The organism is Alphaproteobacteria bacterium (assembly GCA_040905865.1).
Taxonomy (GTDB): domain Bacteria; phylum Pseudomonadota; class Alphaproteobacteria; order UBA8366.
The window spans coordinates 1-57,671 of sequence record JBBDQU010000002.1 but is presented as its reverse complement, the minus strand read 5'-3'; the positions used below and the strand labels follow the sequence as shown (position 1 = coordinate 57,671).

Here is a 57,671-nt window from a genome sequence, read left to right as displayed (position 1 = left end):
TGACCGGCACGTCAATCGACTTGAAATAATCGTACCAGGCGTCGAGCGTTTCCCGGCTCTCCACGATGAAACCGAAATGGTCGAAGACGTCGCCGCTTTCAGGGTCCGACTTGGCGCGGGCCAGCGACAGGTTGTCGTTGCCGCAGGTGAGATACACCAGGTTTTCGTTGGCGCGGTTTAGAAGCGTCATCCCCATCACATCGATATAGAACTTCTCGCATTCCTCCAGGTTCTTCACCCGGAAGGCGACGTGGCGAATGCCGCGAAAGGCTGCTGGACGTTCAGTCACAATTGGCTCCAATTCTGCTTTTTAAGGACCGGCCTGCCGCCCCTCAGGCCGCGGCCTCGATTTCGTTCGAGCCCGTTGGCCGGTAGTCGCTGGCATAGGGATCCCGGTCGGTCGGGGCGAGTTCGCTGGCCGGATCGCCGGCGATGCGGTTCGCCTGCAGGATACGGGTTTCATTGAAGTCATAGGGCATGGCGCGATGCATGACGAAGCGGTTGTCCCAGACAACGAGGTCGCCCACGGCCCATTTGTGCGAGTAGACACGCGGCGGCCGGCAGGCGAAATCGACCAGTTCGTCCACCAGCTTCACCGCCGCGTCGTCCTCCATGCCGGGAATCCGGAAGATGTGGCGGCCGATGCAGAGCGACTTGCGCCCGGTGACCGGATGGGTGCGGACCAGCGGCCGCAGCGGCGCGCCCTTGGTATGGTAACCGTAGCCGGTGCCGGTCGGAACCTTGTGGCCGATCTTGGCCTGGCTGGCATAGAGCGAATGGAAGCCGGACAGGCCCGCGATCCGCTTCTTCATGGCATCGTCCAGCGCGTCATAGGCGGCGCGCGTATCGGCGAATTCCGTACCGCCGCCGCTGGACGGGATTACATTCGCCTGCAGCAGCCCCGCCTTGGCCGCGAGCGGCATATAGGTGCTGTCGAGATGCCAGCCCTCGTTGCCGCGCAGCTGCTTGAAGCGGGTTTCCTCGGGCGAGAAGACCTTGCCGGCTTCCTTTTCGTTGCTGATATAGACCGTCTGGCCCTCGGAGCCGGGGCGCGTCACCTCGATCTCGCCGAAGCGGCAGGCGAACCGATACTGATCCTCGGGGCTCAACCCCTGCCCCGGAAAGACCAGAACGCCGTATTTTGGAAACGCATCCTCGACGATTTTCCAGGTGGCGTCGTCCAGGGACGCAAGATCGATATTCGTGATCACGGCGCCCAGAGTGGCGTCGCAGGGTGTGATAACCGGTGCCATGACAACCTCCCGATAGCTGCAGTACGTATGAAGCGAAGCCGCATTATGAGCCCGGTATCACGGTCGCGGCAAGTCCCGCCCTAAACGGCAATCGCCCGCGCGTCTTTCAGGAAGTGCCGGTTGACGGCGCTGTCCGGCCGCGCGGCGAGGCGTTCGTTGGCCATGGAGCGGGCAACGCCCGGCAGGCCGGCGCGGGACGCTGCCACGGTGAGGGTCCAGTCGACGAGGTCGCGCTGGGCGATGCTGCCGCCAAGCCGCCAGAGGTCGACCCGGACAGACAAAAGACGCTCGGCGGCGTCGGCATAATGCCCGTCGGTGAAGTCGGCCATCGCCTCGGCGACCGGCACCGCCAGCTTGCCATAAGCCGGCGCGAGTTCGCCGCCATTGGCCGCCGTCTCCCGCATCACCGCCAGATGGCTGTCATAGGCGGCGCGTTCGCCGGCGCGCAGCGCGGTCATGGCGTAGTGGACATCGTTGAACGGGCTGGTGCGGCCGTTCGCCTTGCCCTGCCATTTGGCGAAGACCGGCGCCCACCGGTCGCCTGCCTCGCAACCCAGCGTTTCCAGCCGCCAGAGCAGCGCGGTCGGGTTGCACATGCTGGTGCCGACCGGTCGGACATACTGCGCGACCTCGTTATCATAGATAGCCAGCGCCCTGTCGTACTGGCCGAGTTCCACGTGGTAGAGCGACTTGTGCCACCAGATGTGCACCCGGTTGGCGTTTTCCGGCGTGTCCCAGAATTTTTCCCGGCTTTCCATCCAGTCGATCCCCTCTTCGGGGCGGCCGGTCATTTCCAGCACATGGGAAACGCCGTGATGCGGCCAGTAACCATACGGCTCGCGCTCCGCCGCCTCGCGCAGAATGGCCTCCGCCTGCGCGTAGTCGCCCGCCTCCTCCAGCCCGAAGCCGTAGAAGGACAACATGATGCCGTAGCCCGGCTGGTTGTCGGACCAGAACGGCAGCGCCCGCGCCCCGCGCGCTGCGGCAAGGTGAAAGCGGCCCTGGAAATTATCGATGCGCAGCGCCGATTGCAGGCCGACAAGGTCATGCGGATAATCCATCAGGTGCCGGTCGAGCACGACTGTCGCGGATTGCCAGCGCCCCTCCGCCGTATGGCGCAGCGCGGCCAGCAGGGCCTGTTCGCGCGCATTCAAGCCGGAGGCGTCCAGCGCCGCGATATGGCTGCGCGCCTGGGCGACGAAACCGGGATCGTTCGATACCGCCAGCAGCCAGCCGCGCAGGATGGCGGCCATCGCGCAATGCGGCGAGTCCGCCTCGACTTTCGCCAGGATCGTATTGGCGTCGCCGTAATTGAGCGTATAGGCGCGCACGGCCTCGTCGAACAGCGCCGCCGCCGCCGCGCTTGCCCCCGTAAGTTCGTGCCCCTGTGCATCGCTGGCCATGATGTTCTCCCGTCACATTCCGTTTTCCGCATGCTATGGTGCATGCCGCCGGCGCGCGGCGCAACAACCGACCCTGAGAGAGAATGTCGCAGCCATCACTGGTTGCTGAAGAGAAGATGCCGGGGAAAACAGAAATCCGCGAAAGTCTGCCGGGTGATATGGCCCGGATCGGGACACTCTATCCGGACGCCTTTCCCGAAGAGGACCTGCTGCCTCTGGTGCGAGACCTCCTGCAGGAAACGGCACTGGTTCTCTCGCTGGTCGGGATCGTCGACGCATCCCTGGCGGGGCATATCCTATTCACGACATGCGGCATGGACGGGAAATCCGACAAACTCGCACTTCTGGGACCGCTCGCCGTCGCCCCTGCCTGCCAAAGGCAGGGGATCGGCAGCGCACTCGTCCGCGCCGGTCTGCAACGGCTGGAAAATGCCGGCGTGACACAGGTCTGCGTGCTCGGCGACCCCGCCTATTACGGGCGTTTGGGCTTTATCCCGGAGGAGGATGTCACACCACCCTATCCCCTGCCGGATGAATGGCGCGGGGCCTGGCAATCGATCAAGCTACGTCATGTCGAGCTGCCGTGCCGGGGCAGGCTTGTCGTACCGCAGCCATGGCGCCAGCCGGCCCTTTGGGGAGCCTGAACCCGGAAGCAGGACTCCGAACAGGTCTGCGGTAATTTTCCGTCAGTCGTCGCGCGGGATCTGGCGGTCGGCCGCGCCGAGATAGCCGCGGTTCCAGGTCGGGGTGATGTGGATTTCGTTCAGGCAGACATGCGGCGGCATCCGGGCGATGAACAGGATTGTTTCGCCCACATCCTCTTCCTGCACCATGCGCGCGCGGTCCTCCGCGCTGGGCGGCGACGGGCGCAGGTCGAGGATTTCCGTCGCCACCTCGCCCGGGCACAGGGCGCAGGCGCGGATGCCCATGTGGCAATTCTCGAAATTGATGCTTTCGCTCATCGCGTTCAGCGCGGTCTTGGCCGAAGTATAGGCGATGCCCGACACGCCGCCGACCCGCTGGCTCGCCATCGACGAGACATTGACGATCAGCCCGTCGCGCTGCTGCCGCATCACCATGAGTGCCGCATGGGACACATTGAACGCGCCGTTCAGGTCGACATCGACGATGGTGTGCCAGTCCTCGCTGGTGATGTCGCGCCAGCGCCGCCGCGGCCGGTTCAGCCCGGCGGAATTGACGAGGATATCGATCCGGCCGTGCCGTTCGACGATCCGCGCGGCGACGGCATTGGCGGCCTCGCTGTCGACAATATCCAGCGGTTCGACCTCCGCCGCCCCGCCCGCATCGGCGATCCGCCGCGCCACGTCTTCCAGTTGCGCCACCCGGCGGCCGGACAGGACCACCGCCGCCCCGGCCCCGGCCAGCGCAATGGCTCCAGCCCGCCCGATGCCGGTTCCCGCGCCGGTTACCCAGGCGATTTTCCCCTCGATGGATTGCATGCTGCCCCTCCCTGCTTTGCATTGTCGACCGGAGTATACGAGTTACGCAAGATGCTGAACCACCCCGGCCACCTGCTCGGCACCGCGCGGATGGAAACGGATCCGCAAACCTCGGTGGTCAACGCATGGGGCCGCTGCCATGATGTGAAGAACCTGTTCATCGTCGATGGCGAAATCCGGATTACCTCAGGCGGCGTGAACCCCACCTGCACGATCCATGTGCTGGCGCTGTATATCGCCGTCAACATCAAGAAGCGGCAGGCCGACGCGACGCTGTTCGATTGAGGGGCGAGTCTTCGTTACGAAAACGGATCAATGACGTCCACGCCCAGCGCGTCGAAGTCCCGGATATTCCGGGGAACGAGCGTCAGGTCGTGCACCAGCGCCGTTGCCGCGATCATTGCGTCTTCCAGCAGCGTATCGGATTTCCGGTGCTTGAATTGCGCCCACCGGCGAAAGGCAGCGGCATCCATGGGGATGATGCCATAGGCGCCGGCAACCTGATCGAGCCATGCTTCCAGTTCGAATGCCTTGGCTTCGTCCTGCTCCCGCGTCCATTCTATACCTGCCTGGATTTCCCCAATGGTGACGGCGGACAGAAACAGTTCGTCCGCCGGCACATCTGCAATCCAGTTCAGCACCGCCTGGTGCGGCCGGGGGCGGCGCAATTCCGAGACGATATTGGTATCGAGCAGATACACAGGGTTACCGTAAATCCGGCGGTGCGCGATGACGGTGCGGCTTGCGGGGTGGCGTCAGCGCCTCCGTCCGGGCCTCCGGGGCGAGCAGCAACTCTTTCAGATCGGGGCGGGCGAGTTTCTCCATGCGACGCCACTGGTCGATGGGCACGAGCACTGCGGCTTCCTTGCCGCGGCGTGTCACGACCTGCGGCCCTTCGGCGAGCGTCGCGTCGAGAAAGGCGCTGAAATGGGCCTTTGCGTCCTGAACCGGCCATGTCCTGCCCATGGAATCCTCCGCCCTGGAATGTTCCTGACCAGATATATGACCAGTTCAGAGTGATAACAAGAGCGGCCCCTATGCGTTCTCCTGCTTCGCCATCCGGTAGATCGTCGCCGGGCGTTCGTCCATATGGCCGCCGGCCGCCATCACTTCCTCCTGGTCTTCCGGCGCGTAGAAGAAATCGCCGGGGCGGAAGTCGTGGCCGAGGTCGCCGAGCAGCCGGCGCTGGCGCGGGGTGCATCTGTCGAACAGCGATGTGTAGGGCGCGGCAAAATCGTAGGGCCGCATGAACATCTGGCAGTAATTGTACAGCAGCGTCTTGCGCGCCTTGCCGGAACCGTTCGGCGACGGGCCGTGCCAGATCGCGTGCGGGAAGACATAGGCGTCGCCGGCTTTGCCTAGCAGCGGCACCGCGCCCGCCGCATGCGGATTGGGGATGCGTTCGGCGCGATCCGGGAAGGGCCGCATATGGCTGCCGGGGAAGACGGTGAAATTGCCGCTGTCCGGTTCGGTCACGTCGGTCAGCAGGTACATCACCTTGACCGCCAGCGGGCGGCTGGTTTCGGTGACGCGGATCGCGCGCTGCGCCTCGCCGCCATCGGTATGGGTGTAGCCGGGGAAGGTGTCGGTGGACGCGCGAACGATAGCCTGGCTCATCGAGAACTGGATATAGGGGCCCATCAGGTCGAGGATCAGGTCGAAGATGGCGGGCCGGTCGATCAGGTCGATGAACGCCTGGTGGTAGGGCAGCAGATCGCGCCGGTCCATGAAGGCGTCGAGGTTCCTGTCCGCATGCGGCGCCCATTTGTAATGGCCGCGCGGCAGCTCCTTCGGCGCCGGCTCGTAGCCCGGCTGCTGGCGCACATCGTCCAGCAGGTTTGAGAAAAAATCGACTTCGGCGGGGCTCAGCGCCCCTTCGAGTTGCAGGTAACCGTCCACCGCCCATTGCTCGCGCTGCAGGTCGGTCAGGGTGCGCGTCGTATTGGCCAGCATGGTCTTCTCCCTCCCGGAAACGAAGGGGCAAACGGTAGCAGCGGCCCGCCCGGCTGAAAAGGCCCTTGCGCGCTGGCGCCGGTTCGGAAGGTTTCGTTTGCCCTTCCCGGGAGACACGATTAGGTTAGGCCCGTCATTGGGGAGTAGCCGCCCTCGGCTTCAGAGGGGGATGCGTCAACAGACTTGAGCCTTGGCTCATGGTGCATCCGGCGATTGGCCTGGCGAGACCATTGGATTCGACTGCTTTCCCGGGGGGCCGGGTGGGGCGGCGAGCCAACGGTCATGTCCATCCGGCCCCCCTCTGGTGTTCAGATGGAAGCCCTGATCGTATCGGCAACGGTCGTCGCAATTGCGGAAATCGGCGACAAGACGCAACTGCTCGCCCTGGTGCTGGCGGCGCGGTACCGCAGGCCCCTGCCCATCATTTTCGGCATCCTTGTCGCGACACTGGCCAATCACGGGCTGGCGGCCTGGGTTGGTTCGCTTGTCGCGGACTGGCTCGGCGGCGACTGGCTGCGATGGATTATCGGCGTGTCGTTCCTCGCCATGGCCGTCTGGATCATGGTTCCCGACAAACTGGATGACGATCGGCAACCGCCTGGCCGGTTCGGCCCGTTTCTGGCGACCCTTGTTTCATTCTTTATCGTGGAGATCGGCGACAAGACACAGGTGGCCACCGTCGCCCTCGCCGCCCGCTTCAATGACCTGCTGCTGGTAACTTGTGGCACGACCCTTGGCATGATGCTGGCGAATATTCCTGCCGTGCTGCTGGGAGATGTGGCCGCGACCAAGGTGCCGCTGAAGCTCGTCCACGGCATTGCGGCGTGCATTTTTGCCGTACTTGGCATAATGGCGCTTGCCGATTTTGGCGCGGTATTCGCCAGGAATTAAAGCAACCCATAATTATTCAGCGCGGCGGCGACACCCGGCGGATGCGGTTGTTCTCCGTATCGCCGATATAGAACGACCCGTCCGGCCCCACCGCCACGCCGTGCGGGCGGGCGAGCATGGCCTGCACCGCCGGCACGCCATCGCCCGAATAGCCATGGGCGCCGGTGCCGGCGATCGTGCCGACCCGGTCCGCCTGCCAGTCAATAAACCGGATGGCGTGGTTTTCCGTATCGACGACCAGCACATTGCCGGCGCCGTCCAGGGTCATTTCCTTGGGCCGGTCGAAAATCGCCGAAGCCGCCGGGCCCCCGTCGCCGCCATAGCCCTTTTCGCCGCTGCTCGCGACCGTGGCGATTGTGCCGTCCGGCGTCACCAGCCGCAGCGAACTGCCCTGCCGCTCCAGGATATAAACCGCGCCGTCGGTCGGCCGCACCGCCACCGCGCGGGCGCCGAAAACAGAAGCGGCCGTCGCCGCGCCGCCATCGCCGTCATGGGCGGCCGCACCGGTGCCGGCAAAGGTCGCGATAATGCCGCTCGCCATGTCCACGACCCGGACCCGGTTATCGGCGACGTCGGCTATATACATGCTGGCGAAGTCCCGGGAAAAGACCAGGCCGTTCGGTTCCGCCATGCCGGCACGGTTTGCCGGCCCGCCATCGCCGGAAAACCCGGCCGCGTCATTGCCGGCGAATGTGGTCACGACGCCGGTTACGCCGTCGATCCGCCTTACGGCGGCATTGTGCCGGTCGGCGGTGTAGATAGCGCCGTCCCGGCCGACCGCCAGACCGTAAGGCTGGTTGAATTGGGCCTGAAGGGCGGGCCCGCCATCGCCCGAATATCCCGCCTCCCCTGTCCCGGCGAGGGTCGTGATGACGCCGGTCTTCGCGTCCATCCGGCGGATGCAATGATTGAACGTATCGGTGAAAACAAGGTTTTCCGCCTTGTCGAAGACCACATCGAAGGGATTGTTCAGCGTGGCGTCGGCGGCCGAGCCGCCATCGCCCGCATAGCCGGCTGCGCCATTGCCCGCGACGGTTTCGATGATCCAGCCCGCATAACCGGTTCCCTGTTCCATGTCGGTTCCCCTAGTCGCGCGTTTTCGGTAGCTGGAAATTGGCGTTGCGTTCGATCAGCTTGACCATCTCGCTCAGATCGCCACTGCGCAAACCGAAGGCCAGCGCCTGATGCAGGGTCTGGGCCGCCGCGCTCCCGACCATCTGCGGCACGTCCAGCCGTTCCGCTTCCTGCTGCCAGAGATGCGTATCCTTCTCGTTGATATACATCGGCGCTTCCATGTCGAATTTCCGGTTCATGATGAAATTCGGGATCTTGGTCAGCGTCGCGCTGTTCTGGCCCGTGCCCGCGTTGAGCACCGCCAGGACCTTCTCCGGGTCGACCCCGCCCTTGGCCGCCAGCACCATCGCCTCCAGCCCGACGATCAGGTTGGTCATCGACATGATGTTGTTGCAGATCTTGGTCAGCTGCGCCTGCCCCACCTTGTCGCCGACATAGTGGATATCCCGGGCAAAGGATTTCAGCATCGGCTCGGCGATATCGAAGACCGCCTGCGGCCCGGAAGCAATGACAGTGATATCAGCGTTACGCGCCCGCGCCACCCCGCCGGTGATCGGCGAATCCAGCACGCCCACGCCCTTTTCCGCCAGCACCCGCTCGATCTCGGTGATCGCATCGCTGCCCATCGTGCCCAGGTTGACGAATGTCTTCATCTGCCGGCCGCCGATCACGCCATCGGGTCCGGTCACGATGGCGTGGAAACTGTCCAGGCTCGGCATGCAGGCGAAGACGACATCCGCTTCATCCGCGACCGCGACCGGCGACGCCACGACCCGCGCCTGACGGTCCGCCAGCGGCTTCGTCGCCGCCGGGTTGATATCAAAGACGACCAGCGACCGTTCCTGCTCCAGCAGATTGGACGCCAGCGGCAATCCCATGCTCCCGGTGCCGATAAATCCTGCTTTCATATTCTCCCTCCCACGCGCCCCAAGAAATAGATCCTGCCTGTCAGGATCGCCGCCGGCACCCGCAATAGCAATATGCAATCATTTTCCGAAATCCGGGGTAGCCTGATTCCGACCAGGCCGCGTCGCGGAACCTATAAGAACATATATTGAACACCGGTAGAAGTTCATGCATATTAAAACGACAACGATACGATAAGGAATCGATCAAAGAGAGTATCCTAGCGATGGAAAAGGCAATTGCTATGAAACTGTTCCCGCACCACGTGGCGCTGATTTGTGGCGCACTCCTGATGACAGGATGCAATACGGCGTCGATGACAGTTGCCGCCCCGGCATTCATACAGCCCGTGCAGATTGACACGCCTGCGCGGAATCAAGCCACGTTTGCTTTGAGCAAAATCGTCGCGAATTTGCAGCGCGGCGCGGTAGTCGGCCGCTTCCCGGCAGGGGGCGTCAACGGTGTCAGCGGCACTTTATGCAATGTAACGACGACGGGTGAAGGCATTATCAGATGGGGTTCCAGGACATCGGAATTTGGCAACTGGCACACTGAACTGCGCGAAGTATTCCATGAAGCCCTGTCCCAATCCGGGTTGAACATTGCCGGCGACCCGAAGGACCTGTTTGGCCAGAACACGGGTGGGCAGTCAGCCGAATATCTGATCGGTGGGCGTATCACGAATATCGCCAGCAATATCTGCCAGGTCTACAACTGGATGGGCGGCTATCCGGTGGACAAATTTGGCGGCGAAATGTCCATCGATATCGACTGGACTGTCTTTTCCACTATCACACAAAGGGAAGTCCTGACATTCAGTACACAGGGCTACTATCAGGAAAGCCGGACGAGCCGCGACGGCGTATTGCTCCTGTTTCACGGCGCATTCGCCCAGGCGACGAAAAATCTTCTGGGCTCCAGGGAATTTGTCGGCATCGCGCTTCGCCAAGACAGTCCGGACGACAGGATCGCTCAATTCCAGGGCGAAGACATATCGATTGCCGTCCGTCCTCTGGCGCATGCCAGAATTCAGGACCAGCCCGATTCCATCCTTTCGGCCGTCGCGACAATTCGGACCGGCCAGGGTCACGGATCGGGTTTTTTCGTTTCGGAAAACGGGTACCTGCTTACAAATGCCCATGTCGTCGGGAAAGTACAGAATATCGGCGTGGTACTCAGCAATGGCCTGGAAATACCGGGCAGAGTAATACGCCGGATGGAAAACCCCGATGTCGCGCTGATTTCGGTCGCTTTGCGAGTCCCCAATGCACTGCCGATACGATTGGAACCCGCAAAAAATCTTGAACGGATTTATGTTGTCGGTACGCCAATTGACGAAAGCCTGCGGTCAACCGTGACATCGGGAATCGTGAGCGGCACCCGGAAACTGGGATCGACCAGTTTCATTCAGGCTGACGCCCCCATTTCGCCGGGGAACAGCGGCGGGCCACTTCTCGATGAATTCGGCAATGTGATCGGACTCAGCGTTGCAAAAATTGCAATCCCGGGAAGCGAGGGCCTCGGGCTTTTTGTTCCCATCGCCGACGCCCTGAACGCCCTCAGGATACGAACCGATGCCGCACCATCCTCTTAGGAACGGCGTCGCGCCCGGTTATAGCACATCAGGTTCCATTCAAACCTGATGTGCTATAACCTTCAATAAGATAGAACAGATTCACATGGTTGTTGGATCGCCCACGGCGATTCCAACCAACCATGATCTGATCAATAGCCACTGTAATCACCCTCGCGCTTTTCGCGGAAGGCCGCAACGGCCTCAGGATGATCGACCCCGGCGCGGGCGATGGCGATATGCGAGCTGATCAGATCGAAGCTGGTCATCATGTCGGTGTTCAGGCCCTGCGCCACCGCACGCTTGATCAGCCGGATCGACAGGGGCGGCATGGCGGCGATGCGGCCCGCCAGCTTCCGCGTTTCCGCCATCAAATCCGCGTCCGGATAAACATGGTTCACCAGTCCCAGTTCCAGCGCCTGGGCTGCGTCCAGGAATTCCGCCGTCCATAACAGCTCCAGCGCGCGGGCCTGCCCGACGATCCGGGGCAGGAACCAGGCGCCGCCGCCGCCCGGCAGCAGTCCGATTTTGGCATAGGTCTCCGCGAATCGCGCGGATTCGGCCGCCACCCGGATATCGCAGGCCAGCGCCAGATCCATCCCGCCGCCGGTCGCCACCCCGTTTACGGCGGCGATGACCGGTTTCTCGAACCGCGCCAGGCGTTTCGGGAATGCCTGGATATCCCGCCAGATCCGGTCCTTGGTGACATGGGGTCGGTTATCCGCCGCCTCCCCCATCCGGCTGACATCGCCGCCGCTGCAGAAACCGCGCCCGGCGCCGGTCAGGATAACGACCCGGACGTCGTCACGGGTATCGCACTCATCCAGCGCGGCGACCAGCCCGTGCAGCATTTCGTTGGTGAATGCGTTGAGCTTCTCCGGCCGGTTCAGGGTCAGCGTCGCGATACCATCGGACACTTCATATCCAAGATTGTCTGACATGTTTCTTTGCTCCGGGAGGTTTTCGAATTCCGGTCACGTCCAGTTTCCGGATTCAACGCGGGTAAAAAACCGCGCCAGTGTTTCGTTAAACAGGACCGGCTCCTCAAGATTCGCCGCATGACCGGTATCCGGCAACACCGCCATGGCGGCGCGGGGCATGGATTTCGCGAGGAAACGGCCCGGGGCGAAACAGGGTTCGTCCCGGTCGCCGAACAGGACGAGGGCAGGAACATCGACACCGCCGAGTTGGTCCTCAAATTCATATCCGGACGGCCGCACCCGCAGGATGCCGAGCGCGGTATTGATCGACCCGATGGCCGAATGCTCCGCCACCATCCGTTTGAATTCGGCCCAGCCTTCCGGGTCCTTCCGTTTGAAGGTCAGGCGGGTTGCGCCATTCGCGTAGATATCCGCGAAGGCGGCCATGCCTTCATCCGCGATCCGGCGTGCGCCCACATCATGTCCCCGCCAATAACTTGCGCGATCCGCCGGGTCGAAGCCGTTTCCGGTCGCCGCGATCACGAGGGCGGACGCCATCTCCCCGCAGTTCAGGCCGAAATGCATCACCGCCGCGCCGCCCATCGAAAGACCGACCACATGCGCCCTGTCGACCCGCAGGCCGCGCAGCACATCGCGGATGTCCATCCAGGCGCGCTCCTGCGTGTAGGCCGCGAAGGCCTCCGGCACATCCGATGGCGGATAACCCCGCGCGTTGTAGGCGATACAGCGGTAACGGCTGCTGAAATACGCGACCTGCGGCCGCCAGCTGCGGCAGTCACCACCGTATTCATGAACAAAAATAAGGGGATGACCGTCCCCGGTCACTTCGCAGTGAAGGTTGACACCGTCTGAACTGCGTATCTTGAGCGTTTCGGACATGGTCATCCCCGGCTCCCTTACTCTCAGGGTTTCACGCTGGAAAATTCGTCCATCGCCTCGCAGCGGGCCGCGAGGGCCGCAAGGTCGGGGAACTTCTCCAAGACGCCCAGGTTCGGCCGCACCCGGTTGGCAAAGCCCAGCGCAACGGTGGCGCTGACATCCGCCTGGCTGATCCGCTCGGTGCCGGCAAGCCAGCCTTTTCCCGCCGCCCTGGCGATTCCGTCGAGATGGCCGAGGCCGCCCAGCACCTGCGCCTCGTTATGTTCGACCCAGGGTTCATGGACCTTTTCCGCCGGATGGAAGCGGTACTCGTAATAGGCCCAGACCGCCTTGTCCATCGAACCGGTGGCGACGGCGGTCAGCTGCATGACCTTGCGCCGCGCCGCACCGCTTGCCGGAATCAGCCGCTTCGTATCGCCGGCGATTTCATCCAGTGCATCGAGAATCGCATAGCTTTCGACCAGCGGTTCGCCATCATCCAGCACCACCGTGGGCACCCGCACCAGCGGATTATGCTTTCGCACCGCATCCGGATTGTCGAAAACCGCGATCGCTTCATGTTCCCAGTCCAGCCCCAGAAGGTTGAGACTGGCCGCGACCCGCCGCACGAAGGGCGAGCCAAATCCGCCAATGAGTTTCATGATCTTGATTCACCTGTTCTGTTGATGTCTGCTCTCTGGCGTAAAACTAGCCACTCGGACAGGACGCGACAATCTCGCTGACCAAAACAGAGGAAGCCAAAATGAAATACGGATTTTATCTGCCGACCCGCGGCGAATCGGCGACGAGCGACGCGCTGACCGGGCTGGTCCAGGGTGGTGAACGGCTTGGCTTCCATTCGGTAACGATTGCGGATCACATCGTCTTTCCGACCAAAATCGATTCGAAATACCCCTATACCGTCCAGGGCGACTTTCCCGGCGAGGGCGATGCCTTCGAACAATTGACCCTGATGTCCTTCATCGCGGCCAAGACCGAAACCCTGCGCATGGTCACCAGCGTCATGATCGTCCCGCACCGTAATCCGGTTGTCACGGCCAAGATGCTGGCGACGATAGACGTGCTGTCGAAGGGACGGGTCACGGTCGGTGTCGGCGTTGGCTGGCTGCGCGAGGAATTCGAGGCACTCTCCGCGCCGGATTTCACAAAACGCGGCGCCGCCACGAACGAATACCTGGAAATTTTCCAGAAGCTGTGGACACAGGACCCCGTCAGCCATGATGGCGAATTCTATTCCTTCAACGAACTTCGCTGCATGCCGCACCCGGTGCAGAAACCATACCCGCCTATCTGGATCGGCGGCCACAGCAAACCGGCGCTGCGCCGGGCGGCGAAATACGGCAATGGCTGGCATCCGGTGGGATCGATCGCCGCCGTGCCGCTGCCGCCGGAGGAATTGCAGGTCCATATCGACGAATTGAAACGGATGACCGAAGCCAATGGCCGCGATCCGGACGCCATGACGATCTGCTACAAGACGCCGCTTTACGATGGCGGGCGCGCGCCGGCGGGTACGGACCGCAAGCCTTTCTCCGGCGCACCGGAACAGATTGCCGAGGACGTGCGGGCCTTCCAGGCGGTCGGCGTGTCGGAGATCGTCTTCGACTTCCGATCCCCGACGATGAGGGAAAGCCTCGACCGGATGGAGGCGTTCGCCGCCGGGGTCATGCCCCTCACGCAATAATCTCTCTACAGGTGCGGCACCAGGATCTGCCGCACCACCTCACCCCGGGCCAGCTTGTCGAAACCTTCATTGACATCGTCGAATCCGATGCGCGCGTCGATCAGCCGGTCGACCGGCAGGCGGCCCTGCTGGAACAGGCTGATGAAACGCGGCACGTCCCGCACCGGCACGCAGCTTCCCATCGAACTGCCCAGGATGCCGCGCTCCTCGCCGACCAGTTGCGCCGGGCGGAATTCAAAGGTCTCGGTCGATCCGGGGATGCCGCAGGCGATCAGCTGCCCGCCGGTGCGCAGGATATTGTAGCAGGTCTCCATCGCCGCGATGGCGCCGGCGGTTTCCACCGCGAAATCGACGCCGCCGCCGGTCAGCTTCATGACCTCCGCGACGCAATCCGGGCTCTTCGCATTGAAGGTATGGGTGGCGCCGAGCTGACGGGCCAGGCCCAGTTTCAAATCCGCGATATCGATGGCGATGATCTTTTCCGCCCCGCCCAGCTTCGCGCCCAGCACGGCGTTCAGCCCGACGCCGCCGAGCCCGACCACCGCGACAACATCGCCCGGCCGCACCCGCGCCGTGTTGGTCACCGCGCCGACGCCGGTCATGACCGCGCAGCCGAAGATCGCGGCTTCGTCCAGCGGCAGGTTCCTGTCGACCACGACGACCGTGCCGCGATCCACCACCGCGTATTCCGCCATACAGGAAATGCCCGAATGATGCGACACCGTTGTGCCATTCAGCGAAAGCCGCCTGCCGCCGCCGATCAGGCCGCCCGACGCCTTGGCCCTGGCCGATACCTCGCACAGCGCCGAGCGTCCTTCCAGGCAGCGGCGGCAGCGACCGCAGCTTGTCCGGAACTGGAAGACCACATGGTCGCCGACCTGCACGTCGTTGATGCCAGCGCCGACCTCGACGACTTCGCCGGCGCCCTCATGCCCCAGCACCATGGGCAGGACACGCGGCGTATGCCCGTTGATGATCGACAGGTCGGAATGACACAACCCCGCGCCGCCGATCTTGCAAAGCACCTCCCCCGCCTTCGGCGGATCGAGATCGACTTCCTCCACGCGCAACGGGCGGCTTTCGGCATAAGGCGCGGCAAGGCCCCCTTCATACAACACGACGGCTTTCATTTTCATGGGTCGGATCCGGTCTGAAATTACGCAACGGCCCGCATGATGCCGCCCCGCCCCAACGCTGGCAAGGCGGCCGCCCCGGTTAGTCCCCGGCGGCGCTCATTCCGGCGATATAACCCCAGGTCAGGCAGGGCCCCAGTGTCGTTCCCGCGCCGACACCGGTCGATCCGAAGGAATTGGCCATCACATTGCCGGCGGCATAGAGCCCCGGTATCGCGGTGCCGTCCTCGCGCAGCACCTGCGCCTTCTCATTGGTGCGCGGGCCGCCCTTGGTGCCGAGGAAACTCGCCTTGAACGGCATCGCGTAGAATGGCGGATTTTCAATCGTTCCCAGGGTCGGGTTCGGCTTGTGGCCGGGATCGCCGCCCCGGTTGCGGTCCCAGATCGTGCCGCCGCGACCGAAATCGGCGTCGCTGCCGATCCGGGCGAATTCGCTGAACCGCCGCGCGGATTCTTCCAGCCCCGCCGGATGCACGCCGATCAATCCGGCCAGCTCGGTCAGCGTCTCGGCCCGGAAATGATTGCCCGGCACCGACTTGTTCGGCAGCGCATGGGGATATTTCGCGGCAAACTGCCCGTCATAGATCCGCCAGGCCGGCAGGTGCAGAGGGGCGCCCGTTGCCGGGTCCCGCTCCGCGAAGGCCAGCCCGATATTCATCTGTTTTTCGTTGACGAAGCGGCGGCCGTGCCGGTTCACGATCATGGAATGCGGCAGGAAATAATCGGCGGCAGGCTGGCCCTGGACGCGGCCTTCATAGGTGACCGGCGTCGTCCCCATGATCAGCGCCTGGTCCATCCGGTCGAGTTGCGCGCCGGCTTCCGCCGCCATGCGCTGCCCGTCGCCGGTATTGGTCGAGGGCGTCGCCGTCCATTCGACGGGGCCGGGAAAATGCTCCGCCATCATTTCCGCATTCCATTCGAAACCGCCGCTGGCCAGGATCACCGAACCGGCTGCTAGGCTGACTGTTTCGTCATCGTGCAGGACCTCAATCCCGGTAACGGCGCCGTTTTCCTGCACAAGCCGCCGGGCCGCCGCCTCGGTCCAGACCGTCACGCCATGATCCAGGCAGCCTTTCAGCAACCCGATGGTCAGCGCGTTACCGCGCACATGCCGGCCGGTCCATTTGCGCCACAGCAGCCTTGGCAGCAGGGTCCGCATCCCCTTCTTCGGATTGGAATAGAAGTGCCGGTCGACCACTTCCTCGTAATTGATCCGCAGGTCGATGGTCGGCCGCCGCACCTTCGCCGCCCAGTCGCCGAGGATCGCGATCCGGATCGGCGCGGGCGAGACGTTGCGGCCGAACGCCATGCCGCCTGGCGCTTCGGCATAGGGGTCGGGATCGCGGTTCGGCGTGAATCGCGCCGGGCTGTGGGTTTCGACGAATTTCAGCATCTTCGGCGCGTGATCCACGAAGGCCGCCCAGAGCGGCTCTTCAGTGTTGTGCCAGCCCTCAGGCGACACGGCGCGGATGTATTCCAGGACGGCTTCGCGTGAATCGCTGACGCCCAGCCGGGCCATGTGGTGATGGCCGGGGACCCAGATGCAGCCGCCGGACATCGCGGTGGTGCCGCCAACGACCGGCGCCTTTTCCAGCACGAGCACCCGCCTGCCCTTTACGGCGGCCGCCAGCGCCGCGCTCAGCCCCGCCGCTCCCGTGCCGACGACAATTATGTCAAACCGGTTTTCCGCCGCCATCCCCGTACAGCCTCCTCCGCACCCGCCGCCTTGCCGGCTTTCGACCGGAGGCTAGAACACATCAGGTTTAAAGGGAACCGCTGCAGGGTCCGTCACTGGCAGCCCCTTGCCCCCGCGGGTTTTCCCCATGAGAATGGTTGGCGATCAGATCCGTACAGGCCCGCGGCGGAAGGACAACCGAACATGCCCCAAATCATTCTCAACGGTATCAGCCACAATTTCATTTTCCAGGGCCTCGACGGCGACCCTGTCCTGACCCTGGCGCATGCGCAGGGCTTCACCATGGACAGCTGGGCGTCGCAGATCGCCTGTTTCCGCGACCGCTACCGGGTACTGGCGCTTGATCTGCGGGGTCATGGCGGCACCGCAATGGCCGGCAAGCCCTATCGGATAGAGGATATCGCGCGGGATATCATCGCGTTGCTCGATCTCCTGAAAATCGACAGGACCCACTATGTCGGCGCGTCGCTGGGCGGCATGGCGGGATTCGCGATGGCGCTGGATCACGCCGAGCGGCTGCGCAGTGTCTCCTTCGTCACCACGCAGGGCGTCCTGCCGCAGAGCAGCATCGACGGACAGAAGGCCGCCACGGCCGTCATGCGCGAACAGAGCGTCGATGCGCGCGCCGATGCCGTGCTGGAACGCTACCTGCGCAAGGGATTCCGGGAAGACGAACCGGAAAAATATGCGGAACTGCGCCGGCAGTTCACCGCCAACCCGGTCGAAGGCTATGCCGAAGCCGGCGACGCCATTTTCGCCATGAATTTCGACCCGCGGATCGGCGACATCCGCGTACCGACCATGGTTATTGCCGGCTCCGACGATATCGCGACGCCGCCGGAACGCATGACCCTGTACCGGGATGGCATCCCCGGCGCCCGGATGGCGACCATCCCGAACGCCGGGCATATGCCCTATGTCGAGGAAGCCGACGCCTTCAACAAGGTGCTTGCCGGCTTCCTCGATTCATTGCCCCGGAACTGAACTGTCAGGCGCAGGCGAGCGCGTAGACATCCTTCACGAAAGGCGGCAGGTCGAATTCCTTCCAGGTCCTGCCGCCATCCTCGGTTCCGAAAACCTGTCCCTTGCGGGCCGCGCAATAGACCCGGTCCGGGGTCTGCGGGCTGGCGCCGAGGATCATCAGCGTGCTGTTCATGGTCACGCCCTTGTCGAAACGTGTCCAGGACTTGCCGAAATCCTTGCTGCGATACAGCGACCCCGAAACGCCCCGGGCTGAATCGCTGAATGCGCCCAGCAGGGTTTCAGGATCATGCGGAAACACCTTCACGTCACGGCAATAGGTCAGTTCGGAATGCTTGCCGATCCCCATTTCCGCCCAGGTGTCACCTTTGTCATGGCTGATGAACAGGCCCATGCGATTGGCCAGAATGACCGTGCCGGGATGGGTCGGACTGATGGTCAGCGAATGCGAATCCATCATGCCTTCCGTGAAAGTATTGCTGCCGATTTTGCTTTTCAGCCGGTCCTGGCTGTTGGCCAGATCGATCAGCCCGCCACTACAATCGGTCCAGGTTTCGCCGCCGTCAAGGCTGCGAACAATGCCGGACACTTCAAGGCCGACATAGATTTCGTCCGTATTGGCCGGATCGGCAGCCATGCGAATGACGCGGTTCGGAAAGCCCATATCCACGAATCCTTCCGGCTTCGGCACGTTCAGTTCGCGGAATGTCTCCCCGTCATCGTCGCTTTTGTAAACGGTGGTGCCTTCGGTCCCGACATACAGTGACTTTTCGCCAATCGGCAGAATTGACCAGACCTTGCGCTCCTGACCCGGAAGCCCCTTGTGCGCCCAGTTCTGACCGCCATCATCGCTGCGGTAAATTCCGTCCTGCGCCCCGACATACACCTTGTCCGGACCGCGAAATGTAATAAACCGAACCTCCAGATCGTCCGGCAGGCCATCCGAGACGGGTAGCAACTTTCCCGCGTCACGATCCAGCCGGAACAGGCCTTGGGTGACGGCGCCATTAGCCGCCTTGTCCCAGTATGCCGCGCCGACAAATACGGTATCCTTCATAATATCCCCCCAGGTGCCAACCGAATAACCATTCCCAAAAGACTACTGACAACGCTAGAATATTGCGAGCGTTCTGTGCGAGCACGCATACGCCAACAGCACGACATTTTGGGAGACAACGGCATGAGCACGGCAAATGGAAATGGCAGAGGCGATTTCAAATGGGTCGGTACACGCCAGACGCGACCCGATGGCGTCGACAAGGTAACCGGACGGGCAAAATTCGGCGCCGACCACTCTGTCGCGAACATGCTGCAGGGCAAGGTCCTGCGCAGCCCGCATGCCCATGCGCGGATACTGTCCATCGACACGTCGAAGGCGGAGGCCCTGCCGGGCGTGAAATCCGTCGTCACATCGGCCGATTTCAAGCTCCAGCCGACCGACCTGGTTCAGAACGGCGAAATGCAGATCAACTACCGCGATTACGCGCATAACATGCTGGCGCGCGACAAGGCCCTGTATGAAGGCCACGCCGTCGCCGCTGTTGCCGCGACAAGCCTGGCGATCGCCACGGAAGCGTTGAAGCTGATCGAGGTCGACTACGAAGTCCTGCCCCATGTTATTGATGTCATGGAAGCCGCCGCGCCGGATGCGCCGTTACTGCACGATGACCTGTTTACCGACGGCGTCGACCCGAAGCCGACAAAGCCGTCAAACGTCGCCAAGCGCGTCCAGGTCAAATCCGGCGATATCGAAAAGGGTTTCGCCGAAGCCGATGTGATCATCGAACGCGAATTCAAGACTGCCGCCGTGCACCAGGGCTATATCGAGCCGCATGCCTGTGTCGCGAGCTGGGCGGAGGACGGTGTCGCCGAACTGTGGTGCACAACCCAGGGCCATTTCGTCGCGCGCGCCAAATGCGCCAGGATTCTGGACATCGACATTGCGAAGCTTCGCGTGACGTCTTCCGAAATCGGCGGCGGGTTCGGCGGCAAGATTATCGTGTATCTGGAGCCTCTTGCGCTTGCCTTGTCGAAAAAGGCCGGCCAGCCGGTCAAGATGACGATGACCCGTGACGAAGTCCTGCGCGCCAGCGGCCCCACTTCCGGTTCGTTCATCAAGGCGAAGATCGGGGCGACCAGGGACGGGCGCCTTACGGCAGGACAGGTCGAAATGTATTATCAGGCCGGCGCTTTCCCGGGGGCGCCAGTCATGCCGGGCGTGATGTGCGCTTTCGCGCCCTATGACCTGGAAAATGTGGAAGCCGTCGCCTTCGACGTTGTATCGAACCGCCCGAAAGTCGCGGCCTATCGCGCCCCCGGCGCGCCGATGTCGGAATATGCCGTCGAGGCGATCGTCGACGAGATCTGCAACAGGATCGGGATGGATCCCGTCGAATTCCGGCTCAAGAACGCCGCAAGGGAAGGCACCCGCGCCGCCTTCGGGCCGAAATTCGGCCCGATCGGACTGGTCGAAACGCTGGAAGCCACCAGGAAACACCCGAACTACCATGTGCCGCTGGGCCCGAACCAGGGCCGCGGCGTCGCGTCCGGCTTCTGGTTCAATATCGGCGGCGAAACCTGCGTGACCGTCAATATCATCGAGGACGGGTCGATTACTGTCATGACCGGCCTGCCCGATATCGGCGGATCGCGCGCGTCGCTCGCCCTGATGGTGGCCGAAGACCTTGGTGTCGAATATGACAAGGTTCGTCCAATCGTCGCGGATACGGCGGCGCTTGGGTTCACCTTTATCACGGCCGGCAGTCGCGGCACGTTCTCCGGCGGACTGGCCGCGCATCAGGCGGCGGGAAAAGCAATCGACGAGCTTCGGTCCCGCGCCGCGAAAATCTGGGATATTCCCGTCGACGCGGTGGAATGGAAGGATGGCGCGGCCCATCCCGCCGGATCGAACGCCGGTGAATTCGATCCGCTGTCGCTCGCGGAGATCGCGAAAACGGCCGGCAAGACAGGCGGCCCGATCGGCGGCGATGCGCGGATCAACGCCACCGGCGCCGCGCCCAGTTTCGGGACCCATCTGGTCGATGTTGAAGTCGATCCGGAAACCGGCCGTGTAAAGATCCTCCGCTACACCGTTATCCAGGATGCCGGCAAGGCCGTACAGCCGGATTACGTCGAAGGACAGTTCCAGGGCGGTGCGGTACAGGGTATTGGCTGGGCGCTGAACGAGGAATACATTTACAGCAAGGACGGCAAGCTGGAGAACGCCGGGTTCCTCGATTACCGGATCCCGGTCGCGTCGGATGTGCCCATGATCGATACGGTCATTGTCGAGGTTTCCAATCCGACCCATCCGTTCGGGGTGCGCGGCATTGGCGAAACGCCGATTATCCCGCCGCTCGCGGCGATTACAAACGCGGTTTCAAACGCGCTGAACATCCGCTTCACCGAAGTGCCGATGTCCCCGCCGAAAGTCCTGGCGGCGATTGACGCATCGTATAGCCTGGCCGCCGACTGAACCGGACAGCCGTTCAATAAAAGCCGCCGCGCGAAGAAATTCGCGCGGCGGCTTCATTTTGAGGCGCAGGCCGGATCGGCTTGCGGACGGCCTTCAATCGTCGTCGGGATCGAGCAGTCGATGGACATGGATGACGAAGTATTTGGTCATGGCGTCGTCGACCGTGGCCTGCGCCTTGCTGCGCCAGACCTTCTTCGCTTCTTCGTAATTGGGATACAGGCCCACCACATCGACCTTGTCGAGATCCGCGAACTCGTTACCGTCCAGTGACTTCAGCCTGCCACCCAGAACCATATGCAATAGCTGCTTCGCCATGCTTCACCTTTCCGAACACAGACAGTGAACACCCGCCGGCGCCGGCCCGCGGAAGGCCGGAAGCCATTCAACCTGTCGCCTGGTTGAAAATGGCGACCCCAAGGGGATATAAGCACGAAATTTTGTATCATTGCAATTTCAAGGACAGTAAAGGTCTGACATAACGGATTGCCCAAGGTGAGGATCCGGTGAACCAGCCGTACCGCCAACAATGCCCGATACAGCCGCCAGTATAGTAGTCACAATGGACGGATACGTTTGCCGTTCGGGTCACCGAGTATTAACTAATCCCGGGTTACAATATTCCTGCGCCTTCCAGCCCAGGCTGCGGCGCACCCTCCAAGTATGAGCCAAAATACTCGTTGGTAAAAAATGTCATGGGTCAATCCAAACACCGTAAAACATACGACGACCGCGAGTAAAAGTACGACGGGCGGCGGCAAGGAAGACAACCGCCAGCGAAGAGCCCGTATAAAGACAGCAACAGGAAGACTTGCCACCAGAAAAAGTCCGATCACTCCAAATTCCGCCAGCAGCCAGATTAGCACCGAGTGTATGACAAGAATTTGGCCATGTTCTCCTAACCTGAGATCTGCGAATGCCCCCAACCCAGCCCCGAATACTGGGTTTTGGTACCACATTTCCAACCCTCTTTTAATGCTCATCCAACGTTCGGCCTGACTGCTTGGAATATATAAGTTGGGCGCGGTGGTACTGATACTTGTGGAGTCGCCCGTCAGCAGGAAACCAATCGCCCAAGGTATCAGCCAAATCGCCAGGATGATAAAGACCGTCCACAAAATCGATTTGACGAGAATTCTCAAATCCACCATCCGGAACAGCATTAAGCCGAGAACGAGACAGATTCCGGCAATCAAGCCGGTTAACGAGTAAGTGCGCCAGATACCCGCGAATACGGCGCCCAGTAACGGGCAGTACACCGTCGCCCGTCGCGTTCGAGCGATCAGCTTCGAATAGGCGAGGCCGACTGATGCAGAGATGAGAAGTTGGAACGCAAACGCATTCCTGTTCGCGGAAAAACCTTCAAAGTTGCTGAGTACAAAAATGTCTACATCGAAGAATCCAATAACTTCGCGATGGATCAAATCGAAGATTGTAATCACGGCACCCGCCGTTAGGACGACCTCCGCGATCCGCCGCAATCCATGATTTCCCCAAGTCGCCACCATCATGGCACCGAGAGAGAGGTATCCCAACAGAATTGCCCACCCAAACAACCGGTTGTTCAAGGCCCAGTCCGTTACGCCAAATCGGGCAACTCCGTTCAAAAACCCGAACAGGATAAGCAGTGTAAGACCTGCTATCCACCAACCGAACGCTCGCGGAATACGGAATGGCGGCGGCCCTGTGCTCAACCAGGAAAGCACTGCAAGTGCAAGGGCGAGAATCGCCAAAGGGTCGGACAGGTTGATCGCGATAAGTGTCTCGTGGAATGGAACGTGCAGCGTTATAAAAACAAGGAGTGCGGCCAAAGGCCCTGCGAACAGCAGAAAGGCCGTATTCGCAGGGGCTATGCCAGGGCTTTGCGGCTGGCCCATGTAATTTGACGTTGGGATTTGCGCTACGATCGCTTTGGTTCGCCGTGGCAATGCCAGGATCGGCGCACTAAATACGATTGCCGCAGTGGACACCAACCCTACCAAAACCGAAAGTGCCGTAGCGTCGACGGCTGAAACGCCAAGGTGACCGAATGCGTAAATCGCACTCACTTCTCGAACCCCCCAGCCATTGACACTAATCGGGAGCCCTGCCGCAAATGAAACGACTGCCGCCGCCGCGGCGAGGTGCAGCCAATCGATATCGATGATACCCTGGTTCCGCGCGGAAATGACGTAGATCGAAAGCATGACGCCTTGGGCCGCGAGAGTTAACAGCGCGAGGAGGCCAATACGCAGGGAGTAGCGGGCAGAGAGCAGCCTCCGAAACACCGCGATCTCGCGCCGCCACCGAAACGTAAGAAACGTCACCAGGATGGTCAGTAGAATTACCGACATTACCTCGATCAATGCAATCTCGTTGGCTGCGGCGAGCAGCGCCGGCGTTCCCCATAGGACGACCAATCCGACAGCGAGGAGACAGCCGCTGATCAGAACCAAAAGCATGCGCTCGAGAGTGACAATTGCCACATGGGTGTCAACGCATACGCCGCTGCGCCGCAAGACGTAATACCGCCCAAGCATGGAGCCGATAATATTGATGAATACGAGGCTAGATATCAGCCCCGCAATGTTTGCCTGAAATGTCTCCACAAACCGGATTTGGCCATTGCCAAAATAGGTCAACAGGCGTTCTAGGCGCAGCGTTCCAACAAGAATGATAACCGCCATAAGGAAAAGAAGTAATAACAGGTCGCGCCAGGACAGAAGCGCGTAGCGGCCGATAATCGACTCAAAATTCACCGTGGCAAAAACATAACCCAGCATTGCCAGCGTTACGGCGTATGAAAGCAGCCGGAGAAGAATTTTCTTTCTTGGCATTAGTACTCGCTGATTTGATTTTTAATTTGAATTTTTGAAGGGGCTGCCCCGGACAACCACCTAAGGCGACTCTATTTAACCCATTGTTTTATTTGATATAATTTAGTTTACGGTTCACTGTTGTTGAAACGCCACTCGCAGCCCCTCAAAAATAGCCCGAAATGGGCCTTCGGAACACCGTTGAATTTCCGCTGACGTCCAGCACGTTGTAGCCGCCCCAGCAGTCGGAATAGACGATGCTGTCCGGCACAATCTTGCGCGCCATGAAGGACATCAACGTGTCGCTGGAGGCGTCGGGAATGATCTTCGTGTAGACCTTGCCTCGCCGCTTCAAAAGGCCGAATACCGGGATTTTTCCGGCGGCCCGGCGTCCCTTGCGCTTGCCGCCGAAATAGCTTTCGTCCACTTCGATCTCGCCACCGAACACAGCCTCGCTCTCGGTCTCCAGTTTATCGGCAATGACCTCTCGCAGGCGAAGGAAAATTTGGCCGCCGTCTTGCGGTTCACGCCAAAAGGACACGCTACCGTCCGCGCCGTCGTGCCCGCGACAAGGTACTCGATCAGGCGGTCCTGCTTATAATGGCTCAAACGGCTCTTGCGTATGCTTCCCATGATAACTCCAAATTCGAGTTATCTGTGACAGTCCCCAATTTTTATACTTTTCCGTTTGAACGTAACGGAAAAGTATAGAAAATTATTGTCACAATGCTCGACGTTAACCACCAACTTTGCCAAAGCCCAATATTCGCCCCCACAAAGACCAGCCATGATGTCAGTGAGGCCAAGGCGAATGGCGCACTAAATTGGTTCTGTCGAGCGGACAATTGAAGCGCCAGGCAAAGAACCGCCAGGCAAAATAAAGCGGCGCCGACCACCCCGGTTTCCAGAATAATTTGCAGCGCCGCATTGTGTGGGTGAAGCGGCATAGCGGGGCTGAGCGGCAAGGTAGGTATGGTGGGATAATCCAGGACCACAGCTTTAGAAAGGACGGAGGCGAGAGGTAAATCTGCTTGGGGAATATTTCGTGCACTGTCCAGGCCCCAGCCCAGCAGCGGCCGTTCCCGGATCATGGTTGCGACGAAGTTCCAAATCCCAAGCCTGTGCGCTCCAGAAAAGAATTCATAGCGAGCGAATAACGCCAACCCACTATTTATCAACGGCACATTGAGCGCGAGAATCGGTATCGCAATCATCGAAATCGCGAAGGCTATCCCAATAAGCCACGCGCAAAGACGCGCGAAGATGGAAGCTACAGCCCAGACGACACACGCCAAAGTTGCCGCCAAGAACGCCCCCAAGCTACTTGTAAAAAAGAACGCGACAGGAAGCGATAGTCCAATCAATACTGGGATCCAACGAAAACCCCGACACCAAAGAACGAGCAGTGCCGGCCAAATAACCAGGCCTAGAATCATGGAGGGACGATTCAGTAAATTTGCCCGCGCTATGGCTATCTCGTCCTGCCATACGGACGCGGCGAGGAACCCGGTGAAAAGTTCGAAGACGAATACGGCAAACAAGATTAATACACTTGCCGCCATCACCCATGCCAGCTTTGCATTCTGTTCGGCGACGCGCGCGGAACAATGGATTGCAAAATACCCAAGGATTGCGAGCCCGCATATCCGAAACCACCGTCGAAATGTCTGCTCTTCATCAAGAGACCAAAGCGCGGTAAGCGCCGCATAGCCCAAAAACGCGAGCATCGCGATCAAAAATGGGTCGAGTCGGAGTCCGATATCAAAATGCCAGACAGGCTTACGTTCGTGTGCCGTGAGACCGCTCATTATCGTCAAGATGATGCCGTACAACGTCATCTGTTGCGGCATAAATATCGCGACAATGGGCAGACTAACAATTATGGCAATGACGCCCGGGATAAAAATTCGACCAGTGATACGCATTTGGATCCAGTTCGCTGGGCGCTTTATTCGCAACCGCCATGCGGGAAACGCTAATGCACGGCGACCGCAAGCTACAACAGGCCTATCTGCGTCTGTTCGTACAGCGCATCGAGTTCATGACGAAGAAATCAGAATTTACGGGTCCGAGCGCGCACTGGAAACGGGTATCGCCCGCTCTGGTGGCGCGGACGAAGAAGTGCCCACTTTTGCGCCAGAGTGGCGTCCCCAAGGGGATTCGAACCCCTGTTGCCGCCGTGAAAGGGCAGTGTCCTAGGCCTCTAGACGATGGGGACGTCAGGATCGGAGGTTTAATCGGCGCGGCCCCGCAGGTCAACCCTATTCCGCGTCCTTTGTCATGCCCGGCAAGTCTTGCCGCCATCGGCGGGTTTTGCCGCCCCCGGCCGAAATTCCGGACAATCGAAAATTCAACAACCAACTGATTTTACGAAGTTTTCAGGAATCGCGCTCTGGCATCCCGCTTGCAACATCACAGCGCAAAGGCAACCGGAGACAGGGACATGACGGCGAGCTACATGTATATGCCGAGCATTACGGCGCTGAATGGCCATAGCGCCGCATTTGCCTCGATCAGTCAGAACGTCTCCAACCTGACCACGAGCGGGTTCAAGAATTCGGAGACGCTGTTTTCGGATCTGGTGACCAACAGGAACGGCTCCATCTTCAGCCAGTTCAGCGGAATCAAGCCCGCGACCCGCAATCTGATCGAGCAGCAGGGCGCTATCATCAGCACCAACCGCAGTCTCGACGTAGCCATCGACGGCACCGGATTTCTGGTGACCAACACGGCGTTCGACGGGTCCGGCAGTACATTGCTGACCCGCGCCGGGTCTATCGACCTGCGCGTGGTCGGCGCCGCCGGGGCGGAACAGGCTTTCCTGACCGACCAGAACGGCAATTTCATCCAGGGCTGGCCCAGCGACGGCGCCGGCGGCTTTTCCATTGGCAACACCCTGGGTTCGCTGCAGCCCATCCGGGTCGATGCGGGCGCCGCCCTGTCCGCCGCCGCGGCGACAACCACGGCGACCATGTCGGCCAATCTCCCCGCCGGATCGGCGACGGCGGCCAGTTTCGACCTGAGCGTCGGCGTCTTCGACGACCTTGGGAACGCCCACACCGTGCTGTTCGATTTCACCAAGAACGCGGCGCTGGATACCTGGGACGTGGTGGCGACGACGCCGGACGGCGCGGTATCCGCCGGATCGCCTTTCGCCATGACCTTCGATGCATTCGGTCAGATCATATCGCCCGCGAACCAGACTGTCGGCATCACCTGGGCAAACCCGGCGACCGCGGCCGCCAGTTCGATCGCCGTCGATTTTTCCGGCATGAGCCAGTTCGGCGGCGCCTTTACGCCACAGGCCATATCGTCAAACGGCAATACGACCGGTACGCTTGTGGAAGCCAGGGTCAACGCCGCCGGTGAAATCGTCGGCCGGTTCAGCAACGGATTGACCCAGGGTCTCGCCAAGCTGCCGCTCGCCGTCGTCCGCAATCAGAACGGGCTGACGCCCCAGCAGGGGACCAGTTTTTCCCTCAGCACCGAATCCGGCGAACTTCGACTGCTGGAAGCCGACCAGACATCCTTCGGCACATTTTCGCCCCAGGCCATCGAGAATTCCGCCGCCGATCTCGCCACTGAGTTCAGCAAGCTGATCATCACCCAGCGCGCCTATTCCTCGGCCGCCCAGACCATCAAGGTGGTCGACGAGATGCACCAGGTCGCGACGCGGCTGAAAGGTTAGAGCCTCGCGGCGTCCTCGATAACCAGCTGGGATTCGTCTTTCCCGCGCCAGCGGTCGCGCAGCAGATGTCCCGCCAGATGCATTGGCATGCCGCCGGAGCGCAGCAGCATGTCACCCAATGGCGTGTCCACCGCCCGGAAGGCGATACCCTTGAGGCGCGCGCCTCCCTCGCCGCCGATGAAACAGCGCACATGGTCGCGCCCCACCACATCGGCCTTCAGGATCCGGACCGCCGGAAAACCGAAGCGTGGCCGTGCATTCCCTGCCCCGAACGGCGCCAGCCGCTCCAGCGACTGGATAAAATCGACCGTTGCGCCGGCCGCCTGCAGGCTTCCGTCGATCCCCAGTTCCGCGACAATGCCGTCCGTTCCGATGTCGTCGGCGATCCGGGCCGCGAGAAATTCCTGGAACGCAGCCTCCGCGCCGCGCTCCAGCGTGAATCCCGCCGCCATCGTATGTCCGCCGCCATTGATCAGCAGGCCTGTCTGGCGCGCGGCGACCACCGCGGAGCCGAGATCGACGCCGCGCACGGAACGCCCGGAGCCCTTGCCGATTCCGTTCTCCTCATAGGCGACGACACAGGCGGGCCGGTTGTAACGGTCCTTGAGGCGGCTGGCGACAATGCCGATCACGCCGGGATGCCATCCCTCCGCCGCGGCGAACACCAGTTCGCGCCCGGCCATCTCGTTCCCCTTGCGGGTTTCGACCTGCTCGATTGCCTCTTCAAGGCAGGCCGCCTCGATAGCCCGCCGCTCCTCGTTAAAGGCGTCGAGCCGCGCAGCAATGGTCCGCGCCTCGTCCGGTTCATGCGTGGTCAACAACCGCGCGCCGAGGCCGGCCTCCCCGACCCGTCCGCCGGCATTCACCCGCGGCCCCATGATAAAGCCGGCATGATAGGCATCCGGCGTCTCGCTGACCCGGCCGACATCGGCGAGCGCCGCCAGGCCGATATTGCGGCGGCGCGCCATGACCTTGAGTCCCTGGCAGACAAAAACCCGGTTGACGCCGGTCAGCGGCACCACATCGCAAACGGTGCCCAGCGCAACGAGGTCCAGCAGGTCCAGCAGATCCGGCGGTTGCTTTCCCTCGAACCATCCCGTGTCGCGCAGGGCCCGGTTCACGGCAACGGCAACCAGGAAGGCCACGCCGACCGCCGCCATCGCGCCATGGGGGCTTGTATCGTCCAGCCGGTTCGGATTGATAACGGCATGCGCCGCCGGCAGGCGCGGCTCGGCAACATGATGATCGACAACGATGACATCGAGGCCCGCCGCCCGCGCCGCCTCCAGCGGTTCGAAGGCCGTAATTCCGCAATCGACGGTCACGACGGTGCGGATTCCCTCGCCCGCCAGCAGTCGCATCGCATCCGCGTTCGGGCCATACCCCTCTGTGCGGCGGTCGGGAATGTAGATCCGCGTCCTGCCGCCGGCGGCTTCGAAGAATCGCGCCAGCACGGCCGATGCCGTGGCGCCGTCCACGTCGTAATCGCCGAAGATGCCGATGGTTTCGCCAGACCGCACCGCCTCGACCAGTCGCGATACGGCCTTGTCCATATCCAGCAGATGCGCCGGATCGGGCAGATGGTCCTTCAGGGACGGGTTAAGAAACGCCTCGGCGGCGTCAAGGGAAATACCGCGCGCGGCCATGACCCGACCGACGGCTTCCGGCAGGCCAAACCGCTGCGACAAGGCAAGGCCCAACCGGTCGTCATCGCCACGCGCCCGCCAGCACTTCCCGCTGACCGAACGCTCAACCCCCAGAAATACCGGACGGATACCGCTCATTCGTCCATATACTTGAACCCTGTTTTGCGGGTAAAGTCGTGATCCGCGCTGATTTTGCGCACAGTGCCGCTTTTCGACCGCATGATGATGGATTCGGTAAAGGCGCCGGTCCCGGTCCGACGGACGCCGCGCACCATGGTCCCGTCGGTCACGCCCGTTGCGGCGAACATGACGTCGCCCGAAGCCAGGTCGAGGAGACCGTATTTACGGTCAAGGTCGGTAATGCCCCACTTCTTCGCCCGCCCCCGCTCATCGTCGTTGCGGAACAGCAGACGGCCCTGCATCTGCCCGCCTATACAGCGCAATGCCGCGGCCGCCAGCACACCTTCCGGGGCGCCGCCGCTGCCCATGTACAGATCGACGCCACTGTCGCCGGTGGAGGTCGCGATGACGCCGGAAACGTCGCCGTCGCCGATCAGCATGATGCGCGCGCCCGCATCGCGCACCGCCTTGATCAGTTCCGCATGGCGCGGCCGGTCGAGGATGCAGACGACGACGTCGCTGATTTCCTTCTTTTTCGCCTTCGCCAGACTGGCGAGGTTTTCCGCCGGCGTCATATCCAGGTCGACCACCCCTTCCGGCAGACCCGCACCGACGGCAATCTTGTCCATATAGACGTCCGGCGCATTCAGGAAATTGCCGGAATCGGCCATGGCGATGACGGCAAGCGCGTTCGTCCCGCCTTTCGCCGTAATCGTGGTGCCTTCCAGCGGGTCAAGGGCGATATCGACCTTCGGGCCGCCGCCCTTGCCCACTTTTTCGCCGATATACAGCATCGGCGCCTCATCGCGCTCGCCCTCGCCGATCACGACGGTGCCATCGATGGTGAGGCTGTTCAGCGCCTGGCGCATGGCGTCCACGGCCGCCTGGTCCGCCGCCTTTTCATCCCCGCGCCCCATCCAGCGCGATGCCGCCAGCGCGGCCGCTTCCGTCACCCGGACGGCTTCCAGCGCCAGGTTACGGTCCATGGTACTATAATCTTCGCTCATCTCGGCAAACCTCCCGTCGATCCTGTCGTATAATTCGACCCGAAGTGTACACCGAACGACAAGTCATCCCGCTACTGCAAATGGGTTGCAGCTTGTCAAAAAGTCTCTATCCGGATCATCCGCGGCGGCTCCGTGACGCTGTCCAGCGCCGCGATCCGGCCCAGCGCCTGCTGCATGGCGGCTTCACGGGCTTCATGCGTCGTCACAACCAGTGGCACGACGCCGCCCGCGGCGCGGCCCCGCTGGATCGCGGATTCGATGGAAATTTCGGCGTCGCGCAGGGCCGCGGCAATTTCCGCAAAAACGCCCGGCTTGTCGTGCACCATGAAACGGACGAAATAGAGTCCGATGCGGTTCTCCAGCGGCTGAACCCGCATCGGCTGCTGCGCCGCAACCGGCACGCCGAATATCGGAACCGTCTGACCACGCGCGATATCGACGATATCGGCGACAACCGCCGATGCCGTGGGACCGCCGCCGGCGCCCCGGCCCTGGAACATGGTCGTGCCGACATAGTCGCCATCGCTGACAATCGCGTTAAAGACACCCTCTACCGCCGCAATCGGGGCAGCGACCGGCACCATGACCGGATGCACCCGCTGCTGGATACCGGCGTCCGTCTGCTCCGCGATTCCCAGCAGCTTGATGCGATAGCCGAGTTCCGTCGCAAAGGCGATATCGATGGCGCCGATATGGCGAATGCCCTCGATATGGACGGCGTCGAAATCGATGGCGCAGCCGAATGCGACGCTGGTGAGAATTGCCAGTTTATGCGCGGCGTCCACGCCGTCGATATCAAAACTAGGATCGGCTTCGGCGTATCCAAGTTCCTGCGCGTCCCGCAGGACGTCGTCGAAATCCCGGCCGGTTTCCCGCATCGTGGTCAGGATATAGTTGCAGGTGCCGTTCAGGATGCCATGCAGGCGGAATACCTGGTTCGCCGCCAGACCCTCGCGCAGTGCCTTGATAATGGGGATACCGCCCGCCACCGCGGATTCATATGCCAGCGATACGCCAGCCGCTTCCGCCGCCGTACCGAGCGACGCGCCATGCACCGCGATCAGCGCCTTGTTCGCCGTGACCACGTGGCGCCCGGCGCCGATGGCCGCCTTGCACACCTCATGCGCGACGCCTTCGCTGCCGCCGATCAGTTCCAGGACTAGATCGGCTTCCGCATCGCGCGCCATGGCGACCGGGTCGTCAAACCAGGCGATTCCGTCCAGCGAAATGCCCCGGTCGCGCGACGAATCGCGCGCCGATACCGCCGTAACCACAATCGGCCGGCCGCAGCGCAGGGCCAGCAGATCCTTCTGGCCGGCGAGCAGGCGGACGGTTTCCGCGCCGACATTTCCCAGACCGGCAACGGCAACACGTACAGGGGAACTCACGACAACGCGCTCCTTTTCAACGGGGTCTCATGCGGTTCCGCGTCGCCGCTGGACAGGAAGCGCCGGATATTGCGCGTCGCCTGCCGGATACGATGGGTATTTTCGCACAGCGCGATGCGGACATAGCCTTCACCGTGTTCGCCAAACCCGAGGCCGGGCGATACGGCGACGCCGGCCTCTTCGAGCAGGCGCTTGGAAAATTCGACACTGCCCATTGCCGCGAACTCCGCCGGCAGGGGCGCCCAGGCGAACATGGTTGCCGGCGGGCTCGGTACATTCCACCCGGCCCGCGACAGCCCGTCGATCAGCACCTCGCGGCGCTCCTTGTAAATCTGACGAACTTCTTCGACGCATTCCTGCGGGCCGTTCAGGGCCGTCGTCGCCGCGACCTGGATCGGCGTGAACGCGCCGTAGTCGAGATAGCTTTTAACCCGCGCCAGGGCCGCGATCAGGCGCGGATTACCGGCGGCGAAGCCGACCCGCCAGCCAGGCATCGAATAGGTCTTGCTGCAGGAGGTGAACTCGATGGCGATATCCTTGGCCCCCGGAATCTGAAGAATCGACGGCGGCGGATTATCGGCGTCGAAATAGATTTCGGCATAGGCCAGATCCGAGAGGATATAGATCTGGTGACGGCGGCAGAAGTCCAGCACTTCGCCGTAGAAATCGAGGTCGGCGGTAAAGGCCGTCGGATTGGACGGGTAATTCAGCACCAGGGCGATCGGCTTCGGCACCGAATGAATGACCGCCCGCTCCAGCGCCGCGATAAATTCCGGTCCCGGCTCCACCGGCACATGCCTGACCGAGCCGCCGGCGATCACGAACCCGAACTGATGGATCGGGTAGGAGGGATTCGGCACCAGAAGCGTATCGCCCGGGCTGGTGATCGCCTGCGCAAGATTGGCGAGGCCTTCCTTCGACCCCAGGGTGACAATGGCTTCCTTTTCGAAGTCGAGATCGACGCCGAAACGGCGGTCGTAATAGGCGGCCAGCGCCTTGCGCAGCCCGGGAATGCCGCGCGAGTTGGAATAGCGATGGGTGCGCGGATTGCGCACGGTTTCCACAAGCTTTTCAACGATATGCGGCGCGGGCGGCATATCGGGATTGCCCATGCCAAGATCAATGATGTCCTCGCCGGCGGCGCGGGCCGCGGCCTTCATGGCATTCACTTCCGCGAACACATAAGGTGGCAGGCGCTTGATCTTGTAAAATTCTTCTTCCATCAATCACTAGCGTGGCTTTCTCAGCCAACGCTTCCTCACACTGTTGAAAGGCCGATTCCGAGGGAATTCCCGCCGCTTATGTAACGCCAGTCAGGCCAAGTGTCGACAGCAAGTTGGCGCCCTTGCCGCAAACAGGACAGAACCGGCGCGAAGCGGCTATACATACGCGGTAATCTGTGGCCGGAATATGGTCGCCATTTGCGGAAAGTGAGGGCATGCACGAAGACGGTTCCCTCGAGCGACGCGAGGCCGCCGCCATGATGCGGCAGGCGAGAATCCGCAAGGCGCTCGGCGACTGGAGCGGGTCCCTGGCCGCCGCAGACGCCGTGCTGGAAATCGATCCGGAAAACGTCGAAGCGGAACTGATGCGCGCCACCGCGCTGCTGTCCCTGCGCCGCCTGGAGGACGCCACAAAATCGGTTAAGCGGGTCATCCGGCACTTGCCGGATGACGGCGGATTACAGCTTTTCCACGCCCGCTGCCTGATGGCGCAGGAAAAATTCGCCGAAGCGGTATCGCCTGCGCGCCGGGCCGCCGAACGCCTGCCCGATACCGCCGACGCGCAGTATGCCTGCGGCGCCTGCCTGAAACGAACCGGCGACCACGGTGCCGCAATTCCCTATCTGGAGCGCGCCCTTGCCCTCGACGCCAGCCGGTACGATGCCCTGAACGATCTGGGCGATATCCATATCGCGCGCGGCGAACTGCAGTCGGCGTTATGCTTCTTTCGGCAGTCGCATGCGATCCTGCCGTACAACGTCAACGCGATGTCGGCGCTGTGCTTCTATTCCGCATTCGATCCGCATACCGATGCCGCCGCCCTGTTCGCCATTCGGCGCGACCTCGGCCGGCACCTGGAACACGAGGCGGGAAACCGCCCGGCGCCTGTCCCCGCCGCACCGCGCCCGGACGGACGGATCCGGATTGGATACCTCTCCTACGACCTGTGTTACGGGGTCACATCCTGGTTTCTCGAACCGGTTCTGGCCCGGCACGACCGCCGCCGCTTTCACATCACCGGGTATCACGGCAATCCGGTCAAGGACGAAACCACCGCGCGGTTGGGAAGCCATGCCGATGCATGGCGGGATATTGCCGGCGACAGCGTGAAACAGACCGCCGAACGAATTCGGCGGGACGGGATCGATATCCTCGTCCTGGTCTCTTTCTACAACGGCAAGGATCATCGGGTACTGGCCCATCGCCCCGCCCCGATACAGGTCGGCTATTTCAACCGTGTCGCCTCGACGGGCCTGGATTCCGTTGATTACATTCTGACCGAGCCGCTCGCCGACCCTGCCGGCGGCGTCGAACATCTGTATACCGAGTCCCTTGTCCGCCTGACGGACCATCCCGGCTACCTGCCCCCTGGCGACGCCCCGGCGCTGTCACCGCCGCCGTTTCAAAAAAATGGCTACATTACATTCGGCAGTTTCAACAACCATACGAAAATCGGGCCGGCGGTGATCCGGGCATGGTCCGCCATATTGCAGGCCGTCCCGGATGCGCGGCTAATCCTGCGCAGTGCGTCCTATTTCGGCGATGCCGATACCGTTGACCTGTTCCGTCGGCAGTTTGTCGCGCATGACATCAATCCAGCGCGGCTGGCGTTTCAGGGCATGCGCGCAACGCGAAACGATCACCTGTCGGGAATCGGCGAAGCCGATATCGCCCTCGACCCTTTTCCCTGCAACGGAGGAACGACGACCTGCGACACCATGCTGATGGGCGTCCCGCTGGTTACTCTGGTATCGGACAGCTTCATGGGCCGGCAGGGGTTGCGGTACATCACCAGGCTCGGTATGGGCGACCTCGCGGCCCGGTCGGTCGACGGCTATGTCGCGACCGCCGCCAGCCTTGCCGTCGACCGGGATCGCCTGGTGTCGCTGCGCAATGCGCTACGCGAACGGTTCGCCCGGAACATGATGAATTACGGCCTGCACATCCGCGAGCTCGAGACCGCATACGCGCATATGTGGCAGAAGCACCTGAGCGGCGCCGATCGCACGGATTTCAGCGTCCGCGATACCAGGGTCATTGTGACCCGAAACGGCAACCACCCGACAATTGGCGATAAATTTCAATAAATATAAACAATAACAATTAAATATATTTCAATATAATTTCTGTTACTTTTTTAAGAATCTTTAAATAATTTCAATACTATAGTTGTTGCAATTATTACTTTCCTGTTGTCAGATTTCTATTAATAACAAACCTACAATGATCAAAGGTCATCATGCGGTATTTATTCGTTGTCCTCAGCGGCATTGGTCTTTCGGGCTGCGCGCTTCCCGTCTCGCTTCAGATTGCATCCTTTGCGGCATCCGGGCTCAGCTATATGACGACGGGGAAAAGCATGTCCGACCATGCGGTATCCGCCATGGTATCGCAGGACTGCGCCGTACACCGTATCGTTTTGGGTCTGGGCATGTGCGAGGCCTATGTCGATGAAAATAACGGGATCGCCGTGGCGCAGGGCGAACCGGCGACGGAAGACACGGCCGCGCAGGACAGCGCCACGAAGCATCTTCGCGACAGCATGGTTTCACTGGCTGAAAGGCTTGACGGCGACCTCCAGCCGGCGTCGGGCCCCGTGGCTTCCGAACCCGTAGCAATCCTGCTCCCCGCAGGAAACGACGAACAAGCGTCCGGCGCCCGGAACGACGAATCATCCAGCGCCCTGGAGCCGGTCGACAGGGTCCTGGTCGCAATGGCCGAAACGATCAATAGTCTCCCGCCAGCCGGTAAATCCGATGAAGGCGCAATCGGCGATCGAACGGCCAGCGCGCAACATTACCTCATCATCGGTCTGTTCCGGCAGTTTCAGGAGGCTGAGACGGTTCGGACCCGGCATGCGGGCCTGCGGACCGTCGTCCGTATGGTTCTGGACGATGGCGCGCTTATGTTTCAGGTCATCGCGGGACCGTTTTCCCGTCCGGATGCCATTGATATCGCGGCGACTATCGCCGACGGGGATGCGCCACCGAAAATCGCCCTGCTATGCGCCGACCGGGCGAGCCGCGCGCCTTGCGGCGGCCAGACGGGCTACGCAAGCGTGCGGGTAAGCCTCCACCCGGCTGCCGCGAAGTAAGGGCGGCGCGACACGGTACCGGTCAGTTCATCATCCAGATTTCCGCACGCCGGTTCGCCGCTTCGCCCGCCGCAGTATATTCGGCATAGAGGGGCGCGGTGTCGCCCAATGCCTCCACGGTTATCTGACCCGGCGACACGCCGAGGCTGACCAGCGCGGAGACAACCGCGTTCGCCCGGCTGAGCGATACCTCGTAATTCACCCGCGAACGACGGGACGAATTGGAAGCGCCGGCCCCGCCGCTGGCATGACCGACAACCCTGAGCCGGTTTCCCGTCGCCCGCTGCGCTGCCGCGATCTGCTCCAGAATCGCGACATCCGCCGATTGCAGGTGTTTGGCGTTTTCGGCGAAATATATCGTGCCCACTTTCAGCGGCTCCGACAATATCGGCGACGCGTCGGCTGTCGCAGGCGGGGTGGTATTGGCCGGCGGGGCAACAGATGGCGGCGGCGGAACAACGCTCGGTGCCGGCGGCGAAACCGGCAGTGGCGCGACGGATTCGGCGGTACGCGGTTCGGGTGGCGCAACCGACTGCGGCGCCGGCACGGATGGCGGCGGCGGTACGCCCGGCCGCGTGACCGGTACCTCTCTATTGTCTGGCGCCGCCGGAATTTCCGGGCGGGGTACGCTCGGCCTGGCAACGGGCGGCGGCGCGGGCGGCACGGACGAGACCCGCGGTCCCGCCGCCTGCGGCAGCCCGCCCGCGCGGCGGTCCACTTCCTGGCGGACTTCCTCTTCGGTATAACGCGCGTTCTCCTGATCGGCGACCAGCCCTTCGCGGATTTCCGCCTGCTGCGATTTGAGCGACGGAACTACGGGACGCTCGGGCACGGATCCGAGATTGGGAAACTCTTTCGAAGCGGACCCCTGCTCCGGGGCGGCTTCAGGCGCGTCATCCTCAAACCACTTCATCGGGTTGACGTAATCCGGAACGCTTTCGCAAGCGGTCATCAGAACCGAGATGGCGACAAGCAGCGCCCAAACCGCTATTCTGCCTCCTGTCCGCGCGTCACCGGGAGCTTCGCCTTGATTTATTTTGCACTGCAACATAACTATATCCTGCTTCGCCGCTCTACTGCGACAACTGTCGCAAGGATCGTTTGAGAGTGTGGCAAGAATAGGGAACATGTTGTGAGCAATCAATTGGACAGCAAGGCAAACGAGACCAGCCATACGGAAGCCGATGTGGCCCAGCTGGCGCAAAATCTGGCGAAAGTCGCCGACCATATCCGGCAGATTGCGCAGATGTATATCGAAAAGCAGCAGCTAAGGGACGAAAGCGACATCGAATCGCCGCTGGGTCACGCGGATCCCCTGAATATCGGTGACGCCTTCAAGAGCATGGCGACCAGTATGCTGGCCAACCCGGCGCAGATGGTCGAGGCGCAGGCGTCGCTTTTGCGATCCTATGGCGATTTATGGCGCTATACGTCGCGGCGCATGCTGGGGGAAACGCCGGAACCGGTAATAAAACCCGCCCCGGACGACCGCCGATTCGCTGACCCGGCCTGGAATAACAGCGGCATTTTCGAGTTCATCAAGCAGTCCTATCTGCTGACGGCGAAGTGGCTGGTGGATACGGCGCATCAGGTGGAGGGACTGGACGACAAGGAAGCGAGGAAGGTCGATTTTTATACGCGGCAGTTCACCAACGCGATCGCGCCAACGAATTTTGTTCTGACCAACCCCGAAGTGCTGCGCGCCACGGTCGATTCGAACGGCGAAAACCTGGTCAGGGGTCTGGAGAACCTGCGCAAGGATATGGAACGGGGCGACGGCAACCTCCGAATCCGGATGGTCGATGACGAAGCCTTCGAAGTGGGCCGGAACATCGCGATGACGCCGGGTAAGGTTGTCTACCAGAACGACCTGATGCAGCTGATCCAGTATGCGCCGCAAACCGACCAGGTCTACCGCCGCCCGCTGCTGATCATGCCGCCGTGGATCAACAAGTATTACATCCTCGATCTGCGCGAGAAAAATTCCTTCATTCGCTGGGCCGTGGAACAGGGCCTGACGGTCTTCGTCATTTCCTGGGTCAATCCGGATGCCGGCCTCGCCGACAAATCCTTTGCCGATTACATGAAGGACGGGCCGCTGGCGGCGCTGGACGCGATCGAACGGGCCACCGGCGAGAAAGAAGTCAACGTCATCGGATATTGCCTCGGCGGGACGCTGCTGGCGGCGACCCTTGCCTACATGACGGCCAAAAATGACAAGCGTTTTACCGCCGCGACATTTTTTACCGCCATGATCGATTTCGCGGAACCGGGCGAGCTGGGTATTTTCATCGATGAGGAGCAGTTGAAGGCGCTGGAAACCCGTATGAAGGCGCGCGGCTATCTTGAGGGCAGCGAGATGGCGACAACCTTCAACATGATGCGCGCCAACGACCTGATCTGGTCCTTCGTCATCAACAATTACCTGCTGGGCAAGGACCCCTTCCCCTTCGACCTGCTGTACTGGAATTCCGATTCGACCCGCATGCCGGCCGCGATGCACAGTTTCTATCTGCGCAAGATGTATGTGGAGAACAAGCTGGTCCAGCCCGGCGGTATCGAACTGGACGGCGTGCCCATCGACCTGTCGACGGTGAATATCCCGAAATTCATCCTGTCGACCAGGGAAGACCATATCGCGCCGTGGAAATCCACCTATGCCGGGGTGCATGCATACAAGGGGCCGGTGAAATTCTGTCTCGCGGCCTCCGGCCATATCGCCGGCGTCGTCAACCCGGCGGACAGCGGCAAGTATTCGCACTGGACCAACAACCGGAAGCCGAAGAGCCCCGAGGCGTGGCTCGAAGGGGCGGAGGAGCATCCGGGGTCCTGGTGGCCCGAATGGGCCAAATGGATCGCCCGGCATGGCGGCGGCAAGGTCCCGGCGCGGGAACCCGGCGACGGCGATCTGAAAATCATCGAGGACGCGCCCGGTTCCTATGTGAAATTGCGCCTGAAATAACCGGCACTATTCGCCACGCGCCCGGTATTCACGGTTCAGGATGTAGATACCGCTGGCGACGACGACGAGTGTGCCGGTGACGGTCCAGGAATCCGGCAGGTCGCCCCAGACCAGATAGCCCAGAATCACCGACCAGATGATCGCGGTATAGCGCAGCGGCGCCGCCACCTTGGCTTCGGCAAAGCGGAAGGTCTCGATCATGAAATACTGGCCGAGGCAGACACAGCAGCCGGTCAGCGCCGCAAGCCCCCACTCCGCGGCGTTCGGCATGACCCAGCCGAAGGGCGCCATCGGCAGCGTGAAGACCACGGAAATGACGCTGGAGGAAAACATGATCGCCAGCGAGCCTTCATACGCCGTGAGTTTCCGCGTGATGATGTCGCGGATCGCGCCGGACAGAGCCACGCCCAGGGGAATCAGCGCCAGCAGGCGGAAGGTTTCCGGCGTCGGCCGCGTAATGATGACGATGCCAAGGAACCCGACAATGATGGCCGACCAGCGCCGCCAGCCAACCTGTTCGCCCAGAAACGGAATCGCCAGCGCCGTCAGGAACAGCGGCCCGGCAAAGCCGATCGCGATCGCGTCCGCCAGCGGTAACACACTGACGGCAAGGATGAACAGGATGCCGTTGATGAAATGCACGCTGCCCCACAGCAGGTGCCCGCGCTTGTTGCCCATGCGGATCAGCGCCAGACTGCGGTAGCGCACCGCGATTGCGAGGACGATCAGGCAGATCACGGCGGAGCGCATGCTCAGTAACTGCGTCGTCGGGATCGTGTCGCTCAGCCATTTCAGCAGCGCGTTGTTCAACCCCATGAACAGCGTGCTGAGCACCATCAGCATGATGCCCTTGAACTTGGCGTTTTCATGGGTAGTGGCGAATGCGGTCATGACAAGGCGCCCTGTTGCGGCCGGTCAGACTATCCCGCCGCTACGGCGCTGCCAGTAAAATTCGATGCTGCACCGCGTCACGCGGCGAAACGCCAGGCGGAGATAACACTCTACCCGGCCATCAGATCCGCCAGTTCGCCCATGTCGCAGACGATCAGGTCGGGCTGGTGCGGCGTCTGGCCATAGGGGCGTTTGCGCCGGTCGATGAAGGCGGTGCGCATGCCGAAGGATTTGGCGCCGGTACAGTCGAAAGTATGGTTGGCGACAAACAGGATCGACGACCGGTCCAGGGCCAGGATTTCCGACGCGACTTCATAGGTTCGGAAATGCGGCTTGAAATAGCCGGCCGCCTGCACGGAGATCGTCTCATCAAAGTCGAACCCGATATGGGGCCTGGCGTTTTCCAGCATGTCCGGGTCGCCATTGGACAGGATGGCCAGGCGGTAACGCCGTTTCAGCCGGCGCAGGGCGTCCGGCACCTCCGGGAAGGGTTCCAGCCGTTCAATCGCGGCGACCAGCATTTCAACTTCCGCCGAGCTATGCGCGATTCCGGCCCGGTCCAGCGCGAAATCCACCGAACGATGCCCGATCTCCCGATAAGTCGTATGCCCGCGGTCGCACAGCGAGTCGATCATCGAGTTTTCGAAATGGGTCCGCCGCCACCAGGTGACAAACCGGTGCGGGTCGGTGGACGCGCCCTTTTCGGCGAAATACGCCGTGACCACCTTTGTCAGTCCGCCCTGCATGTCGACGACCGTCCCATACTGGTCGAAGACCAGCGCCTTCACTTCGCGCTTCAGCACATCGATGTCGGTCATTTGCCCGGCTCCGGTTGTTGACATGCGGCCTGAAACAGGCCGCTACAGGATCTCGAAAACGTCATACAGCGCCTTGTCGGGCAACCGCCGACCGACGCCGACCGAAACGATCCGGTTCAGCCAGTCGTATTTCGGCGCCGACGTTTCGAAAAACGGCGCATTGCGCAGGTAGTATTCCGACGGATCGACCGTATCGCCATCGGCGATCCGCTGCATGACCTCCGGGGAGCCGTGCCGCACCCCGGTGTAATACATGTGGATCAGCGCATCGTCATCGGTGCGCAGCGCCAACCGGACATTCGGCGTCATCGCCCCGTCGGCGCGAACCAGTTTCTGATCCATACCGCCGGCCAGCACCGCGCCGCGCAGCCGCGGCCCTTCGAAACTGCCCGGCCCCAGCAGGTCGATATGGCGCGCGCCGAACGGCGTGTCGCCGAAGTCGATGAATTGAGCAACCCCGATGGTGATCGTAAACAGGTATTCGGACTTCAGTTCCGGCATGTTCCATTCTCCATGTTGAATGCCAGCATACCGAAAGGCGTCGTCCGGCCAAAACCCGCGAGCAAAGAAAAACCCCCGTCACGAAGATGGGGGTTTTTATGTTTCGGCCTGCGCCGATAGAGCTTGCCGCTGGGTCTGATCCCATGCCCGAACTGCCGGACAATCGTGGCGAGCGCATTGCGCCGCCGGGGCGGTGTCTGCCGCTGACGGTGTTTCATGATGACTTGCTCCTGCTTCATTATCGCCCCTATCTGGCGAATCCTGAAGCGGAATGCAAATTATTCGTCCGGTGTCAGGCCCTTGCGGAACCGGTCCTGGTTCGCGACATAGAATGCAACCGTTTCCGCGATCATCGCCTTATCGGCATCCGTCGTCTGCCGGATGACCCGGCCCGGCGTACCCATGACGACCGAATTATCGGGAATTTCCTTGCCATCGGGAATGAGGGCGCGGGCGCCGATAATGCAGTTGCGTCCGATCCTGACGCCGTTAAGGACAACCGCGCCGATGCCGACCAGCGAACCGTCGCCGACCGTGCAGCCATGCAGGATCGCCCCGTGACCGATCGTGACATTGCTGCCGACGATTGTCGGGTGGCCCGGATCCGTGTGCAGGATACAACCATCCTGCACATTGGAATTTTCCCCGACGGTAATCGCCTCGTTATCGCCGCGAATGACAGCGTTCCACCACACGCTGGCATTTTTCGCCAGGCGCACCTTGCCGATCACGGCGGCGCTGGGCGCGATGAAATAGTCCTCACCGCTGACCCGAACGCCATCCAGCGCGTATTTCACGAAACCGCGCGCTTAACCGAAGGTCGCGCCGGCCGCGAGACCGCTGCTGGCAACGAACTCCTTCGCCGTGATCTTCTTGTCGCCTTCCGGCCGCACGCGCTGCACCAGGATTGAACCGCCGTTGGCCGCCACGGTAATGCCGTCGTCGCTGACGGACAGGACCTCACCCGGCTTGCCGCCGCTTGCGGTTCCCATCCGGCTGTCGAATATCTGCAGTTCCTTGCCGCCATGGGTCGTCCAGGCGCCCGGCTGCGGATTGGTGCCGCGGATCAGGTTGTAAACCTCGGCGACCGGCTTGCTCCAGTCGATCTTCGCATCGTCCTTGCGGCACCAGCTTTCATAGGTCTGCTTCGATTCATCCTGCACCACCCGCGGCGCCTTGCCGGCCGCCACGAGATCGACACCCTCGAGCATCGCATCGACGCCCATCGGGAACAGCTTGTTGAAGTAGATGCTGCCCAGCGTGTCGTCCGGGCCGATCTCGACTTCCTTCTGCAGGACGATCGGGCCGGTATCGAGCCCGTTGTCGGGCCAGAAGATGCTGAGCCCGGTTTTCTTCGAACCCATGATGATCGGCCAGTTGATCGAACTCGGGCCCCGGTGCAGCGGCAGGAGAGACGGGTGGTACTGGATCGTCCCGTGGGTCGGAATGTTCAGGAACTCCTCCGGCACGAATTTGGTGACATAGGCCATGACGCCGATATCGGGCTTGAGCGCCTCGCATTCCGCCCAGACCGCCGGCTCCTTGAACGATGCCGGCTGGTAGACCGGCAGCTTGTGCTCCAGCGCCAGCGTCTTGATCGGATCCATCGGCCGGCCTTCCTTGTCCGGCGCACAATAGACGGCGACGACATTATCGCCGCGGTCCAGCAGCGCCTTCAGCACGGCTTCACCAAATGCCTGCTGGCCATGTACAACAATTCGCATTCTTGATCCCTTCCTGTTTATTTTTCGCGCCGGCGCCTAGACAGCGCCTGCTTCCCGCACCGCCGCGATTGCCCCGTCATCGAGACCCAGTTCGCGCAGCACTTCATCGGTGTGTTCGCCAAGCAGCGGCGACCGCCTTACTTCCGACGGCGATGCCGACAGCTTGATCGGGTTACCGACAGACAGATATGTCCCCCGCTCGGGATGGTCAACTTCGACAATCGTCCCAGTTTCGCGCAAGGAAGGCTCTTCCGCCAGTTCCTTCATGGAAAGGATCGGCCCGCAAGGCACGTTGAGCGGGTTCAGGATATCCATGACCTCGAACTTGTTCTTGGTCATGGTCCATTTCTCGATTTCCGCAAACATGGTTTCAAGGTGCTGCAGGCGGGCCTTCGGCGTGTTCCATTCGGGATCCTCCAGCCAGTCTTCATGGCCGATCTGCCTGGCCAGTCCGGCAAAGGCCGCCGCCTGGGCGATCACATAGATATAGGCATCGGGATCGGTTTCCCAGCCCTTGCACTTCACGATCCAGCCCGGCTGACCGCCGCCGGACGCATTGCCGGCGCGCGGCGTCGCCTCGCCGAACTCGCCGTGCGGATATTGCGGATATTCGGTCAGCGGCCCATGCGCCAGACGTTGCTGATCGCGCAGCTTGACCCGGCACAGGTTCAGCACGCCGTCCTGCATCGCGCATTCGACCCGCTGCCCCTCGCCCGAATGGGTGCGGTGGAACAGCGCCGTGACGATACCAAGCGCCAGATGCAGCCCGGTGCCGGAATCGCCGATCTGCGCGCCCGTGACCAGCGGTACGTCACCGATCATGCCCGTCGTCGAGGCAGAACCTCCCGTGCACTGGGCAACGTTTTCGTAGACCTTGCAGTCCTCGTACTTGCCAGGGCCGAATCCCTTGATCGAGGCGTAGATCATGCGCGGGTTCAGTTCGTGAATTCGCTCCCATGAAAAGCCCATGCGGTCCATGGCGCCCGGCGCGAAGTTCTCGACCAGCACATCGCAATGCCTGATCAGCTTCTCAAAAATTTCCTTGCCGGAATCGAGCTTCGTATTCAGCGTCATGCCGCGCTTGTTGTGGTTCAGCATGGTGAAATACAGGCTGTCGACATTGGGAATATCCTGCAACTGTCCCCGCGTCGCATCGCCCACGCCGGGGCGTTCCACCTTGATGACATCCGCCCCGAACCAGGCCAGAAGCTGGGTACAGGTCGGCCCCGACTGCACATGGGTCATATCGAGAATCTTGACCCCTTCAAGGGCTTTGCTCATTGCATCATTCCTGTTCTTGCGAGTTGAAATAAAATTGCGCGGCTATTTGCGGGCCACGACGCTTTGCGGGTTGAGATTGCCGATACGGCCGCTTTCGGTTCCCGCCGCAGGGTCGATGACGGCGTTCACAAGGGTCGGCCTGCCCGAATCCATCGCCGCGTTCACCGCCTGCCTCAGCTCGTCCGGCGAGGTTGCCGTGACGCCGACACCGCCGAAGCCCTGCATCATCAGGTCGTAGCGCGCATCCTTGACGAATACCGTTGTCGAAACGTCCTCGCCGCCGGACGGATTGACGCCGGTACCCTGATAAATGCCGCCATTATTGAACACGACGACACAGACCGGCAGGTTGTATCGGCAGATGGTTTCTATCTCCATACCGGAGAAGCCGAAGGCGCTGTCTCCCTCCACCGCCAGTACGGGCTTGCCCGTTTCCACCGCCGCCGCGATCGCCATGCCCATGCCGACCCCCATGACGCCCCAGGTGCCGACGTCGAGCCTTTTGCGGGGCTGGTACATGTCGATGATGCTTCTGGCGAAGTCGAGTGTATTCGCGCCTTCATTGACCAGGATCGCATCGGGGCGTTCCCTGATGATCGTCCGCAACGCGCCCAGGGCGCCCTGGTAATCCATCGGGACATTATTATTCTGCAGTCGCGGCGCCATGCGGGCGACGTTGGTTTCGACTTTTTCCCGGATCTCGCCCGTCCATTGCGCCGGCGGCGCCGACCAGCCCTTGCCCATGCCGTCCAGCAGGGCCTGAACGCAGGATCCGATATCGCCCACCAGCGGGGCGGCGATTTCGACATTGCTGTCCATTTCCTTCGGCTCGATATCCACCTGGATGAACTTCTTGGGCTTGTCGCCCCAGGTCCTGCCCTTGCCGTGCGACAGCAGCCAGTTGAGCCGTGCGCCGATCAGCATCACCACATCGCTTTCCTTCAGCACGAGCGACCGCGCGGCGCCGGCGGATTGCGGGTGCGTATCCGGCAGCAGGCCCTTGGCCATGCTCATCGGCAGATAGGGAATGCCGCTGGTTTCGACGAATTCGCGGATCGCATCATCGGCCTGGGCATAGGCCGCGCCCTTGCCGAGAATAATCAGCGGCCGTTGCGCGCCCTTGAGGACGTCGAGCGCGCGCCTGACCGATTCCGGCGCGGGAATCTGGCGCGGGGCCGCGTCGATCACCTTGACCAGCGATTTTTCGCCCGCGGCAACGTCCATGACCTGGCCAAGGAGCTTGGCGGGGAAATCGAGATAGACCCCGCCGGGACGGCCGGACACGGCGGCGCGGATGGCGCGGGCGATGCCGATGCCGATGTCTTCGACATTCAGGACCCGATAGGCCGCCTTGCAGAGCGGTTTGGCGATGGCCAACTGGTCCATTTCTTCGTAGTCGCCCTGCTGCAGGTCGACTATTTCGCGCTCCGACGAGCCGCTGATCAGGATCATCGGGAAACAGTTGGTCGTCGCGTGCGCCAGCGCCGTCAGCCCGTTGAGGAAACCCGGTGCGGAGACGGTCATGCAGACGCCGGGCTTCTTCGTCAGATATCCTGCGATTGCCGCCGCGTAGCCGGCGTTCTGTTCATGCCGGAATGAAAGGACCCGCATGCCCGCGCCCTGCATATAGCGCCCCAGATCCGTGATCGGAATTCCCGGCACGTTATAGATCGTGTTGATGTCATTGAGCTGGAGCGCGTCGATGACCAGGTTGAAGCCATCGGTCAATGTTGCCTTTTCGCCAGTTTCCTGCGCCATGTTTACCTCCCCTGCGTCCTGGGCCGGACGCGAAATTTTCACGCCTCAATCCAGATAGTGCACGTTCTTTTCGACATGCGCGGCCAGATCGAGCGTATGCTGCCGCGCCAGTTTCTCCGCGAGTTCGGTGTCGCGTTGTTCCAGGGCTTCGATGATATTCATATGGTCGATGATCGAACGGCTGGCCCGGTCGTTTTCGGCAATCGTCTTCGCCCGGATCGCCCGCATGTGAATGAACAGGCTGTTCGCCGTTTCGATCAATAAATCGCAATGGCTCAACTTCAGCAGCGCCTGGTGAAACCGGATATTGCGATCCGAATACTCGTCGATATTGGCCTGCACCTGCCCGCCATCCGGCGTCGAGAACAATGCCCGCAGCGACGCAATTTCCGCGTCGCTCGCATGTTGCGTAATCAGCCGGGCCGCCATGCTTTCCAGCGCGGCCCAGACAGTGATCATCTGCAGAATTTCGCGTTTCGGCTTGCGGACAACGAAAACGCCGCGTCGCGGCGCGATCCGCACCAGCCCTTCCTGCTCCAGCCGCGCGATCGCCTCGCGAATCGGAGTTCGGCTGACGCCCAGTTGCTCGGACAGTAACCGCTCGTCCAGCCGCGGTTCTTCGGGGTTGGCGTAGATGTCCATGGTCGTGATGGCCTGTTTCAGCGCGTCATAGGTCCTGTCCTTCAGGCTCTGGACATCCTCGATCGGCTGAAATATGGAAATGGCCTCTGGCATGACACCTGATTTGCGTGTGACGGCAAGTTTCGCGCTCCCGTGGTATACATTATGCCAACAGCCGCCCGGCAAGCAAGGGAACACTGACGGATTATCCGACCAGCGCCGGCAGGCGCGCCGCCACATTCTCTTCCGGTACAGGAAGCCGTCCACGACCCCGCCCTGGAGAATGGCAGGAAGCAGCGTATTCACAAACAGCACGAAGCCCTGCCAGCGTAACAAAATCAGGTTTCTCCCAAAGTCATTGGGTGCGATCCGAAATATCTTGTTCGATTCGGGGTTCCGGACATAGCCTGTGTGCCCGCATCTGCAGCAGGAAAGGCGAACCGATGGCTGACAAGGTCGTTCTCTGGCGCCCCATGTACGATCAGGTCGGGCATCGGCTGCTGACCGATGGCGGGGCCGAACTCGCCATCGTCGACAGCTCCGACGCCCAGGACCTGGTCAGGGAACTCAGGGATGCCAAAGCGCTCTGGGTCCGGACGCCGGAACGGGTCACCGCCGATATTCTGGACGCCGCCGACGACCTCGCCATCGTCTCCACATCCGGCTTCGGAACCGACAATATCGACATTCCCGCCGCCACGGCGCGCGGAATCCTTGTGGTGAATCATCAGGGTTTCGGCCGCACTCCGGTTTCCGAACACTCGATCATGCTGATGATGGCCGCGATGAAGCAGATACGCTGGGGCGACAGGGCCGCCCGCGACGGCAGCGCCTGGGATCAGCGCACGGGGCTGGAAATTTTCGAACTCGAGGGCAAGACGGTCGGCCTGGTCGGTCTCGGCTATATCGGATCGGAGCTCGCCCGCAAGCTGATCCACGGGTTCACTTGCCGGGTCCTGGCCTATGATCCCTATGTCGATCCCAGGCTCGCCCTGACCAGCGGGGTCACGCTCATGGACGACCTGCACGCGATGCTGAAGCAATGCCGGATACTCTGCCTCTGCGCGGAACTCACCGACGAGACCCGCTACATCATCGCGGCCGATGAACTGGCGCAACTGCCCGATGGCGCCATTGTCGTAAATGCGGCGCGTGGCCAGCTGCTGGACCTCGATGCCCTCGTCAAGGCCCTCGACAACGGACCGGTCGCCGCAGCCGGACTCGACGTCGTTTACCCGGAACCGCTCGCCGCCGGCCACCCGGTGCTGACGCATGACAAGATTGTTCTGACGCCGCATATCGCCGGCATGTCGGCCGAAGCGACAAACCGGCTGGCCCATTCCGCCGCCGACCAGATCCTGGCCGGCCTCAAGGGCCGAATGCCGAAATTCCCGCTGAACCCCGCGGCCTGGGAAGGACCGAATTCGCGTCGTCCGATACCGTAAGGACGGGAATACCCCTTCACGGTCAGCAGGCGTCAACCTGCGCCGAAAGGGCACGGCCGAGGATTTCAAAACTTTCCTTCCGGCGGCTGCCCTGACGCCAGGCGATGCCGATATCGCGGTGCGGGTTTTCGCCCTGCAATTCCCGCACGATCAGACCGGTCCCGTTGAGGATGCCTGCATCGAGCGCCAGTTTCGGCACAAGGGTTATGCCCAGGCCATTGGCAACCATCTGCACCAGTGTATGCAGCGACGTCGCCTCGAAGCCCCCCTGCCTGGGTCGCGCAAGCGAACAGACGCTCAGCGCGTGATCGCGAAGGCAGTGACCGTCCGCCAGCAGCAGCAGGGAATCCGCTGGCAGTGCGTCGGGCGGAATCCTGTTCTGGCGCGCCAGCGGATGATCCGCCGGACAGACAACCGAAAAGCGATCCTCAAATAATGTCGTCGTTTCGATATTTTCCGCCGCATACGGCAGGGCCAGCAACACCAGGTCCAGCGCGCCCTGGTCCAGTTGCTCGAGCAGCACCGCCGTCAGACCCTCCTGCAGGTAGAGCTGCAGCTTCGGAAAAGCCTCGCGCAACGCCGGCAGAACGCGCGGCAGCAGGAACGGGCTGATGGTCGGAATGACGCCCAGCCGCAGCACACCGGTCAGCGGCGCCTGCGCCGTTTCGGCAATCTGCATGATATCCTCGACGCCGCCGAGGACCGGCCGAGACCGTTCCACCACTTCATCGCCCAGAGGGGTGAAAACGACGCGGCGCTTCGTCCGTTCCACCAGCACCGCCCCAAGCAGCGTTTCCAGTTCGGCGATGGCGGCGCTCAATGTCGGCTGCGTCACGGCGCAGGCATCGGCGGCCCGGCCGAAATGACCGTGTTCCTTCAGGGCCGTCAGATAGCGAAGCTGTTTCAGCGTCGGCGCATAAGTAATTGCCATAATCTATTATTATTATAAATAATATTGATTTCAATTATTAAATGGTTTTCGCTATTCATGCTTCATCAGGTTTCAACGAACCGCGTAATGGAGCAAACCAAATGCATGATACACCGACCCGTGTTCCGGAAGTCACTTTCAAGACCCGTGTCCGCGACGAATCCATATCCGGACCGAACCCCTATCGCTGGCAGGACCGGTCATCCGCAGATATTTTCAATGGTCGCCGCGTCGTGGTTTTCGCGTTGCCCGGCGCCTTCACCCCGACATGCAGTTCGACCCATCTCCCCGGCTATGAAGCGAAATGCGATGCGCTGAAAGCCGTCGGGATCGACGAGGTGATCTGCCTTTCCGTGAACGACGCTTTCGTGATGTTTCAGTGGGGCAAGGCCCAGGGAATCAAAAATGTCACGATGCTGCCCGATGGCTCCGGCGCCTTCACCCGGAAAATGGGCATGCTGGTCGACAAGGACAATCTTGGCTTCGGTTTCCGCAGCTGGCGGTATTCGATGCTGGTCGATGACGGCAGGATCGAGAAAATATTTGCGGAGCCCGGCTACTGCGACAACGCGGAAGACGACCCATTCGAAGTCTCGGATGTCGATACCATGCTTGCCTACCTGTCGAAAACCGCAGCCACAAAAGCGGCCTGACCGCCGGACACGCCGAAGTCCGCCCTTCCGCCCGTTCCGTTCGAACATTGCTGAAGGGCGGTCGGCAACCGAGAATACGGCGCGCTTAACCGAAATTCGGCGACAGGAAGTCCATGACGGTCATGACCGGAAGGCTCATTCAACCCGTCATCATGGCCGGGATATTACTCGCGTTCGCATGTCCGGCTCCGCCTGCAAGCGGCGCGGAGATCCGGATTACGCCGGTGCAGATGAACGCGGAAAACCGCGACGAGAAAACAATCGGCAACCTGACATGGCGCGGCGGCTTCGCCATGACGATGGAAAATCCCCTCTTCGGCGGACTGTCGGGCCTGGAGGTCAGTCCGGACGGCCGCCGGTTACTGGCGGTTACGGACAACGGTTACTGGCTGCGCGCGGAACTCACCTATCGCGATGGGGATCTCGCAGGCATCCGCAACGCGGAACTTGCCCCCCTTCTCGGGCAGGACGGAAGGCCGCTCGGCAGCAAACCCTGGTCGGATGCGGAGTCGCTCGCGCCATTGTCGCCCGACAGTTTCGTCGTGGCGTTCGAGCGCCATCACCGGCTGTGGCGCTATGACGGCGCCCCGGACCCGAGCCGGGCGCGGCCTGTGGCCATCCCCGTGCCACCGGCGTTCTCAAAACTGCCGGCTAATGGCGGGATAGAGGCATTAACCCGGCTTTGCAACGGTAACTTGCTGGCCATCGCCGAACGCAACCGCACTGCGCGGGGCCATGTCGACGCCTGGCTCCAGTCCGGTTCGGGCTGGGATCACCTCACCTACCTTGTTTCGAACGGGCTTCGTCCCACCGCCGCCACGACATTGCCTGATTGCGATATCCTGATTGTCGAACGCAGTTTCAGCTTCATCGCCGGGCTGGGCATCCGGATCGTGCGCATTCCGTCCAACGCGATCCGCCCCGACGCCGTCCTGGTACCCCGCGAAATTGCCCGGATGACACATTCCGTGATTATCGACAATTTCGAGGGAATATCGTCACGGCGAAATGAAATTGGCGAAACGCTCGTCTATATCGTTTCCGACGACAATTTCTCGCCCCTGCAACGGTCGCTGCTCGTCATGTACCGGCTCGACGACACGGAACGCTGACAGCTTTTGGACGGGACGCCCCGCTCCGAATTTTCGATAAAACAGCTTAAGTCTAGCCTTCCTGCGGCGCGCAGAAGATTCCTCGTGTCCGCAGCTTTTCGCAAAGCGCCTCAGCGTCGGCCGAATCGACCGGCCCTGCATAAAGCCGGTAGTAGATCCCCCGGCTGTCGATTTCAATGCGCCGTATATCCGCTTGCAGCCCTTCCAGCAGATCGCCATTGCGATGGACCAACTGTGCCCAGCCCTGCCGGGCATTCGCCAGATTACGATAGGATGCAAGATGCACCCCCTGCGCCGCTGGAACGGGGGACCCGGTCGGCCGTTTTGTCTCTGGAATCGCTGGCGCCGTCGGGACCGGCGTCACGTCGGCAACGGGCGGCACGACGAGGGCTGGCGGCGGGACAGCCTCCACCGGAGGAGGCGCGCTCGCCAATGGCGCCGCAACGGACGCCGGCGCCTGCGGGGCTACGGGCGTCGGTATCTGCAATGACGGCGCAACGGGCTTTTCCGAAGCCGCCTTCGCAACGGGTACCGGTACCTGCGGCGGCGGCGGTAGCGTCACAGTCGCTGACGACGCCTCCGGCCGCGCCACGGCAACGGGCGGAGGCGGCACGGTCGGCGGCGGCGGCACGGGAACCGGCACAGCAACGGTGCGCGGCCCGCTACTTTCCGATTTTCGCGATCGATCCGCACGCGGTTTCGGCGACGCGGCGGCGTCTGGCGCTTTCCCATCGCGCCCGGCGGTCGCCGGCTTCATATCCGCTCGGGGCACGATCGCGGGAACGACCGGTGCAACAGGTGCCGCTGCGGGGCGCGTCGGCGATGCCGGCGGCGTCGCATTGCCGCCGAATTCCGGCGCCCGCAACGTAACGGAATCGACCGCTGCGCTTAGTGAAGATAACGCACCGTCTTTCGCAGGGGCTGCGTTGACCGGCGCCGCGGCCCGGACAGGCGGAGTCACTGGATTCGGTTCCGGCGCCGGCGGGACGGCCTGGTTCCGATGCGGTGTTCCGGCTCCGGGCGGGACGGCGGCAACAGGCTCAGGCGGCGTCTTTGCGACGTCGGCAAGGGTCGTCCCGTCGCTGCGTTCAAATGACAGCATGTTCCGGGTACGGCCTGGACTGCCTTCCGCGCCGGCAAGACGCTGCACGACGTAATGGCCGATTTTCGGCGCATAGTAGAACACGATTTCGTCCGGCCTTTCGCGGCCACAGGCCACGACAAAGGTGTCGAACAGATTGTCCAGGACCCTTACATCCTCCTGCCCCGTCACTTTACACGACCAATGATGCTCCCAGCCGAACGGCGGCTTGCTGGTTGTAACCGTAGAGCGGAACGACAGCGTCGCACCGACCTTCATCGGGAAAAGCGAACCGACCTCATCGCGGATAAATCGCCGCCCGGTTCCCGCCGTCCGGCTGCGCCACTCCAGCGCCGGCAACAGCATGTTGAACCTGGTCACCTGTTCGTCGCCGGTATCGCTGCGCCAGTACACGCGCTCTCCTTCGACCGACACGACCTCCCAGCGGACAAGCGGATTGTCAAACGCAAACCGGTCGCCGACGCGAAATTTTTCGGGCTCCGCACCCGCGGCGGCGGAATCGGACGCCACAGCTAGCGCAGGATCGCGGCTGCTCAGAAAATCCAGACCCGGCAGGTTCATGCAACCTGCCGGCAGCAGGGCCAGAAAAATCAATGCGAGGCGAAAACGCACCTTCCGGGTGGCCTTTCCAATTATACCGCGCTCAACTGTACGGCATCTGTACTTTAGCCAGAGATCAGAGATCAATATACCGCAGCGCCAGACCGAAAACAAACCGCTCCGGCCGACGACAAGCCTGCCTGCCCTAATCTAATTCGAGTTTGGCAGGGGTCAACATGCCGGTTCGGCGCGCCAACAGGTAACTTGCAATCCGGGAGTCGAAGTCCGCCGTGATCAGCTTGATCCGGGCGGCCGATACTTCGCGTTCGGCATCCAGGACGTTGAGCGCGGTTTCCTTGCCGGATTCCCGCAGGCGCTTTCGGGCATTGAACACTTCGATTGCCAGGTTGACGGCATTCTGCAACAGGTCCACCCGCTGCCGCTCCGTTGCCAGCTTGTCCCAGGCGATGCGGATGTCTTCTTCCACACGGCGGGTCGCAAAATTATACGTATCCTTGCGCGACGCCAGAGTCCGGGCAGCGCTTTCGACGCGCGACCGTGTCCTGAAACCGGAGAAGAATTCCCACCGCGCGCGCACCAGCAGCGATTGCTCGCGCTCAATGCCGACGGTTGTCGAAACATTGTCCTCATAGTCGAGGGTGCCGACGAGATCGACCGTCGGATAATAATCCGCCTTGGCGATCCGCTTCTGCTCGCGGGCGATATCCGCCTGATACTGTACCTGCCGCAATGCCGGATGGTACTGGCGCGCCTGGGCAATCGCGGCTTCCAAGCTCTCGGGAACGATGGACGGCGCCGGAATGACGTTTTCCAGCGTCGCGATATCAGGCAAGTGGCCGAACAACTGCTTGTATCGCGCCAGCGCCTCCTGCAAGCGTCCTTCGAAGGCCACCCGCTGTTCCTTCGCCACCTGAAGGCGCGACTTCGCCTGCAGAACATCGACCGCAATGCCCGAACCGCGCTGAACCCGTTCGTCCTCCAGCCGCAACTGGCTTTGGATCGTTCTCTCCGTCGTCTGCGCGACCCTGATCAGCCGGACATTGCGCAGCACTTCCAGATACTGGTTCACGCCCTGGAACAGCAGTTCCTGCCTGGTGTTTTCCAGACCCATATTCTGTTCGAGAACGGTGATATTTGCCGCGGTCACGGCGGCATCGTCCCGGAACCCGTTAAACAGGTTCAGCGTGGACGTCAGCGTTAATTTGTCTCGCCGCCCCGTAAAGGGGTCCGTTGCGCCGGAAGCCCTGCGGTCGGGCGAATCCGTCCGTTCGGGCCCGGTATCGCCGGACAGTTCAAAACGAGGATAATACGCCGCACGCGCGTCACCGACATTGGCTTTCGCCGCAGCAGCATCGTTGCGCGCGCGCCTTATATCCGGGTGCTCGGCCAGAAGAACCGATAATTCCTCATTAAGCGGTTCCGCGGATACCGAGTCAGCCCCGCCGGCAATCGAAAATGCAATCCCGGCAAATACGGCCAGCAAAAATTTACCCAACTAGCGGACCCCCGATACCCAGTCGGCCATCAGACAGTTTTGAAACGCATCTGAAATTAACGTTATTCCAGAGTATTAGTAATACGTTACAACGAGGTCAAACAGCAAATTGTCAACGAGCAGGAAATGATATCCGAGCCTTGTTGCAATCCTGTAACACCTTTATCGTTCCCGGAAGGCTTCATTGCGCAGTTTCAGGACCGGTTTAATGAAGTAATTCAATACCGAACGGGTCCCGGTATGAATATCGACCGTCGCCTGCATGCCTGGCGTAATGGGGAGCAATCCCTGTTCCTGACCGAGATACGTTTTTTCGGTGCGGACGACAACCTGGTAATACGGCGCGCCGTCCGGGTCGAGATTTGTGCTGGCGCCGATTCGGTCGACGACGCCATCAAGACTGCCATACCGCACGAAATCATAGGTCGAAATCTTGACTACCGCGCGCTGGCCTTCCTGCACATAGCCGCGATCGACGGGGTTCAGTTGGGCCTCGATCACGAGACGGTCGCTCAGGGGCACGATTTCCATGATCGGCTCGCCCGGGCGGACGACGCCACCGATTGTGTGATAGCGCATGTTCTTCACGATTCCGTCGATCGGGCTGCGGATAACGGTCCGCAGGAACTGGTCCGACGCCTCGTTCAGCAGCGCATCGACGCGTGCAATCTGAAGCTCCACGCCGGCCAGGCTTTCCACGGAAACGCGAACAGCCTTTTCCTTTTCCTCGTTATAACGCGCCTTGGCCTCGGACAGCGATGACATCGCGCGGGGAATAGACTGTTTCAGGACCTCCGCCTCGCCGGCCAGTTTTTCGACCTCAGCCTCCACCTGCAGATGTTCCATCCGCGGCGTCAGGCCGTCCGCCAGCAGGCTTTGCGACATGCGCAGCCGTTCCCGCGAAAAGGCCAGATCATTGTTGACAGATTGGCGCTGCGCCTCCAGTTGCCGGATTTCGAGATCCCGCTGCGTGATCTGCTTTTCCAGAACGGAAAGCGTTGATCCGATTTCACGCTGCCACGCGGCGTAGGAGCGGTTTTCCGCGCGGACCAGTTCCGGGCGGCGCGTCGCTTCCTCTTCCGGAAAGGTGATATCCTCCCCCGCAATCTGCGCCTCGAGCCGTGCCTTGCGCAGCACAAGGCCGTCGCGCTGGACGACGAGTTCGTTACGGTTGGTGCCCGCGCCAGCGAGATCCAGTTGCACCAGCACCTGCCCCGTATGGACGCGTGTGCCATCCTCAACTTCGAGTCGTTCGACAATCCCGCCCTCGAAATGCTGGATGATCTTCATCTGGCCCTGCGGGACGACTTCGCCCATCGCGACCGATACCTCGTCAAGATGCGCGAAAGCCGACCAGACCAGCAGGCTGGCGAGAAGCGCGCAGACCAGCAATGCGGTGATACGCAGCGACGGCGCGCGGCGGCTCGCCACCAGAGAATCCAGGCGGCTCATGCCGGCTTCCTTTTCTGGGCCGCCGGATCGCCGGCCAGGGGTTTGGGCCCCGGCTGCAGCTTGGCCAGCACCTGCCCCGCGGGACCGGCCATCGTCACCCGGCCCTTGTCGAGCACCAGGATCGAATTGCATGCAGCCAGTAATACCGGGCTGTGCGTCACGACCAGTACCGTCGCCGATCTCGCATACTCCCGCAACGTCTCGGCAAGTCCCTGTTCCGCGTCCCGGTCGAGATTGCTGGAGGGTTCGTCGAGGATCAGGACCGGGGGCTGGTTCATGAAGGCGCGCGCAATCGCGATGCGTTGCTGCTGCCCCGCGGAGAGGCCACGTCCGCCCTCGGCAAGGCTGGTCGCGTACCCGTCGGGCAGGTCGACGATATAGCTGTGCGCCTGGGCGCGTTCCGCCGCGGCGACGATGGCGGCGTCATCCGCATCGGCGTGCGCGATGGCGATATTTTCGCGCACCGTGCCGGCAAACAGGGTGCATTCCTGCGGCAGGTAGCCGATAAACCCGGCCAGTTGCCGCTGCGTGAACTGGGCGATATCCGCGTCGTCCAGCAGCACCCGGCCCGATGACGGCGCATAGATGCCGCGGATCAGCTTCAGCAGTGTGCTCTTGCCGCATCCGTTGGCCCCGATAATCCCGTGCAGCCCGCCCGGACCGATTTTACCGTCGATACCATCGATTGCCGGACGGGCATTCTCCGTGTAACCGAAATTCAGCTTTTCCAAGGTGATGGCGCCGTTCGGGCGCTCCATCTCGATCCCCTGCTCCTGCCGGTCCGACGGCATCGCAAAGACTTCGCTCAGCCGTTGCGAGGACTCACGGAACTGCATCAGCATCCGCCACTGGGATACCAGTTGGCTCAATGGCCCGACCAGCCGTGCGCTCAGCATATTCGCCGCGATCAGCGAACCGATCGTCATCTGCTGTTCCAGGATTGCCAGCGCGCCAACCGTGGTGACGACGACTGTCGTGCTCATGGTCATGATATAGCCGAGGTTGTGATAACCGTCGCCCGCCTCGCCGCGCTGCAGCGAAGATTCGATGGCATGAGCGTGCCGCTCTTCCCAGCGCGGCCTGACAGCCTCCTCCAGGGCCAGCGATTTGACAGTGCCGCGGCCGGCGATGAGTTCGTTCAGCAACCCTTCGCGACTCAGTCCCGCGTTGCGTTCCGCCAGGGACGACTGCCGCATCACCTGACCCGACCGCCAGGCCAGCAGCATGAACAAGGGAATAAAGACGAGCAGGACCCACGCGACGGGCGGTGCGATCACCAGAATGACGATGAAAAACAATACCGCGAAAGGCAGGTCGAGCATGAGTGTCGCCGACGGTCCCGACACCATGTTGCGCACCGCATCGACATCGCGAAAGACGGACTGCCAGAAAGTGGCCGGACGCGATTCCAGCACCCGCAACGGCAGCGACAACACCTTGCTGTACAGGGCCCGGCCTACTGCCGCGTCGAGGCGCAGCGCCACGCCCTGGAAAATCCGGCTGCGGGCCTGGCGCAAAACGAAATCGAATCCGACGATCAGGCCCATGCCGATTACCAGCCCCTGGAGAGTCGTCATGCCGCCCTGAAAAACAACCCTGTCATAGACCTGCAGGACGAAGACCGGGATGGACAGGACCAGCAGGTTCACGAAACTCGAGATAAGCACAAGGTCGCGAAGTGCGGCGCGGGATTCATGCAGCGCGGACCTTAACCAATGCCGGTCTTCGTTTTCAGCCAAATTACGTCTCCACAACCCTGAAACAATTCCGTCAGGAGGTAACTACGGTAAAGAGGATCATAATAAAAATTAAATTTGTTTCCGTTTTGCACCAATCGGGGGATGCAATTAGCGTACTTTTAATATCTATTCCATCATCCACAAACAGGTCCAAACCGTTTTCTGAATCAGGTTCTCATGAATTGCCGGGAGAATAGCGCATGGCGCTGATAACGCCAGCGGCAGAATCTGCAGTGATCGAACCGGAAAGCAGCGCGGGTATTACCCCTCTTACTGTTGCGGCGACCGTAGTCAAGACTTCCGCCGATGCGCCCAGGGCAACGAATCCAGGTTAACGATCCATGGTTCCGAGGATTGATGCCAGG

General features: G+C 61.7%; 50 protein-coding genes, 1 tRNA gene, 2 pseudogenes and 1 riboswitch (1 of these 54 running past the window's edge). Of the genes and pseudogenes, 15 read left to right on the top strand and 38 right to left on the bottom strand.

Going from position 1 to position 57,671, the window contains the following annotated elements:
* The 3 genes from WD767_00555 to WD767_00545 all read right to left on the bottom strand — a co-directional run.
* Positions 1-289: the 5' portion of a VOC family protein gene (locus WD767_00555; protein MEX2614564.1), read on the bottom strand. The gene continues 116 nt to the left of window position 1, outside the view; 289 of the gene's 405 nt are visible here — the first part of the coding sequence; it begins with the start codon at positions 287-289; its stop codon lies beyond the left edge, outside the window.
* A 43-nt stretch (positions 290-332) separates the two neighbouring features.
* Complete coding sequence (locus tag WD767_00550; protein MEX2614563.1) at positions 333-1,253, bottom strand: TauD/TfdA family dioxygenase; 921 nt, start codon at positions 1,251-1,253, stop codon at positions 333-335.
* 80 nt (positions 1,254-1,333) lie between these two features.
* Positions 1,334-2,656: a tetratricopeptide repeat protein gene (locus WD767_00545; GenBank protein ID MEX2614562.1), complete on the bottom strand. Its 1,323-nt coding sequence runs from the start codon at positions 2,654-2,656 to the stop codon at positions 1,334-1,336.
* A gap of 116 nt (positions 2,657-2,772) precedes the next feature.
* Here WD767_00545 and WD767_00540 point away from each other — a divergent pair, with 116 nt between their 5' ends.
* Positions 2,773-3,300, top strand: coding sequence for an N-acetyltransferase (locus tag WD767_00540; protein ID MEX2614561.1), 528 nt, complete (start codon positions 2,773-2,775; stop codon positions 3,298-3,300).
* Positions 3,301-3,342: 42 nt separating this feature from the next.
* On the opposite strand, the gene WD767_00535 is transcribed toward WD767_00540, so the two are convergent.
* Positions 3,343-4,116 carry an SDR family NAD(P)-dependent oxidoreductase gene (locus WD767_00535; GenBank protein ID MEX2614560.1) on the bottom strand — a complete coding sequence of 258 codons (774 nt, stop codon included), beginning with the start codon at positions 4,114-4,116 and terminating at the stop codon, positions 3,343-3,345.
* 69 nt (positions 4,117-4,185) lie between these two features.
* On the opposite strand from WD767_00535, the pseudogene WD767_00530 reads away from it, so the two are divergent.
* A pseudogene (locus WD767_00530) lies at positions 4,186-4,401 on the top strand (GMC oxidoreductase).
* Between the two features lie 14 nt (positions 4,402-4,415).
* Here the strand turns inward: WD767_00530 and WD767_00525 are convergent.
* The 3 genes from WD767_00525 to WD767_00515 form a co-directional block, all read right to left on the bottom strand.
* On the bottom strand, positions 4,416-4,817 hold the full coding sequence (locus tag WD767_00525; GenBank protein MEX2614559.1) for a type II toxin-antitoxin system VapC family toxin: 402 nt from the start codon (positions 4,815-4,817) through the stop codon (positions 4,416-4,418).
* Positions 4,818-4,821: 4 nt separating this feature from the next.
* Positions 4,822-5,082 (bottom strand): type II toxin-antitoxin system Phd/YefM family antitoxin, encoded by a 261-nt coding sequence (locus WD767_00520; GenBank protein ID MEX2614558.1) that lies wholly within the window; start codon positions 5,080-5,082, stop codon positions 4,822-4,824.
* A gap of 69 nt (positions 5,083-5,151) precedes the next feature.
* Entirely contained in the window at positions 5,152-6,069 is a 918-nt protein-coding gene (locus WD767_00515) for a phytanoyl-CoA dioxygenase family protein (GenBank protein ID MEX2614557.1), read from the bottom strand.
* Between the two features lie 126 nt (positions 6,070-6,195).
* Positions 6,196-6,365, top strand: a riboswitch (yybP-ykoY riboswitch).
* A 16-nt stretch (positions 6,366-6,381) separates the two neighbouring features.
* On the opposite strand from WD767_00515, the gene WD767_00510 reads away from it, so the two are divergent.
* Positions 6,382-6,960 carry a TMEM165/GDT1 family protein gene (locus WD767_00510; protein MEX2614556.1) on the top strand — a complete coding sequence of 193 codons (579 nt, stop codon included), beginning with the start codon at positions 6,382-6,384 and terminating at the stop codon, positions 6,958-6,960.
* Between the two features lie 16 nt (positions 6,961-6,976).
* Here WD767_00510 and WD767_00505 read toward each other — a convergent pair whose 3' ends face one another.
* Positions 6,977-8,035 carry a hypothetical protein gene (locus WD767_00505; GenBank protein ID MEX2614555.1) on the bottom strand — a complete coding sequence of 353 codons (1,059 nt, stop codon included), beginning with the start codon at positions 8,033-8,035 and terminating at the stop codon, positions 6,977-6,979.
* 10 nt (positions 8,036-8,045) lie between these two features.
* Positions 8,046-8,942, bottom strand: a complete 897-nt coding sequence (locus WD767_00500; GenBank protein MEX2614554.1) for an NAD(P)-dependent oxidoreductase — start codon at positions 8,940-8,942, stop codon at positions 8,046-8,048.
* 146 nt (positions 8,943-9,088) lie between these two features.
* On the opposite strand from WD767_00500, the gene WD767_00495 reads away from it, so the two are divergent.
* Entirely contained in the window at positions 9,089-10,534 is a 1,446-nt protein-coding gene (locus WD767_00495; GenBank protein MEX2614553.1) for a S1C family serine protease, read from the top strand.
* A 131-nt stretch (positions 10,535-10,665) separates the two neighbouring features.
* Here WD767_00495 and WD767_00490 read toward each other — a convergent pair whose 3' ends face one another.
* The 3 genes from WD767_00490 to WD767_00480 are packed head-to-tail and all read right to left on the bottom strand — an operon-like array spanning position 10,666 to position 12,974.
* On the bottom strand, positions 10,666-11,454 hold the full coding sequence (locus tag WD767_00490) for an enoyl-CoA hydratase-related protein (protein MEX2614552.1): 789 nt from the start codon (positions 11,452-11,454) through the stop codon (positions 10,666-10,668).
* Positions 11,455-11,487: 33 nt separating this feature from the next.
* Positions 11,488-12,339, bottom strand: coding sequence for an alpha/beta hydrolase (locus tag WD767_00485; protein MEX2614551.1), 852 nt, complete (start codon positions 12,337-12,339; stop codon positions 11,488-11,490).
* A 17-nt stretch (positions 12,340-12,356) separates the two neighbouring features.
* Positions 12,357-12,974, bottom strand: coding sequence for a glutathione S-transferase family protein (locus WD767_00480; GenBank protein MEX2614550.1), 618 nt, complete (start codon positions 12,972-12,974; stop codon positions 12,357-12,359).
* Positions 12,975-13,075: 101 nt separating this feature from the next.
* Between WD767_00480 and WD767_00475 the strand changes: the two genes are divergently transcribed.
* Positions 13,076-14,017, top strand: a complete 942-nt coding sequence (locus WD767_00475) for a TIGR03619 family F420-dependent LLM class oxidoreductase (protein MEX2614549.1) — start codon at positions 13,076-13,078, stop codon at positions 14,015-14,017.
* Between the two features lie 5 nt (positions 14,018-14,022).
* Here WD767_00475 and WD767_00470 read toward each other — a convergent pair whose 3' ends face one another.
* Both WD767_00470 and WD767_00465 read right to left on the bottom strand, forming a co-directional pair.
* Complete coding sequence (locus tag WD767_00470) at positions 14,023-15,153, bottom strand: zinc-binding dehydrogenase (protein ID MEX2614548.1); 1,131 nt, start codon at positions 15,151-15,153, stop codon at positions 14,023-14,025.
* 79 nt (positions 15,154-15,232) lie between these two features.
* Positions 15,233-16,846 (bottom strand): FAD-dependent oxidoreductase, encoded by a 1,614-nt coding sequence (locus WD767_00465; GenBank protein ID MEX2614547.1) that lies wholly within the window; start codon positions 16,844-16,846, stop codon positions 15,233-15,235.
* 183 nt (positions 16,847-17,029) lie between these two features.
* Between WD767_00465 and WD767_00460 the strand changes: the two genes are divergently transcribed.
* A complete protein-coding gene (locus tag WD767_00460) occupies positions 17,030-17,830 on the top strand; it encodes an alpha/beta fold hydrolase (protein ID MEX2614546.1) in 801 nt (266 codons plus the stop codon).
* Between the two features lie 4 nt (positions 17,831-17,834).
* Here WD767_00460 and WD767_00455 read toward each other — a convergent pair whose 3' ends face one another.
* The gene (locus tag WD767_00455) at positions 17,835-18,884 is read right to left on the bottom strand and encodes a hypothetical protein (GenBank protein ID MEX2614545.1); all 1,050 of its coding nucleotides are present in this window, start codon (positions 18,882-18,884) and stop codon (positions 17,835-17,837) included.
* 123 nt (positions 18,885-19,007) lie between these two features.
* Here WD767_00455 and WD767_00450 point away from each other — a divergent pair, with 123 nt between their 5' ends.
* Entirely contained in the window at positions 19,008-21,302 is a 2,295-nt protein-coding gene (locus WD767_00450) for a xanthine dehydrogenase family protein molybdopterin-binding subunit (GenBank protein ID MEX2614544.1), read from the top strand.
* Between the two features lie 93 nt (positions 21,303-21,395).
* On the opposite strand, the gene WD767_00445 is transcribed toward WD767_00450, so the two are convergent.
* From WD767_00445 to WD767_00425, 5 genes and pseudogenes are all read right to left on the bottom strand, one after another.
* On the bottom strand, positions 21,396-21,617 hold the full coding sequence (locus WD767_00445; protein ID MEX2614543.1) for a DUF4170 domain-containing protein: 222 nt from the start codon (positions 21,615-21,617) through the stop codon (positions 21,396-21,398).
* Between the two features lie 284 nt (positions 21,618-21,901).
* The gene (locus WD767_00440; GenBank protein ID MEX2614542.1) at positions 21,902-24,115 is read right to left on the bottom strand and encodes a lysylphosphatidylglycerol synthase domain-containing protein; all 2,214 of its coding nucleotides are present in this window, start codon (positions 24,113-24,115) and stop codon (positions 21,902-21,904) included.
* A gap of 107 nt (positions 24,116-24,222) precedes the next feature.
* Positions 24,223-24,718 (bottom strand): annotated as a pseudogene (locus WD767_00435) (IS1595 family transposase).
* 50 nt (positions 24,719-24,768) lie between these two features.
* Entirely contained in the window at positions 24,769-26,019 is a 1,251-nt protein-coding gene (locus WD767_00430; protein ID MEX2614541.1) for an O-antigen ligase family protein, read from the bottom strand.
* Positions 26,020-26,236: 217 nt separating this feature from the next.
* Positions 26,237-26,312 (bottom strand) — tRNA-Glu (locus WD767_00425).
* Positions 26,313-26,537: 225 nt separating this feature from the next.
* Between WD767_00425 and WD767_00420 the strand changes: the two genes are divergently transcribed.
* Positions 26,538-27,782 carry a flagellar hook-basal body complex protein gene (locus WD767_00420; GenBank protein MEX2614540.1) on the top strand — a complete coding sequence of 415 codons (1,245 nt, stop codon included), beginning with the start codon at positions 26,538-26,540 and terminating at the stop codon, positions 27,780-27,782.
* Here WD767_00420 and recJ read toward each other — a convergent pair.
* From recJ to WD767_00400, 4 genes are all read right to left on the bottom strand, one after another.
* A complete protein-coding gene (gene recJ, locus WD767_00415) occupies positions 27,779-29,566 on the bottom strand; it encodes a single-stranded-DNA-specific exonuclease RecJ (protein MEX2614539.1) in 1,788 nt (595 codons plus the stop codon). The two genes, WD767_00420 and recJ, sit on opposite strands and share 4 nt — an antisense overlap.
* Positions 29,563-30,555 carry a class II fructose-bisphosphatase gene (gene glpX / locus WD767_00410; protein ID MEX2614538.1) on the bottom strand — a complete coding sequence of 331 codons (993 nt, stop codon included), beginning with the start codon at positions 30,553-30,555 and terminating at the stop codon, positions 29,563-29,565. Before glpX ends, recJ begins: the two co-directional genes overlap by 4 nt.
* 95 nt (positions 30,556-30,650) lie before the next feature.
* On the bottom strand, positions 30,651-31,943 hold the full coding sequence (locus WD767_00405; GenBank protein MEX2614537.1) for a homoserine dehydrogenase: 1,293 nt from the start codon (positions 31,941-31,943) through the stop codon (positions 30,651-30,653).
* Positions 31,940-33,166, bottom strand: coding sequence for an LL-diaminopimelate aminotransferase (locus WD767_00400; GenBank protein ID MEX2614536.1), 1,227 nt, complete (start codon positions 33,164-33,166; stop codon positions 31,940-31,942). Before WD767_00400 ends, WD767_00405 begins: the two co-directional genes overlap by 4 nt.
* 215 nt (positions 33,167-33,381) lie before the next feature.
* Here WD767_00400 and WD767_00395 point away from each other — a divergent pair, with 215 nt between their 5' ends.
* Both WD767_00395 and WD767_00390 read left to right on the top strand, forming a co-directional pair.
* A complete protein-coding gene (locus tag WD767_00395) occupies positions 33,382-35,253 on the top strand; it encodes a tetratricopeptide repeat protein (protein MEX2614535.1) in 1,872 nt (623 codons plus the stop codon).
* A 152-nt stretch (positions 35,254-35,405) separates the two neighbouring features.
* A complete protein-coding gene (locus WD767_00390; protein ID MEX2614534.1) occupies positions 35,406-36,260 on the top strand; it encodes a hypothetical protein in 855 nt (284 codons plus the stop codon).
* Between the two features lie 22 nt (positions 36,261-36,282).
* Here WD767_00390 and WD767_00385 read toward each other — a convergent pair whose 3' ends face one another.
* Positions 36,283-37,173, bottom strand: a complete 891-nt coding sequence (locus WD767_00385) for an OmpA family protein (protein MEX2614533.1) — start codon at positions 37,171-37,173, stop codon at positions 36,283-36,285.
* 333 nt (positions 37,174-37,506) lie between these two features.
* Here WD767_00385 and phaC point away from each other — a divergent pair, with 333 nt between their 5' ends.
* Entirely contained in the window at positions 37,507-39,222 is a 1,716-nt protein-coding gene (gene phaC, locus WD767_00380; protein MEX2614532.1) for a class I poly(R)-hydroxyalkanoic acid synthase, read from the top strand.
* 6 nt (positions 39,223-39,228) lie between these two features.
* Here the strand turns inward: phaC and WD767_00375 are convergent, their stop codons facing one another.
* From WD767_00375 to WD767_00340, 8 genes are all read right to left on the bottom strand, one after another.
* The gene (locus WD767_00375; protein MEX2614531.1) at positions 39,229-40,113 is read right to left on the bottom strand and encodes a DMT family transporter; all 885 of its coding nucleotides are present in this window, start codon (positions 40,111-40,113) and stop codon (positions 39,229-39,231) included.
* 110 nt (positions 40,114-40,223) lie between these two features.
* The gene (locus WD767_00370; GenBank protein MEX2614530.1) at positions 40,224-40,931 is read right to left on the bottom strand and encodes a haloacid dehalogenase type II; all 708 of its coding nucleotides are present in this window, start codon (positions 40,929-40,931) and stop codon (positions 40,224-40,226) included.
* Between the two features lie 42 nt (positions 40,932-40,973).
* Positions 40,974-41,432: a DUF3237 domain-containing protein gene (locus tag WD767_00365; GenBank protein ID MEX2614529.1), complete on the bottom strand. Its 459-nt coding sequence runs from the start codon at positions 41,430-41,432 to the stop codon at positions 40,974-40,976.
* Between the two features lie 278 nt (positions 41,433-41,710).
* Positions 41,711-42,229 (bottom strand): gamma carbonic anhydrase family protein, encoded by a 519-nt coding sequence (locus tag WD767_00360; GenBank protein ID MEX2614528.1) that lies wholly within the window; start codon positions 42,227-42,229, stop codon positions 41,711-41,713.
* 12 nt (positions 42,230-42,241) lie between these two features.
* Positions 42,242-43,156 (bottom strand): methionyl-tRNA formyltransferase, encoded by a 915-nt coding sequence (locus WD767_00355; protein ID MEX2614527.1) that lies wholly within the window; start codon positions 43,154-43,156, stop codon positions 42,242-42,244.
* A 36-nt stretch (positions 43,157-43,192) separates the two neighbouring features.
* Complete coding sequence (frc, locus tag WD767_00350; GenBank protein ID MEX2614526.1) at positions 43,193-44,437, bottom strand: formyl-CoA transferase; 1,245 nt, start codon at positions 44,435-44,437, stop codon at positions 43,193-43,195.
* A 42-nt stretch (positions 44,438-44,479) separates the two neighbouring features.
* On the bottom strand, positions 44,480-46,195 hold the full coding sequence (oxc, locus tag WD767_00345) for an oxalyl-CoA decarboxylase (GenBank protein MEX2614525.1): 1,716 nt from the start codon (positions 46,193-46,195) through the stop codon (positions 44,480-44,482).
* A gap of 45 nt (positions 46,196-46,240) precedes the next feature.
* Positions 46,241-46,930, bottom strand: a complete 690-nt coding sequence (locus WD767_00340) for a GntR family transcriptional regulator (GenBank protein MEX2614524.1) — start codon at positions 46,928-46,930, stop codon at positions 46,241-46,243.
* 329 nt (positions 46,931-47,259) lie between these two features.
* Here WD767_00340 and WD767_00335 point away from each other — a divergent pair, with 329 nt between their 5' ends.
* Positions 47,260-48,261: an NAD(P)-dependent oxidoreductase gene (locus WD767_00335; GenBank protein MEX2614523.1), complete on the top strand. Its 1,002-nt coding sequence runs from the start codon at positions 47,260-47,262 to the stop codon at positions 48,259-48,261.
* A 22-nt stretch (positions 48,262-48,283) separates the two neighbouring features.
* Here the strand turns inward: WD767_00335 and WD767_00330 are convergent, their stop codons facing one another.
* A complete protein-coding gene (locus WD767_00330) occupies positions 48,284-49,192 on the bottom strand; it encodes a hydrogen peroxide-inducible genes activator (GenBank protein ID MEX2614522.1) in 909 nt (302 codons plus the stop codon).
* A 101-nt stretch (positions 49,193-49,293) separates the two neighbouring features.
* Here WD767_00330 and WD767_00325 point away from each other — a divergent pair, with 101 nt between their 5' ends.
* Both WD767_00325 and WD767_00320 read left to right on the top strand, forming a co-directional pair.
* Positions 49,294-49,845: a peroxiredoxin gene (locus WD767_00325; protein ID MEX2614521.1), complete on the top strand. Its 552-nt coding sequence runs from the start codon at positions 49,294-49,296 to the stop codon at positions 49,843-49,845.
* Positions 49,846-49,967: 122 nt separating this feature from the next.
* Positions 49,968-50,957, top strand: coding sequence for an esterase-like activity of phytase family protein (locus tag WD767_00320; protein ID MEX2614520.1), 990 nt, complete (start codon positions 49,968-49,970; stop codon positions 50,955-50,957).
* Positions 50,958-51,009: 52 nt separating this feature from the next.
* Here the strand turns inward: WD767_00320 and WD767_00315 are convergent, their stop codons facing one another.
* The 4 genes from WD767_00315 to WD767_00300 form a co-directional block, all read right to left on the bottom strand.
* Positions 51,010-52,620: an SPOR domain-containing protein gene (locus tag WD767_00315; protein ID MEX2614519.1), complete on the bottom strand. Its 1,611-nt coding sequence runs from the start codon at positions 52,618-52,620 to the stop codon at positions 51,010-51,012.
* A gap of 184 nt (positions 52,621-52,804) precedes the next feature.
* Positions 52,805-54,115, bottom strand: coding sequence for a TolC family outer membrane protein (locus WD767_00310; GenBank protein ID MEX2614518.1), 1,311 nt, complete (start codon positions 54,113-54,115; stop codon positions 52,805-52,807).
* Between the two features lie 162 nt (positions 54,116-54,277).
* Positions 54,278-55,567 carry an HlyD family type I secretion periplasmic adaptor subunit gene (locus tag WD767_00305; GenBank protein MEX2614517.1) on the bottom strand — a complete coding sequence of 430 codons (1,290 nt, stop codon included), beginning with the start codon at positions 55,565-55,567 and terminating at the stop codon, positions 54,278-54,280.
* Positions 55,564-57,306, bottom strand: coding sequence for an ATP-binding cassette domain-containing protein (locus WD767_00300; protein ID MEX2614516.1), 1,743 nt, complete (start codon positions 57,304-57,306; stop codon positions 55,564-55,566). The genes WD767_00305 and WD767_00300 overlap by 4 nt, the downstream gene beginning before the upstream one ends.
* Positions 57,307-57,506: 200 nt before the next feature.
* Here WD767_00300 and WD767_00295 point away from each other — a divergent pair, with 200 nt between their 5' ends.
* The gene (locus tag WD767_00295; GenBank protein ID MEX2614515.1) at positions 57,507-57,641 is read left to right on the top strand and encodes a hypothetical protein; all 135 of its coding nucleotides are present in this window, start codon (positions 57,507-57,509) and stop codon (positions 57,639-57,641) included.
* The last annotated feature ends 30 nt before the right edge of the window (positions 57,642-57,671 follow it).

Excerpts from the sequence above, each read along its gene's own strand:
- WD767_00340 (MEX2614524.1), bottom strand. The coding sequence starts at position 46,930 with ATGCCAGAGGCCATTTCCATATTTCAGCCGATCGAGGATGTCCAGAGC.
- WD767_00505 (MEX2614555.1), bottom strand. The coding sequence starts at position 8,035 with ATGGAACAGGGAACCGGTTATGCGGGCTGGATCATCGAAACCGTCGCG.
- WD767_00305 (MEX2614517.1), bottom strand. The coding sequence starts at position 55,567 with ATGAGCCGCCTGGATTCTCTGGTGGCGAGCCGCCGCGCGCCGTCGCTG.
- WD767_00470 (MEX2614548.1), bottom strand. The coding sequence starts at position 15,153 with ATGAAAATGAAAGCCGTCGTGTTGTATGAAGGGGGCCTTGCCGCGCCT.
- WD767_00355 (MEX2614527.1), bottom strand. The coding sequence starts at position 43,156 with ATGCGAATTGTTGTACATGGCCAGCAGGCATTTGGTGAAGCCGTGCTG.
- glpX (MEX2614538.1), bottom strand. The coding sequence starts at position 30,555 with ATGAGCGAAGATTATAGTACCATGGACCGTAACCTGGCGCTGGAAGCC.
- WD767_00395 (MEX2614535.1), top strand. The coding sequence starts at position 33,382 with ATGCACGAAGACGGTTCCCTCGAGCGACGCGAGGCCGCCGCCATGATG.
- oxc (MEX2614525.1), bottom strand. The coding sequence starts at position 46,195 with ATGGCGCAGGAAACTGGCGAAAAGGCAACATTGACCGATGGCTTCAAC.
- WD767_00370 (MEX2614530.1), bottom strand. The coding sequence starts at position 40,931 with ATGACCGACATCGATGTGCTGAAGCGCGAAGTGAAGGCGCTGGTCTTC.
- phaC (MEX2614532.1), top strand. The coding sequence starts at position 37,507 with ATGTATATCGAAAAGCAGCAGCTAAGGGACGAAAGCGACATCGAATCG.
- WD767_00520 (MEX2614558.1), bottom strand. The coding sequence starts at position 5,082 with ATGGGCAGGACATGGCCGGTTCAGGACGCAAAGGCCCATTTCAGCGCC.
- WD767_00450 (MEX2614544.1), top strand. The coding sequence starts at position 19,008 with ATGAGCACGGCAAATGGAAATGGCAGAGGCGATTTCAAATGGGTCGGT.
- WD767_00325 (MEX2614521.1), top strand. The coding sequence starts at position 49,294 with ATGCATGATACACCGACCCGTGTTCCGGAAGTCACTTTCAAGACCCGT.
- WD767_00480 (MEX2614550.1), bottom strand. The coding sequence starts at position 12,974 with ATGAAACTCATTGGCGGATTTGGCTCGCCCTTCGTGCGGCGGGTCGCG.
- WD767_00545 (MEX2614562.1), bottom strand. The coding sequence starts at position 2,656 with ATGGCCAGCGATGCACAGGGGCACGAACTTACGGGGGCAAGCGCGGCG.
- WD767_00515 (MEX2614557.1), bottom strand. The coding sequence starts at position 6,069 with ATGCTGGCCAATACGACGCGCACCCTGACCGACCTGCAGCGCGAGCAA.
- recJ (MEX2614539.1), bottom strand. The coding sequence starts at position 29,566 with ATGAGCGGTATCCGTCCGGTATTTCTGGGGGTTGAGCGTTCGGTCAGC.
- WD767_00375 (MEX2614531.1), bottom strand. The coding sequence starts at position 40,113 with ATGACCGCATTCGCCACTACCCATGAAAACGCCAAGTTCAAGGGCATC.
- WD767_00490 (MEX2614552.1), bottom strand. The coding sequence starts at position 11,454 with ATGTCAGACAATCTTGGATATGAAGTGTCCGATGGTATCGCGACGCTG.
- WD767_00295 (MEX2614515.1), top strand. The coding sequence starts at position 57,507 with ATGGCGCTGATAACGCCAGCGGCAGAATCTGCAGTGATCGAACCGGAA.
- frc (MEX2614526.1), bottom strand. The coding sequence starts at position 44,437 with ATGAGCAAAGCCCTTGAAGGGGTCAAGATTCTCGATATGACCCATGTG.
- WD767_00510 (MEX2614556.1), top strand. The coding sequence starts at position 6,382 with ATGGAAGCCCTGATCGTATCGGCAACGGTCGTCGCAATTGCGGAAATC.
- WD767_00315 (MEX2614519.1), bottom strand. The coding sequence starts at position 52,620 with ATGAACCTGCCGGGTCTGGATTTTCTGAGCAGCCGCGATCCTGCGCTA.
- WD767_00330 (MEX2614522.1), bottom strand. The coding sequence starts at position 49,192 with ATGGCAATTACTTATGCGCCGACGCTGAAACAGCTTCGCTATCTGACG.
- WD767_00400 (MEX2614536.1), bottom strand. The coding sequence starts at position 33,166 with ATGGAAGAAGAATTTTACAAGATCAAGCGCCTGCCACCTTATGTGTTC.
- WD767_00460 (MEX2614546.1), top strand. The coding sequence starts at position 17,030 with ATGCCCCAAATCATTCTCAACGGTATCAGCCACAATTTCATTTTCCAG.
- WD767_00550 (MEX2614563.1), bottom strand. The coding sequence starts at position 1,253 with ATGGCACCGGTTATCACACCCTGCGACGCCACTCTGGGCGCCGTGATC.
- WD767_00440 (MEX2614542.1), bottom strand. The coding sequence starts at position 24,115 with ATGCCAAGAAAGAAAATTCTTCTCCGGCTGCTTTCATACGCCGTAACG.
- WD767_00390 (MEX2614534.1), top strand. The coding sequence starts at position 35,406 with ATGCGGTATTTATTCGTTGTCCTCAGCGGCATTGGTCTTTCGGGCTGC.
- WD767_00365 (MEX2614529.1), bottom strand. The coding sequence starts at position 41,432 with ATGCCGGAACTGAAGTCCGAATACCTGTTTACGATCACCATCGGGGTT.
- WD767_00420 (MEX2614540.1), top strand. The coding sequence starts at position 26,538 with ATGACGGCGAGCTACATGTATATGCCGAGCATTACGGCGCTGAATGGC.
- WD767_00465 (MEX2614547.1), bottom strand. The coding sequence starts at position 16,846 with ATGGCGGCGGAAAACCGGTTTGACATAATTGTCGTCGGCACGGGAGCG.
- WD767_00540 (MEX2614561.1), top strand. The coding sequence starts at position 2,773 with ATGCCGGGGAAAACAGAAATCCGCGAAAGTCTGCCGGGTGATATGGCC.
- WD767_00475 (MEX2614549.1), top strand. The coding sequence starts at position 13,076 with ATGAAATACGGATTTTATCTGCCGACCCGCGGCGAATCGGCGACGAGC.
- WD767_00485 (MEX2614551.1), bottom strand. The coding sequence starts at position 12,339 with ATGACCATGTCCGAAACGCTCAAGATACGCAGTTCAGACGGTGTCAAC.
- WD767_00500 (MEX2614554.1), bottom strand. The coding sequence starts at position 8,942 with ATGAAAGCAGGATTTATCGGCACCGGGAGCATGGGATTGCCGCTGGCG.
- WD767_00445 (MEX2614543.1), bottom strand. The coding sequence starts at position 21,617 with ATGGCGAAGCAGCTATTGCATATGGTTCTGGGTGGCAGGCTGAAGTCA.
- WD767_00385 (MEX2614533.1), bottom strand. The coding sequence starts at position 37,173 with ATGAAGTGGTTTGAGGATGACGCGCCTGAAGCCGCCCCGGAGCAGGGG.
- WD767_00335 (MEX2614523.1), top strand. The coding sequence starts at position 47,260 with ATGGCTGACAAGGTCGTTCTCTGGCGCCCCATGTACGATCAGGTCGGG.
- WD767_00320 (MEX2614520.1), top strand. The coding sequence starts at position 49,968 with ATGACCGGAAGGCTCATTCAACCCGTCATCATGGCCGGGATATTACTC.
- WD767_00455 (MEX2614545.1), bottom strand. The coding sequence starts at position 18,884 with ATGAAGGATACCGTATTTGTCGGCGCGGCATACTGGGACAAGGCGGCT.
- WD767_00430 (MEX2614541.1), bottom strand. The coding sequence starts at position 26,019 with ATGCGTATCACTGGTCGAATTTTTATCCCGGGCGTCATTGCCATAATT.
- WD767_00535 (MEX2614560.1), bottom strand. The coding sequence starts at position 4,116 with ATGCAATCCATCGAGGGGAAAATCGCCTGGGTAACCGGCGCGGGAACC.